The sequence below is a fragment of the Nostoc sp. genome, assembly GCF_036916975.1.
GTDB lineage: Bacteria > Cyanobacteriota > Cyanobacteriia > Cyanobacteriales > Nostocaceae > Nostoc.
Window position 1 is genome coordinate 1 of the sequence record NZ_JBALFF010000030.1, and the last position, 57671, is coordinate 57671.

48 protein-coding genes and 3 pseudogenes (1 of these 51 running past the window's edge) are annotated in these 57671 nt (G+C 41.2%); 24 read left to right on the top strand and 27 right to left on the bottom strand.

The features are described from left to right. A pseudogene (locus V7K73_RS05275) lies at positions 1-203 on the bottom strand (hypothetical protein); the annotation flags it as partial. Positions 204-316: 113 nt separating this feature from the next. After that, a complete protein-coding gene (locus V7K73_RS05280; RefSeq protein WP_334877779.1) occupies positions 317-1180 on the bottom strand; it encodes an SDR family oxidoreductase in 864 nt (287 codons plus the stop codon). A gap of 680 nt (positions 1181-1860) precedes the next feature. Between V7K73_RS05280 and V7K73_RS05285 the strand changes: the two genes are divergently transcribed. Together V7K73_RS05285 and V7K73_RS05290 are read left to right on the top strand one after the other, a co-directional pair. After that, complete coding sequence (locus V7K73_RS05285; RefSeq protein WP_334877781.1) at positions 1861-3462, top strand: peptide ligase PGM1-related protein; 1602 nt, start codon at positions 1861-1863, stop codon at positions 3460-3462. A gap of 421 nt (positions 3463-3883) precedes the next feature. Continuing rightward, positions 3884-4549: a GUN4 domain-containing protein gene (locus V7K73_RS05290; RefSeq protein WP_334877783.1), complete on the top strand. Its 666-nt coding sequence runs from the start codon at positions 3884-3886 to the stop codon at positions 4547-4549. 117 nt (positions 4550-4666) lie between these two features. On the opposite strand, the gene V7K73_RS05295 is transcribed toward V7K73_RS05290, so the two are convergent. Further along, on the bottom strand, positions 4667-5476 hold the full coding sequence (locus V7K73_RS05295) for an SAM hydrolase/SAM-dependent halogenase family protein (protein WP_334877785.1): 810 nt from the start codon (positions 5474-5476) through the stop codon (positions 4667-4669). Positions 5477-5587: 111 nt separating this feature from the next. Between V7K73_RS05295 and pirA the strand changes: the two genes are divergently transcribed. Next, positions 5588-5743, top strand: coding sequence for an arginine synthesis PII-interacting regulator PirA (pirA, locus tag V7K73_RS05300; protein WP_334877787.1), 156 nt, complete (start codon positions 5588-5590; stop codon positions 5741-5743). 248 nt (positions 5744-5991) lie between these two features. Here pirA and V7K73_RS05310 read toward each other — a convergent pair. From V7K73_RS05310 to V7K73_RS05325, 4 genes and pseudogenes are all read right to left on the bottom strand, one after another. After that, positions 5992-6758: pseudogene (locus V7K73_RS05310) on the bottom strand (Uma2 family endonuclease). 55 nt (positions 6759-6813) lie between these two features. Beyond that, entirely contained in the window at positions 6814-7167 is a 354-nt protein-coding gene (locus tag V7K73_RS05315) for a hypothetical protein (protein WP_334877792.1), read from the bottom strand. A gap of 18 nt (positions 7168-7185) precedes the next feature. Further along, positions 7186-7476 carry a hypothetical protein gene (locus V7K73_RS05320; RefSeq protein WP_334877794.1) on the bottom strand — a complete coding sequence of 97 codons (291 nt, stop codon included), beginning with the start codon at positions 7474-7476 and terminating at the stop codon, positions 7186-7188. Between the two features lie 3 nt (positions 7477-7479). After that, on the bottom strand, positions 7480-8652 hold the full coding sequence (locus V7K73_RS05325) for a DNA cytosine methyltransferase (protein WP_334877796.1): 1173 nt from the start codon (positions 8650-8652) through the stop codon (positions 7480-7482). Positions 8653-8700: 48 nt separating this feature from the next. Between V7K73_RS05325 and V7K73_RS05330 the strand changes: the two genes are divergently transcribed. Then, a complete protein-coding gene (locus V7K73_RS05330; RefSeq protein ID WP_334877798.1) occupies positions 8701-9045 on the top strand; it encodes a hypothetical protein in 345 nt (114 codons plus the stop codon). 25 nt (positions 9046-9070) lie between these two features. On the opposite strand, the gene aspS is transcribed toward V7K73_RS05330, so the two are convergent. The 3 genes from aspS to V7K73_RS05345 all read right to left on the bottom strand — a co-directional run bounded on the left by aspS (position 9071) and on the right by V7K73_RS05345 (position 12849). Then, the gene (gene aspS, locus V7K73_RS05335) at positions 9071-10858 is read right to left on the bottom strand and encodes an aspartate--tRNA ligase (RefSeq protein WP_334877800.1); all 1788 of its coding nucleotides are present in this window, start codon (positions 10856-10858) and stop codon (positions 9071-9073) included. Between the two features lie 521 nt (positions 10859-11379). Next, positions 11380-11853: a DUF29 domain-containing protein gene (locus tag V7K73_RS05340; RefSeq protein ID WP_334877802.1), complete on the bottom strand. Its 474-nt coding sequence runs from the start codon at positions 11851-11853 to the stop codon at positions 11380-11382. A 369-nt stretch (positions 11854-12222) separates the two neighbouring features. Then, entirely contained in the window at positions 12223-12849 is a 627-nt protein-coding gene (locus V7K73_RS05345; RefSeq protein ID WP_334877804.1) for a chloramphenicol phosphotransferase CPT family protein, read from the bottom strand. A 99-nt stretch (positions 12850-12948) separates the two neighbouring features. On the opposite strand from V7K73_RS05345, the gene V7K73_RS05350 reads away from it, so the two are divergent. The 4 genes from V7K73_RS05350 to V7K73_RS05365 all read left to right on the top strand — a co-directional run bounded on the left by V7K73_RS05350 (position 12949) and on the right by V7K73_RS05365 (position 17184). Continuing rightward, entirely contained in the window at positions 12949-13137 is a 189-nt protein-coding gene (locus tag V7K73_RS05350) for a hypothetical protein (protein ID WP_334877806.1), read from the top strand. A 617-nt stretch (positions 13138-13754) separates the two neighbouring features. Then, complete coding sequence (gene crtD, locus V7K73_RS05355) at positions 13755-15269, top strand: C-3',4' desaturase CrtD (RefSeq protein WP_334877808.1); 1515 nt, start codon at positions 13755-13757, stop codon at positions 15267-15269. A 201-nt stretch (positions 15270-15470) separates the two neighbouring features. Continuing rightward, positions 15471-16577, top strand: a complete 1107-nt coding sequence (locus V7K73_RS05360) for a saccharopine dehydrogenase family protein (protein ID WP_334877810.1) — start codon at positions 15471-15473, stop codon at positions 16575-16577. A 217-nt stretch (positions 16578-16794) separates the two neighbouring features. Beyond that, positions 16795-17184 carry a hypothetical protein gene (locus tag V7K73_RS05365; protein WP_334877812.1) on the top strand — a complete coding sequence of 130 codons (390 nt, stop codon included), beginning with the start codon at positions 16795-16797 and terminating at the stop codon, positions 17182-17184. 209 nt (positions 17185-17393) lie between these two features. Here the strand turns inward: V7K73_RS05365 and V7K73_RS05370 are convergent, their stop codons facing one another. Then, positions 17394-18692, bottom strand: coding sequence for a cation:proton antiporter (locus V7K73_RS05370; protein ID WP_334877814.1), 1299 nt, complete (start codon positions 18690-18692; stop codon positions 17394-17396). Between the two features lie 394 nt (positions 18693-19086). On the opposite strand from V7K73_RS05370, the gene V7K73_RS05375 reads away from it, so the two are divergent. The 3 genes and pseudogenes from V7K73_RS05375 to V7K73_RS05385 all read left to right on the top strand — a co-directional run bounded on the left by V7K73_RS05375 (position 19087) and on the right by V7K73_RS05385 (position 22703). Continuing rightward, positions 19087-21672 (top strand): beta strand repeat-containing protein, encoded by a 2586-nt coding sequence (locus tag V7K73_RS05375; protein ID WP_334877816.1) that lies wholly within the window; start codon positions 19087-19089, stop codon positions 21670-21672. Positions 21673-21905: 233 nt separating this feature from the next. Continuing rightward, positions 21906-22175: a hypothetical protein gene (locus V7K73_RS05380; protein ID WP_069069307.1), complete on the top strand. Its 270-nt coding sequence runs from the start codon at positions 21906-21908 to the stop codon at positions 22173-22175. Positions 22176-22297: 122 nt separating this feature from the next. After that, positions 22298-22703 (top strand): annotated as a pseudogene (locus V7K73_RS05385) (hypothetical protein). Positions 22704-22725: 22 nt separating this feature from the next. Here the strand turns inward: V7K73_RS05385 and V7K73_RS05390 are convergent. The 3 genes from V7K73_RS05390 to V7K73_RS05400 all read right to left on the bottom strand — a co-directional run bounded on the left by V7K73_RS05390 (position 22726) and on the right by V7K73_RS05400 (position 27445). Then, entirely contained in the window at positions 22726-24666 is a 1941-nt protein-coding gene (locus V7K73_RS05390; protein WP_334877818.1) for a bluetail domain-containing putative surface protein, read from the bottom strand. A 400-nt stretch (positions 24667-25066) separates the two neighbouring features. Further along, on the bottom strand, positions 25067-26212 hold the full coding sequence (locus V7K73_RS05395; protein WP_334877820.1) for a glycosyltransferase family 4 protein: 1146 nt from the start codon (positions 26210-26212) through the stop codon (positions 25067-25069). 63 nt (positions 26213-26275) lie between these two features. Next, on the bottom strand, positions 26276-27445 hold the full coding sequence (locus tag V7K73_RS05400; RefSeq protein WP_334877822.1) for a glycosyltransferase family 4 protein: 1170 nt from the start codon (positions 27443-27445) through the stop codon (positions 26276-26278). 986 nt (positions 27446-28431) lie between these two features. Between V7K73_RS05400 and V7K73_RS05405 the strand changes: the two genes are divergently transcribed. Next, positions 28432-30807, top strand: a complete 2376-nt coding sequence (locus V7K73_RS05405) for a hypothetical protein (protein ID WP_334877824.1) — start codon at positions 28432-28434, stop codon at positions 30805-30807. 237 nt (positions 30808-31044) lie between these two features. On the opposite strand, the gene cofG is transcribed toward V7K73_RS05405, so the two are convergent. The 3 genes from cofG to V7K73_RS05420 all read right to left on the bottom strand — a co-directional run bounded on the left by cofG (position 31045) and on the right by V7K73_RS05420 (position 33360). After that, on the bottom strand, positions 31045-32022 hold the full coding sequence (cofG, locus tag V7K73_RS05410; RefSeq protein WP_334877826.1) for a 7,8-didemethyl-8-hydroxy-5-deazariboflavin synthase subunit CofG: 978 nt from the start codon (positions 32020-32022) through the stop codon (positions 31045-31047). Between the two features lie 84 nt (positions 32023-32106). Then, complete coding sequence (gene crtW, locus V7K73_RS05415) at positions 32107-32868, bottom strand: beta-carotene ketolase CrtW (protein WP_334877828.1); 762 nt, start codon at positions 32866-32868, stop codon at positions 32107-32109. A gap of 318 nt (positions 32869-33186) precedes the next feature. Then, positions 33187-33360, bottom strand: coding sequence for a high light inducible protein (locus V7K73_RS05420; protein ID WP_334877830.1), 174 nt, complete (start codon positions 33358-33360; stop codon positions 33187-33189). A gap of 654 nt (positions 33361-34014) precedes the next feature. On the opposite strand from V7K73_RS05420, the gene V7K73_RS05425 reads away from it, so the two are divergent. Continuing rightward, complete coding sequence (locus tag V7K73_RS05425) at positions 34015-34137, top strand: hypothetical protein (protein ID WP_334877832.1); 123 nt, start codon at positions 34015-34017, stop codon at positions 34135-34137. A 383-nt stretch (positions 34138-34520) separates the two neighbouring features. On the opposite strand, the gene V7K73_RS05430 is transcribed toward V7K73_RS05425, so the two are convergent. From V7K73_RS05430 to V7K73_RS05445, 4 genes are all read right to left on the bottom strand, one after another. Further along, the gene (locus V7K73_RS05430; protein WP_334877834.1) at positions 34521-34970 is read right to left on the bottom strand and encodes an SRPBCC family protein; all 450 of its coding nucleotides are present in this window, start codon (positions 34968-34970) and stop codon (positions 34521-34523) included. Positions 34971-34989: 19 nt separating this feature from the next. Beyond that, on the bottom strand, positions 34990-35178 hold the full coding sequence (locus V7K73_RS05435) for a CPXCG motif-containing cysteine-rich protein (protein ID WP_094330630.1): 189 nt from the start codon (positions 35176-35178) through the stop codon (positions 34990-34992). A gap of 11 nt (positions 35179-35189) precedes the next feature. Beyond that, entirely contained in the window at positions 35190-36836 is a 1647-nt protein-coding gene (locus V7K73_RS05440; protein ID WP_334877836.1) for a B12-binding domain-containing radical SAM protein, read from the bottom strand. Between the two features lie 175 nt (positions 36837-37011). Then, positions 37012-37209 carry a SemiSWEET transporter gene (locus V7K73_RS05445; RefSeq protein WP_229470592.1) on the bottom strand — a complete coding sequence of 66 codons (198 nt, stop codon included), beginning with the start codon at positions 37207-37209 and terminating at the stop codon, positions 37012-37014. Here V7K73_RS05445 and V7K73_RS05450 point away from each other — a divergent pair. Next, complete coding sequence (locus tag V7K73_RS05450) at positions 37136-37321, top strand: hypothetical protein (RefSeq protein WP_334877909.1); 186 nt, start codon at positions 37136-37138, stop codon at positions 37319-37321. The two genes, V7K73_RS05445 and V7K73_RS05450, sit on opposite strands and share 74 nt — an antisense overlap. Positions 37322-37444: 123 nt before the next feature. Here the strand turns inward: V7K73_RS05450 and V7K73_RS05455 are convergent, their stop codons facing one another. From V7K73_RS05455 to V7K73_RS05465, 3 genes are read right to left on the bottom strand one after another with little or no spacing between them, the layout of a single operon-like run. Further along, on the bottom strand, positions 37445-38350 hold the full coding sequence (locus tag V7K73_RS05455; RefSeq protein ID WP_334877838.1) for a hypothetical protein: 906 nt from the start codon (positions 38348-38350) through the stop codon (positions 37445-37447). A 27-nt stretch (positions 38351-38377) separates the two neighbouring features. Then, positions 38378-38548 carry a hypothetical protein gene (locus tag V7K73_RS05460; protein ID WP_334877840.1) on the bottom strand — a complete coding sequence of 57 codons (171 nt, stop codon included), beginning with the start codon at positions 38546-38548 and terminating at the stop codon, positions 38378-38380. Then, a complete protein-coding gene (locus V7K73_RS05465; protein WP_334877842.1) occupies positions 38521-39681 on the bottom strand; it encodes a hypothetical protein in 1161 nt (386 codons plus the stop codon). Before V7K73_RS05465 ends, V7K73_RS05460 begins: the two co-directional genes overlap by 28 nt. Positions 39682-39955: 274 nt before the next feature. Here V7K73_RS05465 and V7K73_RS05470 point away from each other — a divergent pair, with 274 nt between their 5' ends. Next, positions 39956-41776, top strand: a complete 1821-nt coding sequence (locus V7K73_RS05470) for a tetratricopeptide repeat protein (protein ID WP_334877844.1) — start codon at positions 39956-39958, stop codon at positions 41774-41776. A 336-nt stretch (positions 41777-42112) separates the two neighbouring features. On the opposite strand, the gene V7K73_RS05475 is transcribed toward V7K73_RS05470, so the two are convergent. Beyond that, positions 42113-43333, bottom strand: coding sequence for an FAD-dependent oxidoreductase (locus V7K73_RS05475; RefSeq protein ID WP_334877846.1), 1221 nt, complete (start codon positions 43331-43333; stop codon positions 42113-42115). Between the two features lie 311 nt (positions 43334-43644). Here V7K73_RS05475 and V7K73_RS05480 point away from each other — a divergent pair, with 311 nt between their 5' ends. From V7K73_RS05480 to V7K73_RS05490, 3 genes are all read left to right on the top strand, one after another. After that, positions 43645-44388, top strand: coding sequence for a pentapeptide repeat-containing protein (locus V7K73_RS05480; protein ID WP_334877848.1), 744 nt, complete (start codon positions 43645-43647; stop codon positions 44386-44388). 373 nt (positions 44389-44761) lie between these two features. Continuing rightward, the gene (locus V7K73_RS05485) at positions 44762-46237 is read left to right on the top strand and encodes a pentapeptide repeat-containing protein (RefSeq protein ID WP_334877850.1); all 1476 of its coding nucleotides are present in this window, start codon (positions 44762-44764) and stop codon (positions 46235-46237) included. 120 nt (positions 46238-46357) lie between these two features. Next, entirely contained in the window at positions 46358-46900 is a 543-nt protein-coding gene (locus V7K73_RS05490; RefSeq protein ID WP_334877851.1) for an NADPH-dependent FMN reductase, read from the top strand. Positions 46901-47024: 124 nt separating this feature from the next. Here V7K73_RS05490 and V7K73_RS05495 read toward each other — a convergent pair whose 3' ends face one another. Both V7K73_RS05495 and V7K73_RS05500 read right to left on the bottom strand, forming a co-directional pair. Continuing rightward, a complete protein-coding gene (locus tag V7K73_RS05495) occupies positions 47025-47234 on the bottom strand; it encodes a hypothetical protein (protein ID WP_334877853.1) in 210 nt (69 codons plus the stop codon). 633 nt (positions 47235-47867) lie between these two features. Further along, on the bottom strand, positions 47868-48008 hold the full coding sequence (locus V7K73_RS05500; protein WP_334877855.1) for a hypothetical protein: 141 nt from the start codon (positions 48006-48008) through the stop codon (positions 47868-47870). Between V7K73_RS05500 and V7K73_RS05505 the strand changes: the two genes are divergently transcribed. From V7K73_RS05505 to devC, 6 genes are all read left to right on the top strand, one after another. Then, positions 48000-51110 carry a PAS domain S-box protein gene (locus tag V7K73_RS05505; RefSeq protein WP_334877857.1) on the top strand — a complete coding sequence of 1037 codons (3111 nt, stop codon included), beginning with the start codon at positions 48000-48002 and terminating at the stop codon, positions 51108-51110. The two genes, V7K73_RS05500 and V7K73_RS05505, sit on opposite strands and share 9 nt — an antisense overlap. Next, entirely contained in the window at positions 51107-51583 is a 477-nt protein-coding gene (locus V7K73_RS05510) for a response regulator (protein WP_334877859.1), read from the top strand. Before V7K73_RS05505 ends, V7K73_RS05510 begins: the two co-directional genes overlap by 4 nt. Continuing rightward, positions 51583-53535: a hybrid sensor histidine kinase/response regulator gene (locus V7K73_RS05515; protein WP_334877861.1), complete on the top strand. Its 1953-nt coding sequence runs from the start codon at positions 51583-51585 to the stop codon at positions 53533-53535. The genes V7K73_RS05510 and V7K73_RS05515 overlap by 1 nt, the downstream gene beginning before the upstream one ends. A gap of 497 nt (positions 53536-54032) precedes the next feature. After that, positions 54033-55274: a pentapeptide repeat-containing protein gene (locus V7K73_RS05520; protein WP_334877863.1), complete on the top strand. Its 1242-nt coding sequence runs from the start codon at positions 54033-54035 to the stop codon at positions 55272-55274. A gap of 444 nt (positions 55275-55718) precedes the next feature. Continuing rightward, complete coding sequence (locus V7K73_RS05525) at positions 55719-56915, top strand: ABC exporter membrane fusion protein (protein WP_442936738.1); 1197 nt, start codon at positions 55719-55721, stop codon at positions 56913-56915. 353 nt (positions 56916-57268) lie between these two features. Then, positions 57269-57671: the start of an ABC transporter permease DevC gene (gene devC / locus V7K73_RS05530; RefSeq protein WP_334877867.1), read on the top strand. It continues 764 nt past the right edge of the window; the window shows 403 of its 1167 coding nt (coding positions 1-403); it begins with the start codon at positions 57269-57271; its stop codon lies beyond the right edge, outside the window.

Genomic DNA, 57671 nt, shown 5'->3' on the forward strand with positions numbered 1-57671 from the left:
TCCAAACTCCAAACTCCAAACTCCAAACTCCAAACTCCAAACTCCAAACTCCAAACTCCAAACTCCAAACTCCAAACTCCAAACTCCAAACTCCTCACTCCAAACTCCAAACTCCAAACTCCAAACTCCTCACTCCAAACTCCAAACTCCAAACTCCAAACTCCAAACTCCAAACTCCAAACTCCAAACTCCAAACTCCTCACTCCAAACTCCTCACTCCTAACTCCTAACTCCAAACTCCTAACTCCAAACTCCTAACTCCAAACTCTAACTCCTAACTCCTAACTCCTAACTCCTAACTCCTAACTAGTTTTACTTACCCATTTACAACATCTCCACCATTGACATGTAACACTTGTCCAGAGACATAAGAAGCATCATCAGAGGCTAAATATACGTAGCTAGGAGCAACTTCTTCTGGTTGTCCGGCTCGTTCCATTGGTACTTGTTTGCCAAAAGTTTCAACTTTATCTTCAGGAAAAGTTGAAGGAATTAAAGGTGTCCAAATTGGGCCAGGGGCGACAGCATTAACGCGAATTCCTTTTGATACCAAATTTTTTGATAAGGAGCGAGTAAAAGCAACGATCGCACCTTTTGTAGAAGAATAATCTAGTAGCTGTGGACTACCTTTATAAGCTGTTACCGATGTGGTATTGACGATAGAACTACCTGCTTGCAAATGCTTGAGTGCAGCTTTAGTCATAAAAAACATTGAGAATATATTAGTGCGGAAAGTTCGCTCTAGTTGTTCTTCGGTGATTTCTTCGATACTTTCTTTAGGATGTTGTTCGGCGGCGTTATTGATGAGAATATCGAGTTTGCCAAACTCACCAACTGTTTGTTGAATAGCTTGCTGACAAAAAGTTTCATTGCCTATATCACCTGCAATGGTTACTGCACGACGCCCTTGTTTTTCTACCAATTGTTTTGTTTCTTTGGCATCATCGTGTTCATTGAGGTAAAGAATTGCCACATCTGCGCCTTCTTTAGCAAATGCGATCGCTACAGCCCGACCAATACCACTATCTGCACCCGTAATCAATGCTACTTTATCTTGTAACTTGCCACTACCCCGATATTGGGCATCATCTGATTTGGGTTTTGGCGTCATTTCTGATTCAACACCTGGTGCTTCTTGCTGCTGTGGCGGTTGTAATTTTTCCTTTTTTGATTTAGCCATAGGTTTTGTCTCGCTAATTTAATATTGAATGTAATTGGATGTTGGAAAAAGCCGTTTCCAGTCTCTAGTCCCCTTTCAAAAGTAAACCTTGGATCGAAACTTCAACCCAAGGTTTATTTTTTACTTTGGCTCATACTAGCCATTTGCAACTTTAGGCGTTTATACCCCCTATGCTTACCAGACGTACTTATCACTAGCGATTGTACGCGGCTTACATTATTTCTCATCACACCTGACAGACACTATTTACATAACCACGAAAAACAAGTACATAACTCTCATGCGATGAAGAATTTCTGCTTTTCATCTGCTTTTAAGTTAACTATTATGTTGCTCTACTTTATCACTCTATAGAGATAAAACAAGTTGAAATTTGCTCAACCTTAAGACGTAAAATAAATTAAATAAATTATAGTTACTCAATTAGTCTATAATTATTGATTTGCCTGAAAAATTGAGCCATTTTCGCTAAATAAAAATCAAGTTTTATACTTTCTCACTTCATGGTTGCAAAAATACTTACTTCAATAGCATCAATTTTTGTTAATGTTAATATTTATTTAGGCAGATATCTGCATAATTGCCTTGTTGCAGACTAAAAAGTATCTGAGAACTAGTTTGCATAATAGCCCAAAAGCCTGCATGGTACGCTACATTGAGATTATTAGAGGGTAGGGATTATGGCAATACTAAATATTTCTGAGTCAGAGCAGGTTGAAAAGTTTCACGACTTACAATTAACCCTAAGCGATCGCTGGAAAACGAGCGAGTCATTTGACAATAATGAAGCGGATATTTTAATTATTCCCTCCCTGAGTATCGACCAGCGCGAACTCCAAAAGATCGAAGGCTGCGAACATTATGAAGAAAGATTACTATTTTCCTTAATTCGGTTGCAGAATCCCCGGACTCGGCTGGTTTATGTAACATCAGTACCGTTGCATCCTAGTATCATTGATTATTACTTGCAACTGTTGCCAGGAATTCCCTTTTCTCATGCTCGTAACCGTTTGCTGCTACTTTCTACTTACGATTCTTCCCTTAAGCCTCTGAGTCAAAAGATTTTAGAACGTCCCCGTCTGCTAAAGCGGATTCATCAAGCTTTGAGGCTAGATAAATCATTTATGATTTGCTACAACTCTTCGCAATGGGAAGGTGAATTGTCTGTAAAATTGGGTGTACCTCTGTATGCTGCTGCACCAGATTTACAGATTTGGGGGACAAAAAGTGGTAGTCGGCAAATCTTCGCAGAAAGCGGAGTACCGCATCCAGATGGTAGCGAAAAAATTTGGAATCATACAGATTTAGCAGAAGCTACCGGTGATTTGTGGGAACGAGAACCGACATTAAAACGGGTAGTAGTAAAACTCAACGAAGGCATTTCTGGAGAGGGGAATGCATTACTCGATTTTAGACCGATTGAGAATTTAGCACCGGGTAAAGCGACTCATGGCGAAAGGGTAGCAGCAATTAGCGATCGCTTTTCAACAATGCGCTTTCAAGCAAAACTTGAGACTTGGGACAATTTTTCCGGCAGAATACCAGAATTAGGGGGAATTGTCGAAGCATTTGTGGAAGGGGAAATTAAGCGATCGCCCAGCGTCCAAGGACGGATTACGCCTACAGGTGAAGTGGAAATTCTTTCAACCCACGACCAAATTCTTGGAGGCCCAGACGGTCAGATTTATCTTGGTTGTAGCTTTCCGGCTGATGAAAAATATCGATTGCAATTACAGCAATTGGGGTTACAAGTTGGCAGAAAATTAGCAGAAAAAGGCACTTTAGAGCGATTTGGTGTAGATTTTATCGCCGTTGACAAAGGTAATGGAGAGTGGGATATTCAGGCGATCGAAATTAACCTGCGTAAAGGTGGTACAACTCACCCATTTATGGCTCTGAAATTATTAACGAATGGTCGCTATGACCTTTCCACCGGCTTATTTTATAGTCAGCAAGGTCGTCCAAAATATTACATAGCCACTGATAATCTGCAAAAAGAGCGCTATCAAGGATTATTACCTAATGATTTGATGGATATCATCGCCGATCACAGACTGCATTTTGACAGTGGTACAGAAACGGGTACAGTATTTCATCTTATGGGTTGCCTTTCGCAGTTTGGCAAGTTGGGATTAACCAGCATCGGTGATTCCCCGCAACAAGCACAAGATATTTATAACAAAGTCGTGAAAGTTCTCGATGAAGAAACCCGCAGCCAAAATCGTGATTTATCGGCGGTTTCAGATTATTCCTTTCCCGTGGTTTGGGATGAATATAGGTAAGCTAACCCCAGTCCTTTAGGGCTGGGCTTTTCTTGGATTTACATCCGCGAATTGGTCTGTGATCGCCATCCATGAGAATTGACTAAGTAGGTCGGCGAGAAAAAACCAAACTATGTAACTAAAAGTAAAATCTCTGTATTTGGCTCGTAGTTGCGCTAAAGCGCATCTTTATCCGGATGCGCTTTAGCGCAACTACAAACCAGATTATTTGCGCCGACTTACTTAAGCAACCTGTAATGGTCGTTTAGCGATCGCCTGATCTTTTAGAGAGCCATTCCACCACAATAGGCGTTTTGCCCTCAGAATACATAGTTTCATTTCTGACAATTATCAAAAAAAGCTAAAATATACATCCATATATGTGGTAGCAGTTAAACTAAATTCAATCTGGGGCATTCAAAGTAATCAGAAGCATCCAAAAATGGCAAAGAATAATCAGACTGTTCTGGCACTTACCTTACTAATCACAGCAAGTCTTATCGGTATATTTGCTGTTTTGGGCTGGATTGGATATTCGTTAACGCGGTCTAAGTCTGAGAGTAAAAGCCCAAAAAACACTGATATAGTTAACACAACTGCTAATTCTAGCTCATTGAAGCAAGTAGAAATTACCACAGCCCGCAATGTCGATTACAGCCAGTTGCAGAAATATTTACAAAGCAAAGATTGGCAAGCATCTGATAGAGAAACTTACCTGAGAATGCTAGATGTTGCAGGGACTAAAGCACAAGCAGAGGGTGCTATTGGAAAAGATGAAATGAATGCACTTTCGTGTGTTGATTTGAAAACCATTGACAAGCTTTGGAGTACAGCCAGTGATGGTAAATTGGGCTTTAGCGCTCAAGAAAAGATTTTGAGGGAACAAAAAAACGACTATCGCAAGATGTATGATGCGGTTGGATGGCAAACCTTAACAGGTGAGTGGCTGATTCAGTGGAACTATAATCAGCAAACTAAAAGATATGAGTATAAACCCGGCAAAGAACCAAACTTTAAAACCTTCCCACCAGGACATCTGCCAACTGTGGAAAGAGGATATAACTTTGATGTTTCTCTTGATGCGGCACTCACTAAGTGCGGTATTTAAGTTAGGAATAAGAATTAAATAACATACAATTTATGTTCGACAGCTTACCTCACCCTCAATCCCTCTCCGATATATTGGAGAGGGAAGCTAGATACAAGATTAAGTTTTGCATTTTATTTAATTCACGTTCCTTAGTATAACTTGAAGTGTTTCTTGCCAATCTAACTGCAACTTTGAGTCAGCATTACCGCTATTAATGGCAATTTCTACCCAGCCGTGACTGCCTACTATTGCTATTATCTCTCCCACGTTAACATCACTGTAAGTTTCACAGCCTGGTATACTCAATCCAGCGACTTGCACAGACCAAGTTTTGCCTTGTACGTAACTCCCTGCAATGTTGCTGACTAAGTTGCCAAAGTGGTCAATATATTGAATGCAACCCACTACACCATTGCTTGTTTGCTTGCACTCGCCTATATCCAGTTTTACCAAACTTGCTGGATCAATTTCTTGTCCTAGCTCTTTGAGAGGGACACCACTAGCAAGACTAGCTCCCACTGGTGCAAAGATATCTCTACCGTGAAAAGTTTTGCTTGGTTGAGGAGTTCGCCAATAGTTAAGATTTGTAAGTTCGACGGCTGCGACCGCCAGACTTTGACTAAGTACCCCGCTAAAGATACCATTATCTGGGCCGACCAAAAACCCTTGAGCAAATTCTACTGCGATCGCTCGTCGCTTGCTTCCCACACCCGGATCTACTACCGCCACATGCACTGTCCCAACAGGAAAATAGGGATAAGCATTCATCAAAGAAAATCTGGCTGCTTTGATATCTTGCGGCGGAATTTGGTGGGTTAAGTCCACCACCGTCAGTCTTGGGTTGATTTGGGCTATGACACCCTTCATTATGCCTACATAAACATCGCGGCCAAAATCGCTCATTAAAGTCACGAGTGGCTGTTGACCTATATACTTGTTAGACATGTTTTTGCTAAAATCTACATAAACTCGTAAAATTCTGTAGCAACAGCTACAAAATATATGTTATGTTAAGAATACAAGATATAAAACGAAAAATTAAAGAAGGTAATTACTATGAATCAAGGTAGACTACAAAGTGCTAGAAAAGCACAAGCAGCTCACAGAGAGAATATTCAAAAAAGCCTAGAGCATCGCTTGCAAGTAGCCAGAGCAAACGGTGACGAACAACTGATTCGTCAACTGGAAGCTGAGATGAGGTATTTAGGCTAAATCAAGTTTTCATTGTTCATAGTTTGTTGTGTAACCCGCTACGGCGGGTTTTTTTTGTATTTAGGGTGTTTCCTGGTAATTTCGCTCTTAAGTAGGTAGGCGTAATTAAACATAAGACAAAACCTCACCCTCAATTCCTCTTCGATACCTTGGATAGGGAAGCCGGATAGAGGGTGAGGTTTTATATTTAATTTGACGCACTTACTTATAGCCTTTTCAATTAATTGAATTACCTCACTCCCCACCCTCTACACTTCCGGTTCAACACCCAAGGCTCGTAACTGTGCTGCCAAGCGTTCAGCCCGTTGCAGAGCAGTTTCTTTAGCTTCTCGCTCAAGTTCTGCTCGTAAACGTTCAAGTTCTGCTCGTAAACGTTCAAGTTCTGCTCGTTCTGCACCAGTAGGAATTATATTCCCTGTTGCGTCACACCACCTCAGCCAAACATCCCGCTTACCTTCATACGCACCTTCCCACAGACATAAACCTAGTTCAACTTCAGTCAGCCATTGCTCACTCATGGGTATATCCGCCCACGCAACTCGTACATCTGTAGAACTTCACCCCCAAGTTGCCGAGTTGGATCGAAGATAATGTAGTACATTACCCGCATCCTGGCATACTCTAAAATTTTCCGTCCAGTTTCATTGCCTTCTCGATTTGAAACAATTTCAATCACCACCTCTGGCGGTTTCCCAAAATCCCAAAAGAAATAAGAGCGATGCCGTCTTTCCCACCAGTTTTCAGCTACTTGTACATCCAGGCTCAAAAAGACATCTGGCACAATCGGCGGTTGCTTGTTACTGGGAAACAACCCCACATTGGCAGCTACGAGAAACCCTTGAGCATTACTGGCCCCGTTCCAAGAACTGTAAAGGGTTTCTGTTAGTAATCTTTGTTGTTTTTCTGATGGTAGATTATCCAAGGGTTCATCGTCCTCTGTCACCACAAGACTAACATCTGGTAACAAATCTTCTGGTAATAAGCCAGCGTCTGTCAAAATGATAGATTCACTCATAAGGAATTCTGGGGGTAGCAGCTTAATTCTATTGTGGCAGCAGCATTAATTCCCTTCATCCTACCAGTAGATTTTCTACACCTACTGTTGTCGTCGTAGTTGCTACCTGAATAATTTTACTGGATTGCGATCGCCACTGTAGTGCATTAGAAATTGTCAAGTAGCCAATTTCTGGCGGTTGCTGCAAAATTCTTTCTGCAAGTATCTCACGCCCAATTTCATCTAAAGGAAAGTTGCGTTCCTCTAAAAATGCTACTACATCTTCTTTGTTGCCATTACGACGTAAGATTTCTCTTAAACCGTAGGTTGTTTGATAATCTCCAGTTCTTTCTCTTGATACAAAAACAACATTCTGAAATTTTAAATTAGCAGTACGAGAGCTATGATCATCAATTTTTTCATACGCCAATATCAGCAGATTATAGCCCTATCCATATACTTTTTGACTGGCATTCCGAAAGGTACAAGAAGATTGGGGCTGACGAATTGATGTCACCTTTAAATCAACTTCTAATCCGGGAAAATCAATTCCTAAAGCAGCACTACCAAGGGTGTATTCATAATTTGTAGACAAATATTGATTAAAAGTCAACTCAACATATGTTCCTACTGCTTTGCCATCTGTAACGCCATACAGATTAGGAATCGGTGTTGCACTAAGCACAACGCAAAAATCCCGTGCAGCAGTTTTGAGCGAGGATAAGGTTAGCACTTCCATTTTTTAAATAGCCAAAGTTAATTGTTGCCAACCAGATTTACTCAATTCAAAATTTGTTTGACCGATTCTTTTGCACACCCACTCTACACAAGCTGGTACAATAGCGTTTCCAAATAATGCGTATTGATCGTAAATTCTGGCAACTTGACACCAATCATCAGGAAAACCCATAAGTCTGGCATATTGAATATTAGTTAAACGTCGAAATTTATCACCTACTTGATAGCGTTCATAATGCCTTGATGTTGAAGCAGTCAACGTTGATGCAATGCCATTAGTTCCGAATATAGTATAACCAAGTCTCGCGCCTCCATCTTGGTTGTATAAAATTTCAACTCCATTACAATAACGATTTACAGGCTTACTTTGCTTAATCCGCTCCAGCGTATCGGCAGTAAAATCAAACTGGGTATCCACCATTGAATCATCCTGAAGAATATCTTGAAGCTTTTTTCTCGGCTTCATATCAGGTAACAACGAAATATTTTGAGTGAACATCTGATTTTTATACGCAATGCCCCAATTATCATTTTTCCTTTTCATCGTCATGATTGGCAACATATATTTTACCAATGTAACTTCGATGTTTGGCAGTACAATATTGTCTTCTTTAGTTAAAAAAACTGATAGCTTTTCTAAAGCATTAGGTGTTATATCTGTTGAGTTTAATTTTGTACCAAAGATAAAAATTCTATCTCGATTTTGAGGTATACCAAAACTCAAGGGGCTAATTATTCGCCATTCGATAAAATAATCTAGTTCAGAAAGTGCATTTAAAATTAATCTAAAATGATAGCCGTTTTCCATTGTCAAAAGTCTTTTGACATTTTCCAAAAAAAAATATTTTGGCTGCTTCTGGTCTAATATTTCTATAATGCGCTCAAATAGTGTTCCCCTAACTATATCTCTCACGCCAAGTTTTTTACCAGCAGGACTAAAAGGTTGACAAGGAAAGCCAGCAGTTAAAATATCGTGATTGGGAATGTCTAAGATAGAGATTTCGTTGATATCGCCTAAAACAATAGAGTCTTTGCCAAAATTACTTTCATAAACTTTACAGCAAAGTTCATTGATATCATTCGCCCATATTGTTTGAATATTAGCATTTGCCATACCCAGGCGAAACCCACCAATACCAGCAAATAGTTCTACAGCTTTTAAATTTTCTGTTATCATTGATTAACTAATATTACATAACTTGGAGAAATCAAGTAAATCATTTTTATGGACAAAATTAAAAATGAATTTAATAAACATTTTTCTAAATGGAAAATCACCTTACCAGAAGAAAATATACAAAAGCGTCACCAAGGTTCAATTTTTCAAGCAGGTTGGAAGATAAATTTTATTTTTGGGATTAAAGATGATGTTGAGTATCTTGAATTTTACGCTATGCACAGAATGACCAATGACCGTCACATTATCATATATGACGATGGAGAAAAAGAACACTTAGAGTGTTTAGAAACTCCCATAGAATACAGTTCAGCTATTGATGAAAGGCAAAGGGAGCATAATAAACATAACAGAAGAGTTAGAGAGCAACTGAGCTATAAAGGCTTACTTTAACTTTCTGTGCTCCCCTTGCGCTTTGTTAAGACTTTGGTTTATAAGTCGAAGCAACGTGCAATTCTTTCAACTGTTTGGCATCTACACTCGAAGGTGCATCTGTTAACAAACAACGCGCTTGTTGTGTCTTGGGAAAAGCAATCACGTCTCGAATAGATTCTTCTCTAGCTAGCAACATTACCAAACGATCTAAACCGTAAGCGATGCCACCATGCGGCGGTGTACCATATTCAAATGCTTCTAAGAGAAAGCCAAATTTACTTTGTGCTTCTTCAGGAGATAAACCAATTGCTTCAAACACCTGCTGTTGAATTTCTCGCTGATAAATCCGCAGACTTCCGCCGCCAACTTCTACGCCGTTGAGTATCAAGTCGTAAGCTTGGGCGCGTGCAGTTTTTAAATCGCTCAAATCATCAGAATGGGGTGCTGTAAACGGGTGGTGCAGTGCTTCTAGACGTTTTTCGTCAGCATTCCACTCGAACATGGGGAAATCTGTAATCCAGAGTAAGTTGATTTTTTCTGGATCGATTAAGTTAAATTCTTTAGCGATCGCTTGCCGTAATCTATCTAATGTCTTATTAACTGTAGCAGCTTCCCCTGCCCCAAACAATAGCAAATGTCCAGAAGAAGCACCTGTACGGCGTAAAATTTCTTGTTTTTGTTCAACGCTGAGATTGTCTTTAATCGCCCCAATGGTGTCAATTTCGCCATCATCCCTGACGCGGATATAAGCTAAACCTTTAGCACCGGCTTCGCTGGCTTCTTTAAATAAGTCGCCGCCTGGTTTAATGCGGACATTAGAAATTACATCATTACCGTTGGGAATGGGCAGGATTTTAACGATACCACCATTGGTAACAGTGTCTCGAAAGACTTTGAAACCAGAGTCTTTGACAATATCCGAGACATCAACTAATTCCAAACCATAGCGGGTATCTGGTTTATCACTCCCGTAGCGTTCCATCCCCTCAGCGTAAGTCAGACGGGGGAAAGGGCGCTGTAACTCAATGCCTTTAACTGTTTTGAAGATATGACAAACTAAGTTTTCATTCAGTTCGATAATTTCTTCTTGGGACATGAAGCTCATTTCCATGTCTAACTGAGTGAATTCTGGTTGTCTGTCGGCACGTAAATCTTCATCACGAAAACAACGCGCAATCTGATAATATCTATCTAAGCCGGATACCATCAGCAATTGTTTAAATAGCTGGGGTGATTGCGGCAAAGCATACCACTCTCCAGGATTAACGCGACTGGGTAGAACATAATCCCGCGCCCCTTCTGGGGTAGAACGGGTAAGTATTGGGGTTTCGACTTCGATAAAACCTTCCAAATCTTCGAGATAACGCCGCATGGCTTTAACAATTTGATGACGCAGTTGCAAATTTTGCGCCATGCGATCGCGTCGTAAATCCAAATAACGATATTTCAGCCGCAAGTCTTCCCGCACTGTTTCGGTGTCAGCTACAGAAACTTGGAAAGGTAACTGTTTGCGAACAGCATTCAGCAGTTTAATTTTATCGGCGTAGATTTCTACCTCGCCTGTGGGGATGCGGGTATTTAGCGATTCATCGGGACGTTGTGTTACCCTACCAGTAATTTCGACAACATATTCATTTCTGAGGGCGTTCGCGTGTTCATAAGAATCTGGGGTGCGTTGCGGATCGCTGACGATTTGGACAATTCCAGAGCGATCGCGTAAATCTAAAAATATCACACCACCGTGATCGCGGCGACGGTCTATCCATCCGTAAAAGGTAACAGTTTCTCCAATATGTTCTTTTCGGAGTTCGCCGCAATAGTGAGTTCGCATAAGTCTTAGTTATTGTTTCCGGGCTAGATTGGCAAGCAAATGTCAAAGCTTTCCCATTATCTAGCATCAATAGTAATTGTAGTAATAAACATCCAATAATCTCACGCCAATTTGGCAAAGGTCGATTGGGGGAGTCGGTGAGACGCAAAAGCTCAAACAAGACGCGATGAGGCAAATAAATTATCGGATACTCTACCCGTGTCCTAGCACCACCATCATTCCCGTAATATAATGTTTCCGTTTTTACAATATGCTTTTGTGTAACTTAACTATGGAACACAACTAATAACTTTTAACATTTTTGAGGGGTTTAAGTCCCTCGCTTCTAACAGCGACAAATTTTGTGGTGGGATTAAAATCCCCAGACGTTCGCGGACTCGCTAACGCAAAACTTAATTGACGTAAAGCAAATAGGCAACGCTTGGCTTTACGCGGAGCGTGCCGGAGGCTCTATTACGAATTACGAATTACGAATTACGAATTACGAATTACGAATTACGAATTACGAATTACGAATTATTTTAATCACTGTCTCCATAAAAATCTTCATCTAATAACTGTTCTATCAGAAAAGGACAATCGAGAGGATATTCTACGTCCGTTGCTTTTCTCACTCTTAATTTAGCTTTTTTACTTTCTTTGATTGCCAGTTTACGAGCATCAATATAGGCTTGAGAAATAACTTCAGTAATATAGTTTTTGAAAGAAGGATTTTCTTCCAAATCCTTTTTTACTCGAAACCGATGTTCTGTTACAGAACTGTACCAGCTTGTTTTCATCATCTCAAAAGCATCAGATTGAACGGTTAACTTGAGTAAATGAGCAATCAAGATTGTTAAATTACTCATAAATGACCGTTTCTCTGACTTTCCCATGTCTTCTAATTCTATAAGCAAATGCTCCCAATCTATGTCATTAAAATGATGTTGTTTAATCTGCTCAATAATGCTTTCTCGCCACAGATTAAAATCTTGTTCATACAGTTGATTGTTCATATACAGCAATCCTCAAAAAGGAAACGGTGAACAGGGAACTTTAATCAGGCTTTTAGCGGTGATTTTGCTTTTGAGGTTTAACAATTTTTTAGCGCACAGCCTGACGAACATCGTCTTAATCTTGAGCAATCATTTCAGTTACAGTTCTAGAGTTCAAAGCTTCTAATAAGTAGGTAGACAAGATAAAACCAAACTATATAACGAAAAGTAAAATCTCTGTATTTGGCTTGTAGTTGCGCTTTAGCGCTAAAGCGCAACTACGAACCAGTGATGATTATTTGCGCCCACTTACTTAGCATACATAAACTGGGTGTTAGTGAGTAACGTTGTAAGGAAGACCGCTACAGTTGCAATATTGATAACTACAGCTTAAATATGGTGTGCAGCGAGTTGTTGGAATGCTGACGGCGCTGGACTATCTGCGAGGTGCTGGCGTATCACCTCGGCACACGCACCTGGGCTTAACAACGAGGTATCGACTTCAAGATCATAGATGCCAGGGATGTGGACTTCACGTTGCCATAACTGAACCGGAAGTGGCATCAACGAGTCGGCTGCACTTCCCACTTTCCCTCGTGTCTTTTGTCGCCGTTCCATAACCATCTCAATGGGGCAACGAACGCCTACGAACAAGACTGGCAATCCCTTCAAACGCCGCGCACTATCGGCCAAAATGCCCCGTGGAATTGCGTAAGCGTCATGGTGTCCGACATCAACCACGACATGCAAACCTAAGCGGCTGTGGGCGGCGATGGACTCATACATGGCGCTGTATAAAATAGGGACAAGGGGTTCGATATCCTGGCGTTCACCCCCTGGCCGCAGACCAATTCCAGGCAGGTATCGTGCAGGAGTCATTTGCATAAACCTATCGACACCTAAGTTCATCCACAGGCCATCAAACGTCTCCTGGATAACTGCGGCAATGCTCGACTTCCCCGATCGCGGGGCACCATTCAGGATGATAATCTGTCCTAGCTCCTGTGTCTGCCCCATGATCGTTCCTCGCGTCTTTAATATATAGTTAGCAATTCCACGTTAAGGCTAAAAAGTTGAATAGGCAATTGAAAATGCTTCTATTTCAGCCATCAGGTATTGGCTGAAGTAGACCGCTCCCGTCACGAGTTAGACCGCTCCCGTCATGAGGTAGACCGCTCCCGTCACGAGGTAGACCGCTCCCGTCACGAGTTAGACCGCTCCTGTCACGAGATAGACCGCTCCCCTCATGAGTTAGACCGCTCCCGTCATGAGTTAGACCGCTTCCCCGCTTCCGTCATGAGGTAGACCGCTTCCGTCATGAGGTAGACCGCTCCCCTCATGAGGTAGACCGCTACAGTTGCAATATTGACAGGACTTACGCAAAAACTCTCTCAAACTCTTATTCCTCTGTGTTCTCTGCGTCCTCTGCGGTTCGTTTTTTGGTCATTTTGCGTAAGTCCTAATTGATTTCCAATTTTCTGGGTTTAGGGTAGTCAAATTAAACCAATTCGCACTCTTGCCTCCGGCACGCTCCGCGGTTTTCATGGCCTTTTGGGCTGTACGCAATTACGTTTTGTGACAGGCATTTAGATTTAGGCATTCAATTCGTGCTGCCTGTAGAAACTCTTGACTTAAACCCCCAAAGTTCGTTAAGACCCGGCGAATGGAATAGAGCCTCCGGCACGCTACGCGGTAAGCGAAGCTATGGCGAAGGCTTTACGCGGCTATACAAACAAGAGCTTTCCTCCGTGGGCTAAGAGAAAATTAAGGTTTTTTAACCCGTACAGGCGGGTAAAGCCTCGTGTAGACGCGGTTTCTAACCGCCCTTTTATCTGCGATCGCTGCGGTTCTTGCTAGCCTACGCTTAGAGATTAAGGTAAAATTATAAGTAAAAGTATTAAGAATTTTAAAGAAACTAATCAATGTCCAGCATTACTCTTGACAAAAGTAACTCTCATGTCATCGTTATCGGTGCAGGAATAGGTGGACTGACTGCTGGAGCATTATTAGCTCATAGAGGTTACAACGTCTTAATTTTAGATCAGGCTCTCGTACCCGGAGGCTGTGCTTCAACGTTTAAACGGCAGGGATTTACCTTTGATGTAGGCGCAACTCAGGTGGCGGGGTTGGAACCAGGGGGAATTCACCACCGCATTTTCTCAGAATTGTCAATAGATTTACCGCAAGCAACGCCTTGTGACCCTGCTTGTGCGGTATATTTACCTGGGGAAAGCACACCAATTAATGTCTGGCGCGACCAAGAGAAATGGCAAGAGGAACGACAAAAACATTTTCCCGGTAGCGAACCGTTTTGGCAATTGATGGCAACTTTATTTAATGCCAGTTGGGAATTTCAAGGACGCGATCCGGTGCTACCACCACGTAATTTATGGGATTTGTGGCAACTAACGCAAGCGGTGCGTCCCAGTACATTAATTACTGTACCCTTCACTTTGTTTACGGTAGCAGATGCTTTACGGTTATGTGGATTGGGAAATAACCAACGATTGAGAACTTTTTTAGATTTGCAACTAAAGCTATACTCCCAGGTAGATGCAGAACAGACAGCATTACTCTATGCTGCAACAGCGTTGAGTGTATCCCAACTACCCCAAGGATTGTTTCACCTCCAGGGAAGTATGCAAGTATTGAGCGATCGCCTGGTACAATCCTTAGAAAGAGATGGCGGCAAATTGTTGATGCGCCACACTGTAGAACAAATCAAAGTAGAAAACGGCAAAGCTACTGCTGTAGTGATTAGAAATCAGAAAACTGGCGAAGTCTGGACAGAAGCCGCCGACCATATAGTTAGCAATGTCACCGTGCAGAACTTGGTACAGTTACTGGGAGAACAAGCGCCATCTGGATATAAAAATCGGGTGAAAAAACTACCCCAAGCATCGGGCGCGTTTGTGGTTTATTTGGGTGTAGATGCTAGCGCGATTCCGCCTGAATGCCCTCCCCACTTACAATTTCTGTATAATATCAATGGCCCGATTGGCGAGAATAATTCCCTGTTTGTTTCCGTGAGTCATCCTGGAGATGGCCGCGCACCAAAAGGGAAAGCGACAATTATCGCTTCTTCATTTGTCGATCCTGCACAGTGGTGGCAGACTGAAGATTATGAAGGACTAAAAGAAAAGTTTACCCAAGAAGCGATCGCTCGTCTTGCCCAATACTTCTATCTCAAACCAGAAACTATTATTTATCAAGAAGCCGCAACACCGCGCACCTTTGCCCATTTTACAGCCCGCGATCGCGGTATAGTTGGTGGTATTGGTCAAAGGATTCCTACCTTTGGCCCCTTTGGATTCGCCAATCGTACACCAATCGAGCATTTATGGTTAGTTGGTGATTCCACCCATCCCGGCGAAGGTACTGCTGGGGTGAGTTATTCGGCGCTGACGGTAGTCAGGCAAATTGAGGCGCAAATGTAGTACTTTGTCAAATTATGTTTGACGGTTTGTAGTAAGCACTTTAGTGCTTAGAAAATAAGGACTAAAGTGCTTACTACGAAATTGTTTAAGTCCCGTTAGATAGAACAGAAATTTTATTAAATGCTATAAATCATACTTATAACCGATGACAAACAGAACAAAAAACTGATGAAATAAGGTTAGTATTGCCAATCTGGAGTAATGACAGACAGCGTTTTAATTCTTGGTGGACGGGGGCGGATTGGTAGCACTGTTGCTCAGGATCTAGCTACCCATACGCAGGCACAAATTACGATTACTGGACGTTCTGCGGAGTTTGGGAAGGCTGTTAGCTTGTCTTCGGGAGGACAAGTACAGTTTTTGGTGTTGGACTTGGCAGAAGTTGACAAGTTGCGAGATGCGATCGCAAACTCTAACTTAGTCATCCACTGTGCTGGGCCATTTCACTATCGAGATACTAACGTTCTCGAAACCTGTATTGCTCAAGGCGTTAATTATGTAGATGTTAGTGACCATCGTTCTTATACCAGCAAAGCTCTCAATTTTAGTGAACAAGCTACTGCTGCTGGGGTGACAGCAATTATTAATACTGGTATTTTTCCTGGTATTTCTAACAGCATGGTTCGTCAAGGTGTTGAACAATTTGATCAACCAGAAAAGATCCATTTAAGTTATTTAGTTTCCGGTTCTGGCGGTGCTGGTATTACAGTCATGCGGACAACTTTTCTGGGGTTGCAGTATCCTTTTGAGACTTGGATAGATGGAAAATGGCAGATAATTAAGCCTTATAGTGAAAGAGAGTTAGTTGAGTTTCCACCGCCTTATGGACGCACCGGAGTTTACTGGTTTGATATGCCAGAAACCTTTACACTCCCTAAAGCCTTTCCATCAGTAAAAACTGTAATTACTAAGTTTGGCTCTGTTCCCGATTTTTACAATCACCTAACTTGGATTGCGGCACATATTTTTCCCAAGTGGTTAATGCAGCGTCGTTACATGATTGAATTTCTGTCTCATGTCAGCCATTCAATGACAGATGTCACTAATAATTTTAGTGGGATTGGTGTAGCAGTTCGTTCAGAAGTTACAGGACAAAAAAATGGTGAAACCGCCATTTATTGTTCAACTGTAGTGCATGAAAATACAGCAGTAGCTTCTGGTTGTGGTACAGGTAGTATTGCCCAATTATTGCTAGAAGGTAAACTTAAGAAACCAGGTGTTTTTGCTGTAGAAGAAGCGCTACCAACAAATTTATTTGAAGAAGTAATGCAAAGCCGAGGAATTAAAATTAATCACAGCTGGTTATAAGATAATACGCTTCGGTTAAGCACACTGGGTAAGAATTTCATCTGATTTTACGAAATATTCAGATACAGATGTAGGTCTCTACTATAGACCAAAATTAATATACCTTACGATAGAAGGAAAAACTGTACCTAAACATATAGGATGCCTGTGAGCCTGAAATATTGAATATATTTATACATAACCAAGGCTTATAACAAAACAAAAGGAGGGATTTTTCGTGCAAAAAATTCTATTAACTTTAAAACAAGTATTACGTTCAAGCTTTTTGGTTATTGGTTTAATGGTTTTCATTAGCTTGGCAGGTTCGTTTATTTTCGTTCAGCAAGCTAGTTATGCAACTACTCTTGAAGAATTAAAGCTAGTACCACCAGAGTTTAAACCAAATTCTCAAGAAAAAATTAATCGTGCTAATGAATTTGACCCTGGTGTTGGCGTTCAAGAAGAAGAACGACAAGAAGCTTATGAGCAAGCAATAAAAGATTCAAAAGACCTTACTACTATAGAGAAAACTTACGAAAGGAATTTGAAGGCTGAACAACAACAAAATCCCCCAGAAACTTTTGGGGAAAAAGCGAAAGAAGTTATTGAAAAAGTGACGGGTAAATAGGAAATATAAACCTAACCCCCAACGTGAATATCCCGTCAAGTGTAAAAACCTTGATAGCCCTCATCCCCTAACCCCTTCTCCCAAAAATGGGAGAAGGGGAACTAGAATTATGTCTCCCCTCTCCCAATTTTGGGAGAGGGGCTGGGGGTGAGGGAAAAGATTTAACCCTCTCCGGTTTTGAGTCACAGGTTTATAAAATTAAATTGCTTTTACTCAAATTCATCGATTGTGGCGGGAGGATTAGCGTTTCTCTGATTAGCAATATTGCGCTCATACCACTTCATTAATGGAGTTGAACTGATGCCATGTATAATCACAGAAACGACAATAGTAGTGTAAGTTATCCAAGCAATTTGTTCAGCAGCTTCACCTTTTAAGCCATTACCAAACGCATAGGCGAGATAATATAAAGAACCAACACCGCGAATACCAAACCATCCAATCAACCACCTAGTTCCTGGATGAAAGGTTCGGCGGTGTGTTTCTACAGGATGTTTGCCTATTGTGCTAATCCAAACTCCTACAGGTCGGATTATGAAGAATAATAAAACTATCACTAATAAAGATTGCGTAGCATACTTGAGCATTGGCTGCAATAATAATATTGATCCCAATAGTAAAATTGTTCCAACTTCCAGCAGTTTTTCAACTTGCTCAACAAATTCTAACTGTGCTAGCGGTTTTTCAGGATTTCTGTAACTGCGTTGGACAACTAAACCAGCAATAAATACTGCCAAAAATCCATAGCCATTTACCATTTCTGTTAAGGAATAAGTTATTAAAATTGTGCTGATAGCAATAAAATCTTCCATTAATTCATCAGCCCGACGGCGTTTTTGAATTTTCTTTTCAATCCAAACGATAGTTTTTGCAACAACAAATCCCATGAAAATGCCAGCTGCGATCGCCCAAATTAAATCAACTGCAATCCACTGTTTAAACCAGTTCTCCCAGTTATCATCTTTTAAGGCATGAAGACCAAAATAAACGAAGGGAAAAGCTAAAGCATCATTTAATCCACCTTCAGAAGTTAAACCAAATCTCAACTCATCTTGGTCATTTATATCGGTCAGTTGTACTTCTGATGCTAATACTGGATCGGTAGGTGCAAGAATTGCTCCTAATAAAATCGCTTCTGCCCAATTCATCCCTAAAAATAATTTAGCCACAATAGCCAGAGCAAAAATTGAAATTGGCATCAGAAATCCAATTAATCGTACTGTAATATCCCAAGCCCCCAAGCTTAGAGGACGAACAATTTTTAAGCCACAGCCAAACACAGAAATAATTACAACAAGTTCTGTTATTCTTTCCAGCACTTCGGCATTAAAAACTTCATCTCGACGTAATTGAATCAGCCCAAAGGCGTAAGGGCCTAGCAAAATACCAACTAGGAGATAGATAAGGGCAAAAGAAAGAGGTAAACGAGCAATCCAACCTGACCCTAATGTGACCATCAACAGAAGAAAACCAATCACAAATAGGTCAATAATATAGATATCTACCATATAGCGATTTATATAAAAATTAGGCGTTCCTTTGTAAGGATAGTTGCAATAGCTTGGTGTTAGAAATTACCTATGGGCAGATTTTTTTAAATTGGGGATTGGGGATTGACACCCGCTACCAAATTCGAGAATTATAAAGCCAGTTTAGGCTTTATTTGGGCTTAATTTTTGTTTAAGTCCCGATAGTCATTAAAAAACTGCTGGCGAAGCTTTGACTTTTGAATGAGTGAATGCATGACTTCTTTGAACGCGAGTGCGTCTTTAAGAGTTGGGGTTGACAGTGGGGGATTGCGGTTGTGGACATTATCATCTTAACTTTAGCCAAATAGACCCAAAGGGAAATCCGGGCTGGAGTTGTCGAATCGTTAAACAAACAAAAACACAGGAGAAAATCATGGCTAACTCATCATTAAATTTTATTAATCTGTCTAACTTGAATGGCACGAATGGCTTTAAAATTAACGGCATTGCAGTAAATGACTTCTCAGGCGGCTCAGTCAGCAATGCAGGGGACATCAACAACGATGGCATTGACGACCTGATTATTGGGGCAGTACTTGCCTCCCCCAACGGCAAAAATGCTGCTGGGCAAAGCTATGTAGTGTTTGGGAGGACGAATCTGGGCAGTCGCGGCACCGGCACCTTCAACCTATCTAATTTGAATGGCACTAATGGCTTTATAATTAACGGCATTGCAGCAGGTGACTTGTTAGGCAACTCAGTTAGCAATGCAGGGGACATCAACAACGATGGCATTGACGACCTGATTATTGGGGCAGTACTTGCCTCCCCCAACGGCAAAAATGCTGCTGGGCAAAGCTATGTAGTGTTTGGGGGCAAGAATCTGGGCAGTGGCGGCATCCTCAACCTCTCTGATTTGAATGGCACTAATGGCTTTATAATTAACGGCATTGCAAAAAATGACACCTTAGGCAACTCAGTCAGCAATGCGGGGGACATCAACAACGATGGCATTGACGACCTGATTATTGGGGCAAGTAATGCCTCTCCCAAGGGCAAAAACCATAATGCTGGGCAAAGCTATGTAGTGTTTGGGGGGAGGAATGTGGGCAGTGGCGGCACTCTCAACCTCTCTGATTTGAATGGCACTAATGGCTTTATAATTAACGGCATTGCAGCAAATGACTCTTCAGGCAACTCAGTCAGCAATGCAGGGGACATCAACAACGATGGCATTGACGACCTGATTATTGGGGCAAGTAATGCCCACCCCAACGGTATCACTCAAGCTGGACAAAGCTATGTAGTGTTTGGGGGGAAGAACATCGGCAGTGGCGGCAGCCTCAACCTCTCTGATTTGAATGGCACTAATGGCTTTATAATTAACGGCATTGCAAAAGATGACACCTTAGGCTACTCGGTCAGCAATGCGGGGGACATCAACAACGATGGCATTGACGACCTGATTATTGGCGCAGTACTTGCCTCCCCCAACGGCAACTCTGAGGCTGGGCAAAGCTATGTATTGTTTGGGGGCAAGAATCTGGGCAGTGACGGCACTCTCAACCTCTCTGATTTGAATGGCACTAATGGCTTTATAATTAACGGCATTGCAGCAAATGACTCTTCAGGCAACTCAGTCAGCAATGCAGGGGACATCAACAACGATGGCATTGACGACCTGATTATTGGGGCAAGTAATGCCCACCCCAACGGTATCACTCAAGCTGGACAAAGCTATGTAGTGTTTGGGGGGAAGAACATCGGCAGTGGCGGCACCCTCAACCTCTCTGATTTGAATGGCACTAATGGCTTTATAATTAACGGCATTGCATCAGGTGACTTTTCAGGCACCTCAGTCAGCAATGCTGGGGACATCAACAACGATGGTATTGACGACCTGATTATTGGGGCAGTATTTGCCGACTCCAACCGCAAGACTGGGGCTGGGCAAAGCTATGTGGTGTTTGGGGGAAGGAATATTGCTAGTAGCAACACCTCTACCTCTGTCAACCTGACTGGAACTCCTGGTGCAGATAACTTTTTTGGTTCACCTAGCAACAATATCATCAATGGGTTAACTGGTGACGATACCCTAACAGGCAACGGCGGTCAAGATAAATTTTTTATTCGCCCTGGCGATCGCAATGATACGATCACCGATTTTGCTGGCGTTGGCAAAGGTTCAAATCCTTCAGCAGAAGTCATTGCAAATGTTGACACCTTGCAATTTACAGGTAGTGGTTTAACTGCCCAAAATCTGCAATTAGCTCAAAATGGTAACAACTTAGAAGTTACCTTTGAAAATGTGGCTTCTACCAAAGTCACTCTGCAAAACTTCAAATTAGAAAACCTCGATAATCTGCCTGCTTCTCAAGCAAGCCCTGCGATTGGTAATATCCTGTTTGATGGGCAAACCAAGATTACCGACAGCTTTGATGTGTTCGATGCCAACTCTAATCAAGCTAGCATTTTCAACAAAAATACTGTCACCTTCCTCAATAATTTAAACAATAACGTCGCAGGTTTTGATAACTCCAATGATGTGATTAATGGTCAAGGGGGTAACGATATTATCAATGGCTTGAGTGGCAATGACCTGTTGCGGGGCGGGTCAGGCGATGATATTCTCATCGGTGCCAAAGGCAATGATACTCTTGTGGGTGGTGTAGGTGCTGACAGATTCTTTTACAACACTGGTGCTGCTTTTGCCCTGACTGCTGTTGGTGTAGATACCATTACTGACTTCAACACTTCCCAAGGTGACAAGATTGTACTGGATAAGACTACTTTTAGCGCTATTACTTCAACTCCAGGAACAGGTTTTAGCAATGCCAGCGATTTTAAAATCACTTCTTCAGCAGCAACCAGCACGGCGAAAATTGTGTATGACGCTGTGAGTGGGCAGTTGTTCTACAACCAAAATGGCAGTGCAGCTGGTTTTGGTAGCGGCGGTCTATTTGCAACTCTCACTGGTGCGCCAACTCTGAGTGCATCAGATTTTGTGTTACAAGCGTAGTTCGGACAAAACATGGAGTTCCAGGCTTGAAACAGCAAACTTTGATATTAAATATTTAGCGATCGCTCAACGAGGTTGCCGTAGGCATCACTACTGAATTCCCTACTTTCTCATTCAGATATCGCCCAATTTAGTACAAATATACTATAATATAGATAGCGTCCACAAAGCCTAGCCAAATATATAACGGCTTTGTGAAAACCTTCTGGAAGATGGATTCAAGGGTTAGTTCGATGATGAAGCATTACATTCTCAACCTCAATCCGACTGCCAAGCATGAATGGGATCGGTGTATTTTACGTGACCCGTTGACTGCCAAACGCCCAGATATTGCCAAATTAATTGCTGAAGCGGTTGGTGCTGATACAGGCAGTTATTTAGTGAGCGTGAATATCGAAGTTCAAGTTTTGCAGCAAGCCGCAGTCCCTCAAGCCGAACAACTTTCGCTTTCATTTCCAGAAGTGAGTGTGCCGTCACAACCACAACTGCGGGAAGCGGCTTGAGCTATGTAGAATTTAGCAGAAAATAAAGCCTGCATAAGCAGGCTTACTTCGTGTAGCCGCAGACTGAAGTCTGACGGCTAACGGAATCATGAATATATTTGACCTGAGAGGAAAATTATTAAATGATCCAACTGAGTCATTATCCAGCTGCGTTGGGCGAGGCTAATAGAAATAGACTCTCAGTTGATGGCAGTGCAGCACCAAAATTACCGATTTGAAGGCAATGCGGATCGTGTCGCCGCCTTTGAAATGGATTTGAAAAATGATCCTCAACGCAAGGCTCGTCGCTTTGAAGTGCTGCTTGTAAATCAGGAATATCAAAAGGCAATAGACACCCAAATTCGATTAACTCTCGATAAAGCAAATGCGTAGACGCAAAGCGGCTTGTCGTCAGACATCGCTCATTTGGAATATCTGCGTAACCAGTTTAGTGTAGCTAAGTTAGAAGCAAGATTAGCGTAGCTTGCCGCTTTAGGCATCGCTCAACAATTCTCTGATTTTGAATCTAGAGAATTAGTTGGTTTGTAATCACACCTGAACCGTAGTCTGATTATACAACTGCTAAGGAGGCTAAGTTACCCTTGTAGCCACTAATCTCAATCACGGCATCCGTGAGGGCAGAGAATCCATTAGTGTTATCGTTGAGTGCCAGAAAAGTCTGTTGATGATTGCCTGTACCAAGGGTAAAAGTTGCCGCACCTTTAGCTACAAAAGCAGTTGCAGTCAATATCTGTTGTACATCTGAGAGATTTAGACTTGCAACTTTGCCAAGTTGAACTAAATTAGCCGCGCTAACTGCATACAGCCCATCAATTTTATCTTGACAAATGTTCAAGTCAGTTATTTTATCAAAGCTAGACAGCAAAGAATCACTCAGACTGTTGAACACAAATTTATCAGTGCTACAACCGCCTGTGAGGGTATCACGTCCAGCGCCACCATTGAGTTTATCTGCACCATTGCCACCGTTTAAGGTTTGGTTTGGCACATTTCCCTCTGTAGTGGTTTTGCTGATTAATTGACCATTGGTATCATACAGATAAGTGGCAACTGCATCAGTAATGCCATCACTGTTGTTGTCAATATCTGCGGAAATTAGTTTGCCGTTGCGATCGTAGTTGAAAGTGGTAATCTCATTAGCAATGCCATCATTATTTTTGTTAGCTACCTGTGCAGCGAGTTTGCCGTTAGCGTCGTAACTGTAAGCGGTGACTTCATCAACAATGCCATCACGATTATTGTCAATTTTTTGTGATTTCAGGTTGCCGCTCAAATCGTAGCTGTAGATGCCAACTGCATCAATTACATCATCATTGTTGAAGTCGTAGCTAGCGGATGCGCGTCCATAAATAGAGGTTGCGACATAATCAACTTTGCCGTCGCCGTTGTTGTCACGGCTATTGGATGTCAGGTTGCCCTTGGCATCATAAATAAAAGTTTCGACAGAATCAACTTTGCCGTCGCCGTTGAAGTCACGGCTATCGGATGTCACCTTGCCCTTGGCATCATAAATAAAAGTTTCGACAGAATCAACTTTGCCATCGCCGTTGCTGTCACGGCTATCGGATGTCCGGTTGCCCTTGGCATCATAAGTATAGATGTTGACATAATCAACTTTGCCGTCGCCGTTGTTGTCAACGCTATCGGATGTCCGGTTGCCCTTGGCATCATAAGTAAAGGTTTCGACAAAATCAACTTTGCCGTCGCCGCTGCTGTCACCGCTATTGGATATCAGGTTGCCCTTGGCATCATAAGTATAGGTGGTGACATAAATAGGTATGCCGTCGCCGTCGGCAAAGCTATTAAATGTCCGGTTGCCCTTGGCATCATAAATAGAGGTATCGACAAAATCAGCTTTGCCGTCGCCCTTCAAGTCAACGATATCAGATGTCAGGTTGCCCTTGGCATCATAAGTAGAGGTTTGGATATAATCAGGTATGCCGTCGTCGTTGTAGTCACGGCTATCGGATGTCCGGTTGCCCTTGGCATCATAAGTATAGGTTTCGACATCATCAACTTTGCCGTCGCCGTTGTTGTCAGAAGTATAGGATGTCAGGTTGCCCTTGGCATCATAAGTATAGGTGTAGACAGTATCAACTTTGCCGTCGTCGTTGAAGTCATAGCTATGGGATGTCACCTTGCCCTTGGCATCATAAGTAAAGGTTTCGACAGAATCAACTTTGCCGTCGCCATTGTTGTCACGGCTATTGGATGTCAGGTTGCCCTTGGCATCATAAATAGAGGTTTCGACAGAATCAACTTTGCCGTCGCCGTTGTCGTCACGGCTATTGGATGTCAGGTTGCCCTTGGCATCATAAATAGAGGTGTTGACATAATCAAATTTGCCGTCGCCATTGTTGTCAACGCTATTGAATGTCAAATCATAGCGGTAGGTAATAACTGAGTCTGTTATTCCATCACTGTTGTTGTCTGTCCTCTCAGATATCACTTTGCCATCGACATCATAAGTGTAAGTTGTGGTTGAGGTCATAAAATTAGTGTTCTTTATCTGTTTGATTCCACTTGTGTACTGCTATGTGTTTTCATCACACATCGCTATGTTCTGCAAAATCTTTTTATCTACCAAGTCTGGTTAGTTAAATGTATTTTTGCTACATCAATCACAAAAATGATATGATATATAATTTTTTAAGTCAATCTTGTTAATGACATTATTTATATGACATACATTATTGCTAACTTAACCAACTTGGTATACTCATTCCCAGGGAAACGCAAAGCTTTTAAATTCCATTCGCTGGAAACTTATCCCCCACGCGTGGAGAGGCTTTGAAACCTAGTAGGTAGGGACACACAATTACAGCTAGCTGTGCGCCCCTACCAATTGTCTGTACTCCACGCAATTTAAAACCGCTATATGTCTTGTCTATTTAAGCAGACGTGATATGAGACAGCAGTTGAGCAATTTGCTGATTAATAATTGCAACATCAAAACGCCGACTAGCAGTAGTCCGGGCATTATTAGCTATAGTTGCAGTTATTTCTGTCTCCTGAAGACAGGTGATTATTACTTGTGCAAGTTCCTGGGGTTCTCCTGGTGTCACTAGAAAACCATTAAGTCCATGTTCTACTAATTCCATTACACCCCCAGCTTTTGCTGCAACTACAGGTTTTCCACATAGCATTGCCTCTACAATCACTCTACCAAAAGGTTCTGGGGAAGTAGAGGTATGTGCTACCAAGTCACAAGCTGCCATTAACTGAGGAATATCAGAACGAAATCCTAAAAATTTGATACGGTTTTCTAATCCTAGTTCAGCAACTTGTTGGTGTAACTGTTGGACGTAATCTTGTTCACCAAATAGTGCATCACCTACTAAAATCGCTGTCACCTCTGGCTGACATTTGGCAAGGGCATCAATTAAAATATGCTGCCCTTTCCAAGGTGCAAGACGGCTAAAGTGTCCGACTACAAATTTTCTTTGCAATCCTAGCTGTTGCTGTAATTTATTAATGTCAGACTCATCAGGTTGATAATTTTTTGTTTCAAAGCCGTTATAGACAACTTCGATAATATCTGGTCGTCCTCCCGCTTGGACAAAGGCTGTTTTACTAGCTTGGGAATTAGCAATTACTAATGATGCAAAACGATTAGCTAAGTTAACTGCAATGCGAAGATTGGTTTTGCTAAAATGTTCTTTGGAAAGAATATCATGTAAATGATAAACCAGAGGGCGACGACTGAAAAAACTTGCTAAGGCTCCGACAACTAATGCTTTTTGGGTGTTGGCATAAATTAAATCATATTCACGCGCTATTTTAATTACCTTAGTAATTAAAGGTGCAAGTTGTCCTAAACTATTTAATCCTTGTAGCAAACTGCTTTCTTTGCGAACTTCGATTGCTTGAGTTGCGAGAACTTCTACGGGAATATTATTTTGCTGCAATAAATCTTTAAATGAGCCATCTGCAAATAAACCTACCAAAGCGTGAGTGCCATAAGGTTTGGCAATATCTATTAAACACAATTCTGCGCCGCCTGGTTTACCACTTTGGTCTAGAAAAACAATTCTCATTAAACCTCTATTTTAGTTAATTTGACCTACGTAGCAACCCTAATATCTATTACAATCACTTGTTTAAGCTAATAAAATCTTCCGTACTTGTTGGGCGATTTGATTCCAGTCGTAGTTTGTGGTAGCGTAATTGCGACAAGCTGATCGTGAAGGTATGGGGATATTTCCTAAAAGCACTTGTTCTAATTTTTCAGCAATGGCTGAGGCTTCTGTTGAAGTAGTAATTAAATCGGGTGAAAATGCTGATAAAATTTCTGGCATTCCCCCAACTGGGGTACATAAAACAGGAGTACCACACGCTAAAGACTCAATTATTACTAATCCGAACCCTTCAAAAGATTGACTAGGCATAATAGTTAATTCAGCAGCTTGATAAGCTATAGGTAATTGCTCATCAGGTAGAAAACCTAAAAACTTAACGTTGTCAGCTAGCCCTAATTCTATAGCTTGTTGTTGTAGTGTAGCTTGGATGTGACCACGACCTGCGATCGCTAGCCAAACATCTGGTATTCTGGGTTTAATTATAGCCAGTGCTTGCAATAATTTGTCAACTCCGGTTCGATGTACCAAGCGGCGTGATGTAAATATGATCCGGCGATTAGTTGGCCAGCCTAGCTTTGCACAAGCCTCTTGGGGTGATAAATTTGGCTGAAACCAGTTAATATCAACTCCACCAGGAATAATATTAATTTTGCTCCACGGTACTTGATATTTATCATGTAGAATTTTACCAAATGCTTTGCTCAAAACAATGAAGCGATCGCACCGATTATAAGTATTTTTTTCTATTAGCCAGTGCTTGATTAAAAGACTAAGGTTTTTATTAACCACTTCTTGCTGACTCTCAGAAGCCCAAGGCCCATGAAAGTTAAAAGTAACTGGTACTCCCTTTGGTAAAATATCTAAAATAGTAAAGCTATATAATGCAAAATGCAAATTAATAGCATCAGGTTTACTTGTTCTTGTTTTCTGAAAATTACTGCGAATCGACCATAATCTTTGCCAAATAGCACTGTCGGGACTTGCCAAATTAGTCAGCTTAATCGGCGAATTTATTTCCGCCTCTGGTAGACCGACTCCGCATAATTCAACCTGGTCTTTATTTGCAGCTAATTTATGAGTTAGTTCATAAATATACCTTTCTAATCCTCCGGGACTTTTGGGAAACCAGCCTAATCCCAGGGTAAGAATAGATGCAGATGATGAAGCAAAATTTTCTGTTTTATTTTCCACTGATGTATCTCCTATAAATATATTAAAACAGGCGCATAGTCGTCATTGGTGTCAACTTAAAGTTAAAGTTATGTCCCACAAGGAACTGAAGTTCTTTGGCTTTTAGCTAAAGTCTTCTTTTGATGACTAAATATACCCAAAGATTTTTAGTTTACTTTAGTGTCCCACAAAGAACTGAAGTTCTTTGCTAATAGCTAAAGTCTTCTTTTGATGACTAAATATAGCCAAAGATTTTTAGTTTACTTTAGTGTCCTACAAGGAACTGAACTTCCTTGGGTTTTAGCTAAAGTCTTCTAAAGATTACTAAATATCTTCAAGAATCTTTAGTCTACTTCAGTAGACTTTAGCTATTAGCCTTGAACTTTAGTTCCAGGCGGGTGAGTGAGCCAACAGTTAAGCTATTTCTAGAACAAGAGTTTTTGTATAGAACACCAATTTATAAACTATTTATATATCAACGTCAACAAGCAGTTAAAACTGTGTTTTTATTAACTACATAACACCGACTTTGATATATCTGATACTTGCAAATTAACGAAGGTGAATCCTAGATAGGGAAAGACAAAAACCACTAATCAATTAATAATTATGGAACTATTATGTATGAATATTTACCAATTCTTATTAACTTTAAGTAAAAAATAATACCTCCAATGAGGTTTTTAATATATTAGCTGAAGAATCATAAGAATAAGGTAAATATTGTAAAGATTATGTAAATCTATTGGTTATTTATAATAATTATATTTTTTGCGGATTACCGGAAAAATGATTGTAAACCTTATCTAAGTTGAGAACCCTAGTTTTCACCCTCTCCCTAAATCCCTCTGCCAAATGCTTGAGAGGGAGTTTGAAATTCTGGCTCCCCAAATCCCAGATTTTGGATTCGGGGTTGGGGGATGAGGGCCAATTCTTTTCATCATGGAAGAACTATAGGTTTCAAGATAGACGTGGTTTATATAAATAATTAAAAGCTTAAAACATATATGAAAAATAAATTACTGGCGCACTTAGTAAAACTCTGTCACCAACTCAACCAGCACCTCAAAAAAATATTTAGAATTAAATATATACAAAAAAGTAAAACTTTTAACCTTTTCCTCAGTCTGACTGTTGGAGTAATTGTTACTACTTTTGGAATTACAACAGACTGGGCGACAACTGGAACACGCACGCTTACCCACCAAAAATTGTCGATAAGTAATACTATTGGCAGTGAAATGCCGATACAAAACAATACTGAAACACCCACGGTTACGCACAAAAAAATCTCGATAAGTAATACTATTGCCAGCGAAAATCTGCTAGTACAAAACAATACGAAAACATCCACACCTACCTATAAAACATCGTGGATAGGTAACACGATTGGGAGTGGAAATCTACGGATACAAAACAATATTGAGGCAATGTATGTTTCCCCTGATGGCACAGTTTATACTAACAGCCATTGGGATGAAGCAGGAATGGAAGCAGCCATCTACAAGGATGGTAAGGTTATTGGCGCTATTGGGGATACTCACGGCTGGAGTCGTGGTGGTGGCATAGCTGTAACAGCAAATAGTAAATATATTTACATTGCCATGACTCAGGGATCGAAGGGCAAAACTAATGAAGATTACCCTCCTGAAGGAACAACTTGGCATTGCGTTAGACGCTATGATTTGTCGGGAAAACCTGCGGCTTTTCCTAATGGGCGTGGCTGGGATAAAAGTATGTTAATTACCAGTACTAAACATGAAGTCACTGGATTAGCAACTATGGGAAGCGAATTGTATGTGAGCGATTTCGCTGCTAACCGGATTCGTGTTTATGATACTGATACGATGAAGGAAATCCGCAGCTTTACTGTTGCTAATCCAGGAGCAATAACTATTGATCCACAAAAAAAGCTGTGGATTATTCAAAGCAAAAATGCTAAAAAGCCTGCCAAGATTTTACATTATTCGCAAACTGGAAAGCAATTACCCCAACAGATTGCAGATATCGTTGAACCAACTGCGATCGCAATTGATTATCAAGGTAAGCTGTTAGTGGCAGAAAATGGGCCGCGTCAGCAAATATTGATTTATGACATCAAAGATCAGCCGACGCAGGTGAGTAGTTTCGGTGCTAAAGGCGGTATCTATGCAGAAGTTCCTGGTGAAGTTCGAGATTTGAAACTTTATGGACTTACCGGAGTCGGTAAAGATGCTTCAGGCAATATCTATATAAATAGTAATGGTTTCAACAAATCAGGAACAGATTTGCGGAAATTTTCGCCATCGGGGAAATTAATGTGGCGATCGCTGGGATTGATATTCGTCGATAATGCAGATGCAGATCCGAAAACTGATGGTGTAGATTTATTCACCAAACAAGAACACTATCTGATGGATTACACTAAGTCTGCTGGTAAGCAATGGACTTACAAAGCCTATACCTTAAATCCCTTCAAATATCCTCAAGATCCCCGTCTGCATACATCCCCAGATGGCACCTTTGTTCGCCGCATCCAAGGAAAGCCGTTTTTGTTCCTCACAGATATGTATAACAGCTTTCTGCAAATATATCGTTTTAATCCAGACACAGATGGTAAAATAGCTATCCCAGCCGGAATGTTTGTTGGTAGCAATGGCGCAGATAAACCATTTCTCAACGGAAATTGGCCACCGAATCAGCCAAAACAAGGGGAATGGATCTGGCGCGATCGCAACGGTAATGGCAAATTTGAAAAGAACGAATATGATACCAGCAAAGATTATCCGTATATTGGCGGCTGGTGGGTAGACAGCAAAGGAGATGTTTGGAAAGCTTTGCGAACAGAAGATGGCATTCGACGCTATCCTTTACAGGGAATAGATGCTAAAGGCAACCCCATCTACAGCTATAGTTCGATGGAAAAGCAAACTACTCCTAAAATATTTAACGACTTGCGGCGGATTGAATATTTCCCCCAAACAGATACTATGTATTTGTCAGGTTTTACAGTAGATCACCCTGCATTTGGTGACGATACTGGAGTTGCTGGATCTGAGATTGCCCGTTTTGACAACTGGAGTAAAGGAAATCGGACTCCCCGTTGGCGGATTGTGATTCCCTACGACACCACCGGTAAACGCGAAGTGTCTACGGCTGCAATGAGTGTGGATCAAGACTATGTATTTGCTGTGACAGTTAAAACCGCAGAGGTATATGTCTATAATGCCAAAACGGGAGCGCAAGTACAACAGTTAAAACCAGGCCCAGAAGTTGGCGGCGAAAGTGGTTGGATTGATATACCCTACGGTATCCGCGCTTTTCGTCGTTCAAATGGTGAGCATCTGGTATTTGTGGAAGAAAATTGGAAAGGAAAAGTAATTATATATCGGTTGGGGGGATGAGCTTAAGAGGTTGAATGAACAAGTCTAATTTATTAGTAGCCTTGGCGAATAGAATAGAGCCTTCGGCATAGCTTCGCTTACCGCGTCAGCGTGCCGGAGGCTCTATTCTATTCGCCCAAAACTTGTTCATTCATCCTCTTAACTTCTTTCTTTCTTTGTGTTCTTTGCGGACTTTGCGGTTCGTTTTTCTTTCTTGTACTTAAATACGGTTTAGCGCATTTTCATACAGAATTGGTATTACAAAAGAGAAACTGGTGTTATTTTTCGCCAGCGTTTCACTGCTTTTTGCAATTTTTTTGACAACCAGCGATCAAATTGCGGATAAACTGGCGATCGCGGCACCAATTCCCACCCCGCAGGTTGTAAAATTTCTCTCAATACCTGTTCTTGAACATGGGGATAATCAGGATTAACTTCATCTTTTGGGCTAATTCCACCTAAATCTCGCGCACCAGCTTCGATACAAGCGAGTAACCAGCAGTTATCTTTAACTAAATTGGGCGGAATTTGAATAGTAATATCTGGCGGTAAAATCTCACGCGCTTTAGCAATTACTTCTGGTAATTCATCAGGATTAAACCCAGGTGCATCAAAAGTTTGCTGATATCCAGGACTATGAGGTTGTAAAATGACTTCTTGAATGTGATGATAACGTTGGTGCAAGTTAGATATAGCTTCCAAAGTTTCCCACCAATCATCAGAGGTTTCCCCAATACCCAACAGTAACCCAGTTGTAAAGGGAATCTGCAACTCTCCCGCCCATTGTAATTGTTGCAGCCGGACTTCTGGTAATTTACTTGGTGCGTGCCGATGTACAGTATTTAACAATGTTGGTGTTAATTGTTCCAACATCAGCCCCATTGAAACATTTACACGTTTCAGATTTTGCATTTCCTCAAAACTCAGTGGCCCTGCATTGGTGTGTGGTAAAAACCCCATTGAAAGTGCTAACTCGCACAAATCATAAATCCGTCCAAACCACGCCTGACGCTTTGGCGAATGGGGATGTACTTCACCACTGAGGATGAGGATTTCGCAGACTTTTTCACTTTCAAGTAGTTTTAAAATACTTTCTGCATCTGAAATACTCATCCAGGAACTTTTACCCGGTTCGCTGCGAAAGTTGCAGTAACTACAGCGATTAAAGCACTCATAAGTAGGAACAATTGTATAAGCAGGGCTATAGGTGACAACACGAGAATTATCAATTGGCATAACTTAAGATAATCTAAAATAATGTCTTACTCAAACTATATAGATTACCGTGTAACTCTTGTTGCCATGATATTAGATAAAGAATTATTTTGCTTTGTAAATTTCTGGTAACTGCCACCAACAAACATTGGGATATTCGTGATGTTCTTCGTGGTAGCCAAAATGATAGCATGTGATAAATGACCACCAAATTGGACGGCTAATCGTTTGAGAACGATGAGGTTGAATATAACCTCCGATCGGTTCACTATGAGGTAAAAAAGTCCCGAAATAAAATAATTGTAATGAACTTAAAAGCGAGGGTAGCACCCAAAAGTAAGTTAGATTATCAGTTGGTATATGGAGTATGTATTTAGCAAAGTTATAAATAATAGTCAACGCAATTATTTGTCCCCAACTCCAGTAACCCTTCATAAAATGAAAATACCAAGCAAAGAAATTTTTGTGTTTCCCATTATGGAAATCTGGGTCTATTTCACTTGCTGGATTGTGGTGATGCACCCAATGTTTTTGCAATAATTTTTTATAAGGTAAAAGACCATAAAGAGATAGGGTTAATGTCCCAATAAAATGATTAATCTTGGGATTCTGGGGAAATACTACCCCATGCATGGCATCATGAGATGTAATAAATAATCCCGTATATAAAAATGTCTGCCATAGTATAACAGGCAATAACATCCAAAATTTTAGCTTGGAGATGTCAACGGAAAGTAATAAACTCAGGCTAATCACCCATGTGCTAACAATGATAATAGCAATGAAAAGCCCCTTAAACTCAGATTTACTTCTCACTACTTGAGTCAATTTTATTGGATGACTGGGTGGTTGTTCTAACTGGATCACGCTTCTACTCCGCCTAGCATTCAGGTGAAAATTCCAACAATATAGTCATGACAAAAACAATTAACCGGGAAAATCTCTTAGTGGTCAATGTTTTACACTGGACAATGCCAATAAGCGAAAATATGTAGAAATATTAAGATACTTTAACTAGTATTGCACAAGCAACTGCTATTCTAAAAACTGTTTTCGGTTAGAAGGTTGGGTCATACAAGTATGACATTAGAAAACTTAGTATTTAGTATAACCAGTGTCTTGGCTTTGATACTTTTGGATATAATCTAAGCCTGCAATAAAGATGGTCAATAATTAGCGGGGAGTTTAGCAAACGAGGTGAAGTACGTCCCGCACTACGCTATAACCCTTGAGATCCCAAAGTAGGTAAGCTAGAAAAGCGATCGCTTGGCTGCGATCGCTCCAAAGTTCAGACTTACCACTATTGCGGTTTTTGCCATTGTATGCAGTTTGATTTTTATCACTAGGATAAACTGCCATTGTTAAATTTCCTTAAGAAGCTAATTACTTTGTTCATATTACTTAACTTATCCATTTAGCGCTATCTGTCTCTAGTTTCAAAGTAAAAGCAACTCTAAAGAATGAGATTTTAAGGAGTTTAGCGAATATTTATCTAACAAAAGTTCAATATAGCTTTTATTAGTCTAGAAAGCAGAGGTATTTTTACCAAGCAACTCCTAATCAGAACTTGTAATTTCACTAAAAAACTATTTTGGATATGATAAAAAATCTAACTAAAGACTTACCACTATTGCGGTTTTTGCCATTGTATGCAGTTTGATTTTTATCACTAGGATAAACTGCCATTGTTAAATTTCCTTAAGAAGCTAATTACTTTGTTCATATTACTTAACTTATCCATTTAGCGCTATCTGTCTCTAGTTTCAAAGTAAAAGCAACTCTAAAGAATGAGATTTTAAGGAGTTTAGCGAATATTTATCTAACAAAAGTTCAATATAGCTTTTATTAGTCTAGAAAGCAGAGGTATTTTTACCAAGCAACTCCTAATCAGAACTTGTAATTTCACTAAAAAACTATTTTGGATATGATAAAAAATCTAACTAAAGTTAGAAGGTTTCTAAAGTGTTCTTAAGCAGACGAATAAATAGTAAATAAATTTTTCAAACTTAAAGTATGAGTCCTACAGTAGTGATTGCAGGGGCGATGGTTGATGATAGCGAATTTATCGCAAGCTTTGTATGGCTTGTTTTTTGGTTTGATAAGTGGGTTTCGCGGCAAGGGTTGAAGACATCTTGATAAACCTTCGCTAAGTTGAGAACCGTAGTTTTTGCCCTCACCCTAAATCCCTCTCCCATATATGGGAGAGGGACTTTGAAATTCTGGCTCCCCGAATCTCATATATGGGGGATAGTTTGGGGGATGAGGGCAAATCGTTTTGAAAACAGTTGAACTACAGGTTTTAAGATAGGGAGCATCCCGTTAGGTGCAAAAACCTTGATAGCCCTCATCCCCTAACCCCGAATCCCTTCATACGGGATTCGGGGAACTAGAATTATGTCTCCCCTCTCCCATATATTGGGAGAGGGGCTGGGGGTGAGGGAAAAGATTTAAGCCAAAATTGGGATGCTCCCTCAAGATAGACGTGGTTTAATTAATTTTTGGCGTTGCAGCAAATTTTGCTATTGTGACTCACATTCTCGTTTCGTTACATAGTGGCGATAGCGAAACATAGCTTCTAGTTGCACTTGCACTAACCAACCACTGACAAATTCAACCGTACCTCCACCAGGCATAGAGAAGGAAATAGCATCAGTCAGCTTAGTTTTGCCATTTTCCGGTTCAAATTCATGTCGATGTACCCAAGATTCAAAGGGGCCAGATATCTGTTCGTCGGTAAAGAGGCGATATTTTTCATATTCAGTATGACGCGCTAACCAAGTTAAAGGCAATGGGCCAAGAAACAGGCGAAATTCTGTGATAGCGCCCACATTCAGTCCCCCTTCACGACGAACAATTTGGACTGGCTGCCAAGGTGGGTTTAGCAGTTGCAAAATATCTGCCCTTTCGTGAAATTTCCAAACTACTTCTGGTGGGGCATTAATTACTGAGGAATGTTTAAAGTGCAGCATGGAAAGAAAAACCTAAAATTCAACTTTCTGATTCTGTATCAATCTCGATATCTAAGGTATCTTCATTAACCCGAACATACAAAATATTTGGGTTACAGCAAACTTGACAATCTTCAACATAAGATTGCTGTCCTCCAGCACTCAAATCAATAAAAGTTAAGTTCGGTTCGCCGCAATAGGCGCAGTAATACTCGGCTGTGTTTTGCATCAAGTTTTCAGCTATGAATTCAATGGCTGTAATTCTTTGGGGGATGGGTTGATATAACTTTTAGCATCAGCCAAATGCTTTAGTAGTGTAGACTGTGGTAGAGGCCCTTGCAAGTGGCTCCAGGGTAATACTTGTTCTGTTGACCATTCGGCGTGGACGTAGAAATCTAAATCGGGGATTTGTCCTTTGAGTTGTTTGAAAGCACGTTTGTAGCTACCCAAGGAGTCGCCAAAGTCACGAGTAAGTTGCAGGAGTTGGGACACTCTGCGATCGCCTCTGGATAACAAAGCCTGTATAATTGACCAATTATAGCTTTCTGGGCGAAATTCTATCCCTTGTGGTTTTAGCTGTTTTTGCAAAAACTGCAATCGCTTTTCGGCTTGGCGATTCACCCCAAACCATTGAAATGGTGTGTGTGCTTTGGGTACAAAGGTGCTGCATCCGTATGTTAACCGTAATCCCGGCGCAGCTTTTTTGATATTACGCATCATCGCCACGGTTTGTTCTAAATCTTCTGCTTCTTCACCGGGAATTCCTGCCATTCCGTAAAGTTTCAAGCTTTTTAATCCGCCAGCTTTGGCATTTATCGCCGCTTGGATAATTTCGTCGTTATGCAGCTTTTTGTTGATGATTTGCCGGATTTTCTCGGAACCACTTTCTACTGCAATGGTAAGCGATCGCGTGTCTCGTTTCGTCAAAGTTTCTGCTAACTGCACTGTTACAGTATTGGTTCGCACTGAAGCAATACTGAGACGGACATCATCGTACTTCGGTTGACTAATATAATCTAGCAAAGTTTCAAATTCTGGATGCTGAGTTACAGAAGCCCCCAATAATCCTAGCCGATTTGTGACTTCTAAACCTTTTGCGATCGCTGGAATTAACGAATCTTCCAGACTAGCTGTTCTAAAAGGCAGTGTCAGATAACTCGCCAAACAAAAACGGCACATTTCTGGACAACTTCTCACCACTTCCACCATGTAAATATTTTCCCAGGCGGCTTTTTCGGTGACTACAGTCGAAGCCGATAGCGTATTTCCTCTGTAGGTTTGCTTTTGCACCACTGCGGCAATTTCGGGAGAAATTGGTTTAATAGACTTTATTTCACCATCTATGTTGTGATATTCCACCTCATACAAACTGGGTACATAAATTCCTGGGATTTGTGCAAGTCTTTTTAGTTGAGTTTCTCTTGAGGCATTTCTGATTTCTTTGTACGCCTCAATGAAATTTCCCAGGAGGTTTTCGCCATCCCCCAGTAAAATTACATCAAAAAAAGCTGCAAAAGGTTCGGGATTCGCTGTCAGAACTGGCCCACCACCAAAAATTATCGGATGAGTTTCATTGCGAGAAGTTGCCAGAATAGGAATTTCTAAAGATTCCAGCAGATTTAAAATATTCACATAATCCAGTTCCCAGGAAATCGAAAATCCGACTATTTTCGGCGTTCTGGGGAGTTGTTCGTGAGTATCTGTAAACAGGCGACTTACCTGCACATCATCACGCATTGCCAAAGTTGCCCAAACTACCTGATAGCCGAGGCTAGTGATACCGACGCTGTACTCATTGGGAAAGGCGAAAATTATCGGGATAGCGTTGGTTTGTGGGTTAGCGGGGGTGAAAAGGAGGCGTTCAGAGGTAAATACAGATGATGTCACAGGTGTTTTTAGGGGTGTTTGAATAATCGAGTCTCATAGAATTCGCGCCTACACAGGCAAAAACCACTTTTCCTTCTCTTTTCTACGAGACGGTACGCGAACCTGGGTTTGATTTTAGTTTGCGTCAGGCTGATGATAGTTTGTCTAGCCGCGATTTATAGTCGCCAGGGCTTGTTTATCTATATTTAATTTTAAGCCATAGAATTATCAAGTTAAATAACAATGTCACGCTATTAGCAAGAATAATTGGTAAGGCTTGGAGATAAATTCCATAGATTAACCACAAAAAAACCCCAATTATGAATGTAACTAACGTCACCATAGAAACATCTTTTGCTGATTTTGTTTGCCACGTTTTAAACATTTGTGGCAAAAAAGATATTGTGGTTATTGTAGCTGCCGCTAATCCTAAAATTGTCAGAAAATCCATTGCAATGCAAACCTATAAAATAAAGTTCTCATTAGTTAAAAAACTTATAAGCTGATTTTTACTAAACTGAATTAATGTCATCGATTTTACATTGTAACGTCAGGGAGAAAGTGGCAAAAATAAAAAGGGAAAAGAGTTTAGCTCTTTACCCTAATCAGTAAAGGATATGTGATTGAAACTAGCAAAACCTATCAATTAATTCTTCACGAGATAACTGCAACAGTAAAGGCGTAAAGTCTTCTGGTGGTAACGTCAATAAAGGTTCAATAATTGCTTGAAGCTGATTATCTATTTCACCAAAGCGAACTTTGAGCAAGTTTTCCACCACCAAGCGTTCTCCCTGCTGAATTCCTGTTTCGAGTCCCCGTTGTTCACCTTCTTGTATCGCCTGTTCTCGGTCTTGTTGGTAAAGTGGTGCTAATCGCATAAGTAATTCCCTATCTTCCTCGTCTTGATTTTGAGTGACTTGTAAGTTTTGTTGCAAGTTGTACAGCAATTCTAACGCTGCTTTTCGGAAAGGATTATCAGAAGTAAGCGCTTCTAGTTCGTCAATTGCTTGCTTTTGAACGTTACCTCTACCGATGATTCTCAGCCATAAGGTTTCTGAGATAGATGGCAACTGATGAATTGCTACTATCGCAGTACGCAAATATTCTGGCATGAAGTAGATTCCAGGTAGGTAGTCATCTTTTGGGTTAGCACCAAATCCTGACAAGAGTTGCGCTGATGCTGTGGGGGTAAGAATCCATAATTTTGGTAAATCAGATTCTAGAATGCGTGTTTTATTTCGATTTGCCTGTCGTTGTAAATCGCCACGTACCTCTAATAATTTTAAGAGGCAATCACAAATTTCTGTAGCTGATGCTGCGTTACGAAATGGTTCAAGTAGAGAAGGTGTAGTGACAATTTCAGCTAATAATCCGAGTGTTTCTGGTATGTTACTTGGTTGTGGTTTGGGGATGAAATAAACGTCAATTTGTCTAACTTCTCCTGCGACTCGTCTAGGTGCTTGGACTTCGCCGTAAGGAGTGAGTAATTGTTCGAGATAGTCTTTGGCAAATTGGTCGTGAATAAATCTGGTCATGTTGGTAATTTGGTCATACGAACCAGTTTATATACCATCATCTGACGTTTTTTTGAGATAAGATTTAGCCCAAGCATATCGTTGTGAATCTTTTTTTAATAAATATTCTGCTGCTTCATGTCGTTTATTCTTATCTTTTGTACTTCTAATTACTCGTTTTCTTTCAGCATCTATATCTTCCGTTTCAGCCCCACGCATAATGGCTTGTTCAAACCAATAATCACCTTGCTCATAGTCGTATTGGCTAAAATAATGATATCTTCATAATGATTATTTCTCAGCCAGTCCAGTTCCAAATCGCTTACTACTATTCCTGATACTATCTTTGACTTCAAAACAGAAGCATATTTATCATAAGCAATTTTAATTGTTTCAGGCAATTGAGACTGTCTTAAAAAAATAATATCCTGTTCATTTAAATGAGTTTCTGAATCAAGTTTTTTGAGAATTGTATATAAAAAATTAGCAGGTGAAGAATCTTGATATTGACTAGCTTTATACTTTGTCTTCAATGCAATAAATTCTCGTTTTAATTCTAGTTCTCCAGCAATAGCAATTGTTTCGGTAAGTCCTCGCTGTTCTAGCCAGTAAATTTCTGAATAAATTAATTTTTTGTCTGCATCCAGTTTTTGCAGTATTTGATATAGTTGGCCTGACAAGGATGTGTCTGGGTGTTGGCTTGCTTGATACTTCGTTTTTAGCTCTATCACTTTAGCTTGTCTTGCAGACTCTTGTTGTTCAAAAATTTCTATAGCTTCAAAAAGTTGATTATTTATCAACCACTCATATTCAAAATCAGCTAAACTTGCTTCTGTGTCTAGCTTTTTTAGTATTTTATACAATGGGCTATCAGGATGTAAAGCTTGATACTTGGTGGCTTGATATTTCTCCTTTAGTTGTGCAAAATGTTTTATATCTTGAGCAATTGTAACTATTTGAGTAAGATTATTATCTTGCAATAATTTGATTTCTGAATCATTCAAACTATTTTCTGATTCAAGTTTCCAAAGTATAGGAAACAAAACACTACCTACTGATGATTCCCAATCTTTGGCAACTTTATACTTAGCTTTAAGATGAAAAAATTCATCTTCTAGTCTTTTAGATTCTCCCATCTTTAATTGTTGTAGCCAGATAATTTCAAGGGTTTCAAAAAGCTCATGCTCTTGTAACCAATTAGATTCTAAGTCAAGGAGTTCAATTCCTAAGTCAACTTTTCGCAGTATGAGATACAGCAGACTAGCGGGTGATGAATCTTGATATTGAGTTGCTTGATATTTGGACTTTAAAGCAGCAAAGTGTTTTAACCGATTTTGAGACTCTTTACTCATGTTGATAGTAGATGCGATCGCACCTATTTAAATGTGTTATTCGCTACTATAACAATACCAGTAAAAAACGGCGAGTCAGACACCCACCGTTCTTATTTGCGGTGCTTGCTGCTGTTTCAGTTGCTTGAAATAGGTTGCACAATTTGGGCTAACAAAACATCAGGAATTAAAATCTTAGTAAGAGGCACAATAGTAACTAGAACGATTTTCAAAACATATCGTTAAAAATCCCGTTACCTGAAAGCTAAGGAATGTCGAAATCGAAAAAAATTATATGAATGCTGAAGAATTATTAAACCAAGGATTAAACCAAAATTCGCAAGGGAATTATCAAGGAAGTATCGCAGCTTACACCCAAGCAATCAAGCTCAATCCTAATTATGCTGAAGCTTACCATAATCGGGGGATTATTATAAGTGGTCAACTTAAAGATTATCGTAGTGCGATCGCAGATTTTAATCGCGCTATAGAAATTAATCCCAATTTTGCCACAGCCTATTATCACCGAGGTAATGCACGTTACTTTTTAGCCGATTACCAAGGAGCGATCGCAGATCATAACCAAGCATTACAAATCGATCCAAATCTCGCCCAATCTTACCACAGCCGGGGTAATGCTTACTTTGCCTTAGAAAAATACGACAAAGCGATCGCTGATTATATCCAAACAATCGAAACTAGTACCCAGTTAGCTGATAATATTAATATTGATATTGCCAATGCTTATCATAATCGAGGTGTAGCTTGTTTTGAGAGCGGCAATCATCAAGGAGCGATCGCTAATTTTCAACAAGCTTTACAGTGGCATCCCAATTTTGCCGCAGCTTACAGCAATCGCGGTAATATTCACCATATCTTAGGAAATTTTCCCGAAGCGATCGCTGACCACAACCGAGCATTACAATTAGATCCAAACTTGGCAGAAGCTTATCATAATCGAGGTAATGCCTACTACTCTTTAGCAGATTATCAAAGTGCGATCGCTAATTTCAACCGCGCCCTAGAAATCAATCCCAAATTTGCCGGAGCATATTACAATCGGGGTTTGGTTCTTGCTCATCTCAAAGAATATCATCGAGCAATTGAGGATTTTAACCAAGCGTTAAAGTTCAATCCTGATGATGTACAAGCCTATTGTGAACGAGGTCTTATTCGTAGTACTCTGGGGGATTATGAGGGTGCGATCGCAGATTACGATCGAGCGTTACAAGAAAATCCGACTCTAGCTTTAGTATACGGCTTTCGGGCGAATGCTCGTCGCCGACTGGGAGATTATCAAGGTGCAATTGAAGATAGTAATCGCCTATTACAACTCAATCCTAGTTTAGCAGAAGGATATTGCGATCGCGCGGCGGCTCGTCGCTCTTTAGGAGATCATAAAGCAGCAATTAAAGATTACGACCGGGCATTACAAATTAATGATAACTTAGCCGCAGCTTATTACGGTCGGGGGATTGCCCGTGAAGCCCTGCAAGATTTACAAGGAGCAATTGATGATAACACCCAAGCGATAGAGCTTGTTCCTGAATTTTCGCAAGCGTACTGCAATCGAGGAAATGCTCGTCGTCTTTTGGGGGATGAAAAGGGAGCGATCGCAGATTATAATCAGGCATTAGAAATTAATCCTGAATTAATTGAAGCATATTACAACCGAGGTTCTACCTATTATGCTTTAGAAGAATATGAAAATGCGATCGCAGATTATACCCAAGCATTAGAAATAAATCCCCAATCTGCTGCATTTTACAGCGATCGCGCTAATGCTCGCTATGCCTTAGAAGATTATCAAGGGGCAATAGAAGATTATAGTCAGGCGATCGCCATTGACCCTACCTTTGCCGAAGACTGGTACAATCGAGGTCGTAGCCGTTCTCTATTGAAAGACTTACAGAGAGCGCTTACAGACTTAAACCAAGCCTTGCTGCGTCAGCCTAATTGGGCTTCTGCTTACATCCTTCGGGCAGATGTCTACCGCAATCTGGGTGACTCTCAACGAGCAATTGCGGATTTCCAGAAATCCGCAGACTTGTATTATCAAGAAGGAAATATCCAGTATTATCAACAAATTATAGAGCTAATTGAACAGCTTCAATAAAAGAACCTCACCCCCAGCCCCTCTCCCAAGGATGGGAGAGGGGAGACATAATTCTAGTTCCCCATTCTAGTTCCCCATTCTAGTTCCCCTTCTCCCATTTTTGGGAGAAGGGGTTAGGGGATGAGGGCAAACACAAAGTTTTTGCACCTGACGGGATGCTCCCACTAGATTCTTGTTTCCCCTTATAAGAAAGAGCTAACTAGATTCTTGTTTACCCCCAATATATTGGGAGTAATTGACTAGTGTGTAACCTTAGCCTGCTCTTAGGGGAGACAAAGCACAACTTTGGCTCTTTGGTGTTCTCCGGGTTTAATAAGTCATTAAGCGGACATAATATCACTGATTTTTTTCAAACCGAAAGCGTTCCATAAAGCGGCGGTCAATCCAATCTTTGTAACGCCACAAGAGTTTGTGAGGTGGTAAAGTAATGATACCTCGTGTGGCGTAGGCGTAGCCCGTCGCAGACATCGCTCGTTCGTCTCCTGTACCAATTAAACTCAAATAATGTTTCTGTGGTCTATAAGATTTGAGCGACTTACCTAATAAAATTCGCTGCAAATTCTCAAATAAAGGTTTACCTTGCCTAACAGCAAATACCCCAGCTTTCGGACGCGGATGATTTACCATTGTGGCAATATCACCAGTAGCAAATACTTGTGGGTGCGTTTGAGATTGCAACGTATCTTCTACCAAAATAAAGCCTTGCTCATCAGTTCCTAGTCCTGCGGTTTTTAACCATTCCGGTGCTGATGCTTGTGTTACCCAAAAAATTTTATTACACTCTACTATCAAGCCAGATTCGCATTTAATCTCAAATATTTCTTTAGTTTCACTATATGATATAGGTGCAACTTTACACACAGTTTGCCCAAGATGTAGCTTAATACCCCGCTCAGTAAGAATTTGCTGAATTTGATGGCGTACTGATGAATGGTAATTGGGCATCAGTTCTGTGCCACTGTGGAATAAATGAACTTCTAGATTTTGAATTGGTTGTTGAGTTTGACGTAAAATGCGATGTAAATGAGATTGCATCGATAGCGCTAATTCTACACCACCAGCGCCTCCACCTGCGATCGCAATCTTAATTGGTTCTTGAGGATTGTTACCTACAGCTTCAATTAGTTTATACCAATGCTGCAATAACTGCGATACTGGTTTAGCTGCGATCGCATATTCTGCTGCACCTGATACAGACACACTGGCCGGAGTGCTGCCAATATCAATAGACAGCACATCAAAATCTACCACAAGTCCGCTAGCACAAAGAACTTTGTGATTTTCCAAATCTAGGGCAACTACTGTGTCAATATACAACCGTGCTTGAGCAAAGTTCGCTAAAGGTCGCAAGTCAATATGACATTCATCGTGGCTATAAAATCCGGCAATATGTCCTGGTAACATTCCAGAGTAGGGTGTATTTTTTGCTGCGGTAATTAATGTCAAACTGACACCAGCTAAAGGCTTTATTCCAAACATTTTCAGGGCAATTGCATGGCTGTGTCCGCCACCAATCAGTACTAAGTCTTTAACTCTAGGCTCTAATTTTTGCTGCATTGAAGTAGGTAGGCAAGATAAAACTAAACTATGTAACAAAAAGTAAAATCTCTGTATTTGGCTCGTAGTTGCGCTTTAGCGCTAAAGCGCAACTACGAGCGAATGATGATTATTTGCACCCACTTACTTAGTTAATCACAATACTATTTTAGTTGTCAGATTTTTTTGTTGCCTAGCTTATCTGCTAAAAGAAGGCTATCCTTTATAATTAGTGGTTTTTCATAAATCATCACGAGCGGGGTTAATTGATAGTTAACAATGAAGACTAGTGAGTACAAGTAATCTTTTAAACCTCCTTTTATTATTTAAGAATGTTGACAGGAATTATTAATGCTTTTCATTCCATAAAAAATATTTTACCGACAAATAACAATCAGCTATCCAAAATATATCTGAGGATACATGCTTTTAAAATAAAAGTTAACCAAACTCAGCATCAGTTGTCAAAAGAACGTTTAAAAATAGCAATTGAACAACTAGGAAATAACACAATAGAAACTAGTCTAGCTATAATTAGTGATTTAGAGCAAATTGCCCAAAATCATCCTCAGTACCACTGGATAATTATGGACATTCTTACTACTTTTATCCGAGAAAATGCTTCTTACATACCTGAAGAGAACGTAACGAGCAACCTGTCAACAAAAGTTCGTGTAGATATTCAAGCAGCCCTTACCGTTATCGCTAGAAGAGATGTAAGCAAAGACCCAAAAAATGAGCAACTTGATTTAAGTCACACTGACATCAGAGGAGCAAATCTTAATAAGGCGAACCTAGAACAGGCAAATCTCTATCAAGCTAATCTTGCTGGCGCTAACCTTAGAGAAGCTAATCTCGCGGGAGCAATTCTCAGTGCAGCTAACCTAGAAGGTACTAACTTATATTTAGCTAATCTAGAAGGAGCAATCCTCAGTGCAGCTAGTCTCAAAGGAGCTAACCTAGAAGCAGCTAACCTGCATTGTGCAAGCTTATATCTAGTTAGGCTGCATGGAGCAGTTCTTAATGATGCCATACTTGATGGGGCAAACCTCAGAGAAGCAAAATTCTCTGAGTAAAACACTAGTCTAGGACTTACGCAAAATGACCAAAAAACGAACCGCAGAGGACGCAGAGAACACAGAGGAATAAGAGTTTGAGAGAGTTTTTGCGTAAGTCCTGTAGTCTAGTGAAAAGTAAAAAAGCTTATATAGGAATCATATTTGATTTTTGAAATTATCTATGTAGGTGGGGAGTAGGGAGTAGGGAATCACGCTTTTCGAGTTGAGGGCGAGTTTTTTCACCAAATCAAATCATAGTCCTATGGTATATTCGATGTCATTAACTCGTTAATTGAGGGTCTTGGCATCTATTATAATTTTTTGCTAAATGCTATACTATTTTTCCTCACCATCTAAGTAATAATTCTAGGTTGTAAGGAAAATCGTTACCATGTCTTCTAAAAAGACAGACGTTCTTTTGAATTGGTTGATAAGTATAACAGTTATATTTGGTTTCTCATTAACTGTAATTTTTTTCGCGTTGTCCAGTATTAAAGAATTGTCAATCCAGGAAAAAATTCAGTATAGAAACCAAGCATTAACAACTACTGCAATAGTTTTTCTGGCATCGGCAGCAATGTTTAATACTTATTATGCAGCAAAGCGGGCCCAAGCGATGCAGAAAAATGCGATCGCAGCTGAGAAAAACCTCGAAATTGGCATTCAAAATGCAAAAGTTAATCAAGACAGATTGATTTCAGAGCGCTTTATGGGGGCAATTGCCCAGCTTGGTCATGAAAAAGTTGAAACTCGGACAGGTGCAATTTATGCATTAGAAAGAGTTGCTCAGGATTTTTCTAGAGAACACTGGACAATCATGCAAATTCTCACTGCCTTTGTGCGAGAGAATGCACCTGTCCAGCAGGTGAGGGTAGAGCAAAAAAACCCGGAATATCAAGAAGCAGCTTACTCAGGTAGGCACAGAGGTGGGTCGCCTTCGACACAGCAGCTGGAGCAAAACTTACATGAAGAATTTCCCAAAATCCGCACTGATATTCAAGCAGCTTTAACTGTCATCGGCAGACGTAATTTACTCGAAGACCCAAAAGAGCAAAAACTTGATTTACGTAATATCGACATTAGACGAGCAGATTTGCTAGGAGTTAATCTGCAACAGGCAGACTTACGTGGTTCTGACCTGAGTGGGGCTGACCTACGGGGAGCAGACTTGAGTGAGGCTGACCTAAACGGCGCTAAACTCGTGAGGTCTAATCTCTATGAAACGAAATTACTAAAAGCTAGCCTTTGTGGAGCAAACCTGTGTTGGGCTAATTTCAACCGCGCTAACCTTAGTGGGGCAAACATGCGTTCAGCCAACCTCTCTGGAGCAAGTCTGCGCGTAACTAATCTGCAAGGAGCAAACCTATATAAAGCTAACTTACAACAAGCCACCTTAAAAACGGCCAACCTCTCTGGGGCAAAGCTATTTTTAGCTAATTTGCAAGGAGCAAAGTTGGGTAAAGCCAACTTGCAGATGACGGGTTTGATTGGTGCCAACCTCTCAGGGGCTAACTTGAATGGGGCTAACCTTTCTGGAGCTAACTTAAATGCAGCCAAACTCCATCAAACAGAAATCTATTTTGCCAACCTCTCAGAAGCCAGTTTAACCGAAGCTGACCTTTATCAAGCAAACCTTATCGGAGCTAACCTGTATAGGGCGACTTTTTATCAAGCTAACCTGACTCAAGCAAACCTGATGGGAGCTAACTTTTCCGAAGCTGACCTTAGTGATGTCAAACTGGAAGGGACAATTTTAACAGGGGCGAAAAACTTAGAGTTGCAGCAGATTGTAAAAGCACTTGGCGATCGCACCACTCGTCTACCTGATTATATAGAAGCACCGACAGATTGGCGACAATCAAGTTGACTTATCACAGCATCATTAGTTATTTGGGCGCATTCTACCAGTTTCACTTAATGCTATAGTTTTTACCAAAATTAACCGTAATAATTCTGAACATAAAGAAGATGTATGAAAGAAATTAAAGTGATACAAATTCTTGCAATTTCTGGTAGTCTTCGGGATGCTTCATCAAACACGGCTTTACTTCGATCTGCCATCGGTTTAGCATCAGAGGGAGTTAAAATTACTCTGTATGAGGGTCTTGGTAATCTCCCACATTTTAACCCCGATCTAGAGGCAAGAGAAATATTTCCAGTCAAAGACATTCGTACTCAACTAGAAATTTCTGATGGCGTATTGATATCTAGTCCAGAATATGCACATGGTATACCTGGCGTATTAAAGAATGCTCTCGATTGGGTCGTTGGTTCTGGAGAACTTTACCGCAACCCTGTTGCCCTAATCAATGCATCACCACGAGCAATACATGCACAAGCTTCTTTGAGAGAAATACTGCTGACAATGGATGCACGTATCATTAATGAAGCATCAGTAACAGTTCCCCTTTCTAGTAATCAAATTGACGAAAACAGTATCCTTTCGGACTCTGAATTATCAAGTATACTGCACAAGGCTATTGTATCATTCGTATCTGCGATTAAAATTATCGCAAAGCAAGCGCTATGATAGTCTACTTCTGGCACTTTTTTCGGATAACTAGGTCAGTAAACCAAAAAGTTTTTCTCAAGGGCGATCGCACAACATCTTACCGGAAAATCTTCAACAACCGGAACATTGGAAAGCTTAAGTTTTACTCTCTGAACTCGAACATTGAGCCTTTTAACTCGAACATTAAGCCTTTTAACTCCAACATTAAGCCTTTTAACTCCAACATTAAGCCTTTTAACTCCAACATTAAGCCTTTTAACTCCAACATTAAGCCTTCTAACTCCAACATTAAGCCTTTTAACTCCAACATTAAGCCTTCTAACTCCAACATTAAGCCTTCTAACTCCAACATTAAGCCTTTTAACTCCAACGTTGAGCCTTTTTAAAATAGAACATTAGCTAGAGTGACAGCAAAACCAACTTTTCTGGTAAGTAAGTGAGTCAAATTAAATATAAAACCTCACCCTCAATCCCTCTCCAAAGTATCGGAGAGGGAAGCCGGATTGAGAGTGAGGTTTGATCTTGTGTTTAATTACGCCTAACTAGAGCGGCGTGAATAATTCAAGGTTTGTAGTGAGGGCTTCAGCCCTTATAAGGGACTTCCAAGAAATAAATTATCCCAATTAACGAACCACAAGAGACGCAGAGAAGCCAGTGCGCCCTTGCGGGTTAAGAGACTTGTCCCTTGCGCGTATCCCCTTGGGAGAAGCAACTGGCGCGACGCAGAGAGGAGAAATAGAGAAGATTTTTGCATCAGTTTTGGGATATTTTTTTATTTGGAAGTCCCTAACCTGAGAAATATTACCTCAGCAGGAGATAAACAATAAAACACCTGTCCTATCCTAGTCATTGCTATAAAGATAGAAAAAGGAGATGTCTGTCAGAAAGCGGCTGGGGATTTTAGATTTAATTTCAAAGCTTCGGTAACAACTCAATTTTTCTCAGAAACAGTTTGCTGCTAGATTAAGAGTTGGATTCAAAACAGTCAATTGTTGAGAAAATCGGCATACAGTGCCTTCACGGATCGCGCTAAAAGTAATAGAAGAAATGTTACGGCAGATGAGTGAACCCGGCAAAAGGCTGCTAAACCAGTATTTTTCAGAAGCAGAGTGGGTTTATGGCTCATAAAGTGAGGGCATCGGAACCTAAAAACATCTTTGTTAGGGGTAGAGAGCAACTGCTGCACTATGGTGTTGCTTTGCTATGCGTTGCCTTAGCAGTGGGGGTAACTCTGCTGCTCAATCGATATCTCACACCAACGCCTGCGGCGCTGTTTTATGTTGCGGTGATGGTGAGTGCTTGGTACGGTGGCTTGAGGCCGGGGTTACTTGCTACCGTTTTGTCTACTTTGGCAATTAACTATTTCTTTTTTAAGCCATTCTATTCAGATAACATTACAAATCTAAGTAGATTAGTGCCTCTAGTCGTGTTCATGCTGGCAGCAGGGTTAATCAGTTCGCTCAACGAATCACGGCGCACAGCCCAACAGAAAGCTGAGGCAAGTCTGAAGTCACTACGCGAAAGCGAGGCAAGGTTTGGTCGCTTAACAGAGTCTAATATTATTGGGGTAATTGTGGCTGATCTAAGCGGCTTAATTATTGAAGCCAATGATGCCTTTCTAGAAATGCTCAATTATACACGCGAGGATCTGCGCTCTGGGAGAATTCGCTGGGGCGATATTACTCCACCCGAATACATTGAGGTGAGTGAGCGAGCAATTGAAGAACTGAGAATTACTGGGAGTTGTCAGCCTTTTGAGCAAGAATACATCCGCAAAGATAGCTCTCAAGTTCCCGTCTTAATTGGCTTTGTCAAGCAGGGAGATCGGACAATTATTGGTTTTGTTCTTGACTTGAGCCAACGCCAAGCCGCACTGCGCGAAAGCAAACAAGCAGAAGTTGCCCAAAGCATCCTGCAAATGCTCTTAGAACACGTCCCAGAGGGAATTACCATCACCGACGGTCCCCCTAATTTCCCGATTATCGCCAACAGCAAACTCGCACAAGAGCTTTTGGGCAGACCTGGTGAATCCCTCGTTGGCATGACTTCTGGGGAATACGTTCAGTGCATCGGTCTGTTTTTAGCTGATGGTGTAACCCGCCTCACCCTAGAGCAATTGCCTTTATACCGGGCCACGCGCTACAGTGAAACAATCCGCGATGAAGAATACATCATTGAACGTCCTGATGGAACCCGGATTATAGCGATCGCTAATGTAGTACCAGTTCGGAATTTTCAAGGTGAAATTATCGCTGCAATAGATTGCTGGCGGGATATCACCAACCGTAAGCGCATCGAAGAGGCACTGCGGCAACGAGAAAGTGAACTTCGTTTAATTACAGATACCCTACCAGTTCTGATTTCTTTTGTAGATTCAGAACAACGCTACCGCTTCAATAACCGAGCATATCAAGAGTGGTTTGGGTCTTCGGGTGCAGAAGTTTATGGAAAGCACCTTTGGGAAGTTGTGGGTGAACCCGCTTATCAAGTACTTCGTCCTTATGTGGAGCAAGTACTCGCAGGAGAGCAGGTCACTTTTGAAAGTCAAATTCCTTATCAAGATGGCGGCACACGTTATATTAACGCTATTTACGTCCCCCAGTTTAATCAACAGGGAACCGTTGAAGGGTATGCGGCATTAGTTACTGACATCAGCGAACAGCAAGCTGCACTGCGCGAACGCAATCAAGCAGAAGAGGCATTGCGCGAGAGCAATGAGCGGCTAAACTTTGCGCTGCAAACCGCAGAATTGGGTGACTGGGATCTGGACTTGAGCAATCAGTCTGCTCGCCGTTCCCGAAGACACGACCAAATCTTTGGTTACGAGTCTCTCCTACCCGAATGGACTTACAAAATGTTCCTAGAGCACGTCTTACCTGAAGATCGCCCTTTGGTTGATGCCAAATTTCGGACTGCTCTAATTAATCAGGATATCTGGGATTTTGAGTGCCGCATTCGCCGTGTTGATGGAGAATTACGCTGGATTTGGGCAAGGGGTCATATTTATCATAATGCCCAAGGGGAAGCAGTGCGGATGCTAGGGCTGGTCGCCGACATTAGCGAACGCCATCTGGCAGAAGAAACGCTACGTGACAGCGAGGAGCGATATCGGATTTTAACGGAAGTGTCACCCCAGGCTATTTGGATGGGCGATCGCCATAGTGGTATTACTTATTGCAATCAATACTGGTTTGATTACAGTGGGCTGACAATGGAGCAGACTACTGGCTATGGCTGGATTGATATCATTCATCCCGAAGACCGCGTAGGGGTCTTTAAAACTTCCATGCAGGCTGTTGCTAACGGTACAAACTACGAAGCAGAAATTCGCTTCCGGCGAGTTGATGATGGTAGCTATCGTTGGCATATTGTCCGCGGTTTGCCATTTCGAGATGCAGCCGGACAAATTATTAAGTGGGTGGGCGTGGCCAGCGACATTCACGATCGCAAAGTTGCCGAAGCCGCCCTGCAACAACTCAACGAAATGCTAGAGCAACGGATTCAAGAACGCACAGCCCAACTCGAAGCCGCCAACAAAGAACTCGAATCTTTCTCTTATTCAGTCTCTCACGACTTGCGATCGCCCCTTCGCCACATCGCCGGATTTATCGAATTGCTTCAGAAACGGCATAGCTCAACAACTACATTAGATGAAACAAGTCAGCGTTATTTAAGAATAATTGCAGAAACTAGCAAACAGGCAGGAATACTAATAGATGAGTTGCTCACATTTTCTCGCATGGGGCGCACCGAAATGCGCTACATCAACATCAATATGGAGCAACTAGTGGAAGAAATAAAACGCGATTTACAAACCCAAACCCCAGGACGCACAATCAATTGGCACATAAAGTCACTGCCAGAAATCCAGGGCGATCCCTCCATGCTGCGGCTGGTGCTTCGCAACCTCATAGACAATGCCGTAAAATATACCCAGACTCGAAACCCAACAGAAATTACTGTTGGCAGTACTGACAATGAAAACGAAGTTGTCTTTTTTGTCCAAGATAACGGCGTAGGTTTTAATATGCAATATGTACACAAGCTATTCGGAGTATTTCAACGCCTGCATAGCGACCCACAATTTGAAGGCACTGGTGTTGGATTGGCAAACGTGCAACGCATTATTCATCGGCATAATGGCCGAGTCTGGGCAGAGGCTATAGTTGACAGTGGAGCCACCTTCTATTTTTCACTACCTAAGTTGTCGAAGAAGGAGGGCGAATGAAAGAACTGAAGCGAATTCTGCTGATTGAAGACAGTGCCAACGATGCAGAATTAATATTGGCCGCCTTATCAGAAAATCATCTCGCCAACGAAGTAGTAGTCTTGCGTGATGGAGAGGAAGCACTAGATTATCTCTATCGCCGGGGACTGTTTCGCTTGCGGATGGAAGGGCATCCGGTTGTGGTGCTGCTCGATTTAAAACTACCTAAAATCGATGGATTAGAAGTACTGGCAGAACTAAAATCTGACCCCATAATGCGAGTGATTCCAGTGGTGGTATTAACTTCTTCCCGTGAGGAGCCAGACTTAATTCGATGCTACGAGTTAGGCGTTAATGCCTATGTCGTCAAGCCTCTTGATTACCATGAGTTTGCCGATGCTATTAAAGGTGTGGGACTGTTTTGGGCAGTGATTAATCAGCCTCCTGTTGGCGCTCTACCTCCAGCACCTCATCGTCAACAGGAGAGGAACTAATGAATTTACTGCGTTTCCTGCTTTTGGAAGACAGTTTGTTAGATGCAGAGCTTGCCGAAGCGATGTTAACTGAAGGCGGAATTAATTGTAAACTAATACGAGTTGAAACTGGCGCTGATTTCTTGGCGGCTTTGGAAGCAGAAACTTTCGATTTAATTCTTGCCGATTATGCCTTACCATCTTTTGATGGCATTTCGGCTTTAAAAATTGCCCGAAATAGTTGTCCAGAGGTTCCTTTTATCTTTGTTTCTGCCGCGCTGGGTGAAGAATTAGCGATCGAAGCCCTGAAGAATGGTGCAACGGATTATGTATTAAAACAACGATTAGGGCGGTTAGTTCCCTCAGTGCAACGGGCATTGCGGGAAGCCAAGGAGCGCCGGGAGCGCCAGCAAGCAGAAGAGTCTTTACAGAAAAGTGAAGCTAAGTATCGCCAAATTGTTGATACCTCTTATGAGGGAATCTGGATGATTGACTCTCAATCACGAACAGAGTTTGTCAATCAACGGCTTTGTGAGATGTTGGGCTATCCGGCAGAAGAAATGCTTGCTCGTTCTATGTTTTATTTTATCGATCACGTTGATGGAGTAGCACCCGAAGAGAAACTGGACTGGCACAAGCAAGAAGGCAGCGATCTTAAAGAAGCTCGATTGCGCTGCAAGGATGGTTCCTACATTTGGACGCTGATTTCTGCCAGAGCGATTTTGAATGAACAAAATCAGTTCTTGGGTGCGATCGCTATGTTAACTGATATCACCGATCGCAAGCGTACCGAATCAGAACGCGATCGCCTTTTGCAACTTGAGCAAAAAGCCAGGGCCGAAGCAGAGGCTGCTAACCGGATCAAAGATGAGTTTCTAGCAGTCCTTTCTCATGAATTGCGATCGCCACTGAATCCGATTATCGGCTGGTCAAAACTATTGCAAAGCCGTAAATTTGATGAGATATCGCTCCAAAAAGCCCTTCAAACTATTGAGCGCAATGCCAAATTACAAGCTCAACTAATTGAAGATTTACTAGATGTTTCTCGCATCCTCCAAGGCAAACTCAACCTCAATATGATGCCAGTCAATCTAGCATTTACCATTGAAGCCGCAATGGAAACAGTGCATTTAGCAGCAGAGGCAAAAACGATTCAGATTGAGACGGCCCTTGATCCGCAGGAGAAAGTTTTGGGTGATTCAGCCCGATTACAGCAAGTCTTCTGGAATTTGTTATCGAATGCTGTCAAGTTTACAGCGACTGGGGGAAAAGTAAATGTGCGATTGGAGTCCATTGACGCTCAAGTGCAGATTACTGTCAGCGATACAGGTAAAGGCATTCACCCTGATTTTCTCCCTCATGTCTTTGACTATTTCCGTCAGGGTGACGGTACAACAACTAGAAAATTTGGTGGGCTAGGATTAGGTTTAGCGATCGCTCGTCACTTAGTCGAAATGCACGGTGGAACGATTTGGGGCGAAAGTCTTGGCGAGGACAAAGGAGCTATCTTCACAGTTAGATTACCACGGCTCAAGGAAACTGCAACAATCAAGGATGATACGAATCCTGATTCCTCAACTGCCGTTTTTGCTTCTCCACTGATGGGTTTACAAGTTTTGATTGTAGATGACAATGCTGATACGCGCGACTTTTTCAGCTTTGTCCTGGAACAGTTTGGAGCGATCGTCACCACAGTAGCATCAGGAGATGAAGCATTACAAATACTAATCCAGTCAAAGCCAGATATCTTACTCAGCGATATTGGGATGCCAGAGATGAACGGCTATATGCTGATGCAACAGGTGCGGACTCTAGAGGCAGAAATCGGCCAAAAACAGATTCCAGCGATCGCTCTGACTGCTTATGCAGGCGAAATTAATCAGCAGCAAGCACTAAAAGCAGGCTTTCAACACTATATCGTTAAACCTGTAGCACCAGAGGAATTGATCACGGCGATTTCTAATCTAGTTTAATCTACTTAAGTGTTTGCGCTCAACCTCTCGTCTGCGATATAAGTCAATACGGTTCAGATAAACTTTTTATCTCCCCCCCTGCAACGCCAGCGTCCCCTGCTCAATAACAGCCTGCCTCAACGGATAATATTTCTTAACCTAAGCGTATAGCGGTATAGCGGTTCTCGTTTAGGGGCCAGGCACTGCCATACCCCTAAACCTGGCAATATAATCTTGTACCGCATCTGAATCAGAACCGCTATATAAGTCAGCGACAACGTAGGGAGATAAAACTTGTGGGTCAAGCATATTGACAAAATGTACTTTTTATTAACCTCTCACAGATGCTATCCACCGCAGTTCAGAGGATGGTTGAAAAATAACTTATCAAAGATTTTATAGATAATTTCTATGAGATAGATTTAAGGGTCAGTCAAGTAGTTACGTGTTTGTACTCTATCATAACCTTACATATCCTCTTAAAATCAACCTAAATTTACTTCCGTAAGGGGTCAGATATGAAGACTTATGACATGTCTTTCATAAAGACAAATGGACTCACAAGTTTATTGGTATTTGTCTCAATTATATTTCTTTTCACATTAACTCTAATTTTTTCATTCTTTGAAAACATTGCAGAATTTACAAATCAACAAAAAATAGAATATATTAATCAAGCTTTAACAACTGTTGCCATCATTATTGGAGGATTAGCATTAATTATTAATGCTTACTATACCTCCAGACTCTCTTTTAGCGAAAACCAGAGTGTATTCACCAAACTCCTTGCTGGGACACTAGCTTGGGACAACAGCATCGTAACTGACATTAAGAAGACCCAAGGAACTTTAGAAGAAATTGTTCCAGAACGTTTTTCTAAAGCAATCGAACAGTTGGGAAATGAAAAAATTGAAACCCGGTTTGCCGCAATTTATGCTTTAGAGCGAATTGCCAAGGATTCTCACAAAGATCATTGGACAATTATGGAAATTCTCGCTGCGTTTATCCGCGAGAATGCCCCACTAAATCAGCAATATGAGGACGAGTCAGAGAACTCATCAAAACTTCCTACAGATATTCAAACAGCCTTGACTGTCATTGGACGACGCGATTCACATAAAGATCCGGTAAATCAGAAACTAGATTTACGCAATACAGACCTCAGTAATGCAGACTTAACCGAAGCTAACCTTTCTAGGGCAATCCTCATAGGAGCTAACTTGCAATGGGTCAATTTTACCCGAGCAAATCTCTCAGAGGCAGACTTATCAATAACCTATGTTTGTGGATCGATCTTCTATGAAGCCAACCTCTCAAAAGCAATCCTCCCAGAAGCCAATCTTCAAGGCGCAGTCCTCAGAAAAGCCAACCTCTCAAAGGCAGTCCTTTACGATGCCAACTTGGAAGGAGCAATCCTTTGTGATGCCAAATTACAAGCAGCAATCCTTTGTGGTGCCAACTTAGAAGGAGCAATCCTTTGTGATGCCAACTTAGAAGGAATAAACCTTGAGGATAGCAACCTTCAAGATGCCAACCTGATTGGCAGTAACTTGCAAAACGCAAAACTTGCTGGAGCCAACTTAGAAGCTGTGTTATTCAGCACAGCCAACCTACAAGATGCTAACTTCCAAGAAGCTAACCTCTCTAGAGCAAACTTGAGCGGATGTGAAAACCTTGAATTACAGCAGATTGAACAGGCAATTGGCGATCGCACAACAATCCTACCAGAAAACTTTAAAATACCCAAAAGCTGGAAGTAACAAAAAGCTAAAGTTTCAGCCAATTAAGCCTCTTGTTGTTATAACCCGCACAAGCGGGGTTTTTTGTATAGACGCGCTTAAATATATCACTCAAAGTTATATAAATCTCAAAATTAAAGATATTATTTATAAATTAGAATTTATTTATTTGTTTGTATGTATTTTCTGACAAAAATCTTTTTCTGACCGAATTTATCTCTAATTGTTGGCGCTGTTACAACCCGCTACTTTGAAAACATTTACTATACCTGAGTCCTTTAAAAAAAAGTATTTCATCAAAAACATAAATGTATTAATACTGGATGACTTGTTGTTATTTGCTCCAGCTAAATCGCAGTAGGTTGGTAAAAGCTCAATAATTACCATTTTTAATTAAATCGGAATCGAAAAATTCACAATAACTATTTAGTTTTTTCTGCGCCACTAGTTAAGAGGTAATCTATGGTGCGAAATTCAAAGCTAGGGTACAGAACGTTCCCTAAGTCTATTCTGCGTCTATCCGTTGGTATAGGTATAATTGCATTTTTATCGATTGGGGGAATAAGTTTTTATATACTAAAAAGCTGGCAAAATTATGCAAATTCAGAAGCACAAGTGCCAGTAACACAATTGCCACAGTTAAAAACGGTAACAGCTTTAGGATGGATTGAACCACAGGGAAAAGTAATTAAACTCTCTGCTGCGGTATCTGCGGAAGGAAGTAGGGTAGAAAAGTTGTTAGTGAAAGAGGGGGATAAAGTAAAAGCAGGACAAGTGATTGCGATTTTGAACAGCCGCGATCGCTTACAAGCAGAATTAGAACAGGCACAAGAACAAGTAAAAGTAGCCCAGGCGAACCTAAACCGCACCCAAGCAGGTGCTAAACCCGGTGAAATTGCCGCCCAAAAAGCCGCGATCGCTCGTTTAAAGGCAGAACGCCAAGGTGATCTTAATACCCAAGTAGCGACAAGTGAGCGATTCCAAGCCGAAGTGCGTAACGCCCAAACAGAAGACGAACGCTATCAGCAGCTATATCAACAGGGGGCAATTTCCGCTTCCCAACAAGATAACAAGCATTTAAACTTGGAAACCGCTCAAAAAAGCCTGCAAGAAGCACAAGCGCAGTTAAATCGGACACAATCAACTAGCCAGCAAGAGATTAAAGAAGCCACAGCAACACTCGATAAAATTGCCGAAGTCCCCGGAGTAGATATAGAAGCTGGCCAAGCAGAAGTTAATCGTGCCATAGCAGCCATGAATTTGGCAAAAGTAAATTTAAAACAGGCCGAAGTGCGATCGCCTCAAGATGGACAGGTATTTGAGATCCATACTCATCCCGGCGAATTAATCTCAAATGATGGCATTGCTGATATCGGACAAACCAATCAGATGTATGTCATAGCCGAAGTCTACGAAAGCGATATTGACAAAGTGCGTTCAGGGCAGCAAGTGCGAGTATTTGGTGATTCCCTCTCCATTGAATTGCAGGGAATCGTAGATCGCAAAGGCTTACAAGTGCGGCGACAGAATGTCATTAACACAGATCCTGCTAACAATATCGATAACAGAGTAGTCGAAGTCCATATCCGACTAGATGAAGCCTCCAGCCGAAAAGCCGCCACCTTAACCAATATGCAAGTTAAGGCAGTAATTGAATTATGAATTGGGCATTGGGAATTGGGAATTGGGAATTGGGAATTGGGCATTGGTTATTATCCTTGTCTCCCCAACTCCTAACTCCAAACTCCTAACTCCAAACTCCAAACTCCTAACTGCTAACTCCAAACTCCAAACTCCTAACTGCTAACTCCAAACTCCTAACTCCTAACTCCAAACTCCAAACTCCAAACTCCTAACTGCTAACTCCAAACTCCAAACTCCTAACTCCAAACTCCAAACTCCAAACTCCAAACTCCAAACTCCAAACTCCAAACTCCAAACTCCTAACTCCTAACTCCAAACTCCAAACTCCAAACTCCTAACTCCTAACTCCTAACTCCCCCCTTCTTAATAATGTGATTAAACAACTGCGACGGCGAACCCCTCTTGGATGGCTGCAACTGAATCATGAAAAAAGCCGTCTTTTAGTGGCATTGTCAGGGATTGCCTTTGCGGATCTTCTCATGTTCATGCAACTGGGCTTTCAGACTGCGCTGTATGACAGTAACACTAGACTACATCGCAGTTTGCAAGCAGACATTGTTTTAACCAGTCCTCAAGCCCGTAACTTGCCAAGCTTGTCTACATTTTCTCGGCGGCGACTTTACCAAGCAATGGATATACCAGGGGTGAAGTCAGCAGAACCAATGTATTTCAACAACACAATCTGGAAAAATCCCCAAACACATCGTGAGACGGGGGTGTTAGTTATCGGGTTTAATCCAGATAAGCCAGCCTTTAACTTACCCGATGTTAACC

Bases quoted from the DNA above. Each gene is read 5' to 3' on its own strand.
- V7K73_RS05420 (WP_334877830.1), bottom strand. From the start codon at position 33,360: ATGGCAGTTTATCCTAGTGATAAAAATCAAACTGCATACAATGGCAAA.
- V7K73_RS05465 (WP_334877842.1), bottom strand. From the start codon at position 39,681: ATGAGTAAAGAGTCTCAAAATCGGTTAAAACACTTTGCTGCTTTAAAG.
- V7K73_RS05285 (WP_334877781.1), top strand. From the start codon at position 1,861: ATGGCAATACTAAATATTTCTGAGTCAGAGCAGGTTGAAAAGTTTCAC.
- cofG (WP_334877826.1), bottom strand. From the start codon at position 32,022: ATGCCAATTGATAATTCTCGTGTTGTCACCTATAGCCCTGCTTATACA.
- V7K73_RS05435 (WP_094330630.1), bottom strand. From the start codon at position 35,178: ATGCAAAACACAGCCGAGTATTACTGCGCCTATTGCGGCGAACCGAAC.
- V7K73_RS05520 (WP_334877863.1), top strand. From the start codon at position 54,033: ATGAAGACTTATGACATGTCTTTCATAAAGACAAATGGACTCACAAGT.
- V7K73_RS05455 (WP_334877838.1), bottom strand. From the start codon at position 38,350: ATGACCAGATTTATTCACGACCAATTTGCCAAAGACTATCTCGAACAA.
- V7K73_RS05325 (WP_334877796.1), bottom strand. From the start codon at position 8,652: ATGATAACAGAAAATTTAAAAGCTGTAGAACTATTTGCTGGTATTGGT.
- aspS (WP_334877800.1), bottom strand. From the start codon at position 10,858: ATGCGAACTCACTATTGCGGCGAACTCCGAAAAGAACATATTGGAGAA.
- V7K73_RS05360 (WP_334877810.1), top strand. From the start codon at position 15,471: ATGACAGACAGCGTTTTAATTCTTGGTGGACGGGGGCGGATTGGTAGC.
- V7K73_RS05405 (WP_334877824.1), top strand. From the start codon at position 28,432: ATGAAAAATAAATTACTGGCGCACTTAGTAAAACTCTGTCACCAACTC.
- V7K73_RS05425 (WP_334877832.1), top strand. From the start codon at position 34,015: ATGAGTCCTACAGTAGTGATTGCAGGGGCGATGGTTGATGATAGCGAA.
- V7K73_RS05290 (WP_334877783.1), top strand. From the start codon at position 3,884: ATGGCAAAGAATAATCAGACTGTTCTGGCACTTACCTTACTAATCACA.
- V7K73_RS05430 (WP_334877834.1), bottom strand. From the start codon at position 34,970: ATGCTGCACTTTAAACATTCCTCAGTAATTAATGCCCCACCAGAAGTA.
- V7K73_RS05340 (WP_334877802.1), bottom strand. From the start codon at position 11,853: ATGAACAATCAACTGTATGAACAAGATTTTAATCTGTGGCGAGAAAGC.
- pirA (WP_334877787.1), top strand. From the start codon at position 5,588: ATGAATCAAGGTAGACTACAAAGTGCTAGAAAAGCACAAGCAGCTCAC.
- V7K73_RS05330 (WP_334877798.1), top strand. From the start codon at position 8,701: ATGGACAAAATTAAAAATGAATTTAATAAACATTTTTCTAAATGGAAA.
- V7K73_RS05460 (WP_334877840.1), bottom strand. From the start codon at position 38,548: ATGCGTGGGGCTGAAACGGAAGATATAGATGCTGAAAGAAAACGAGTA.
- V7K73_RS05320 (WP_334877794.1), bottom strand. From the start codon at position 7,476: ATGGAAGTGCTAACCTTATCCTCGCTCAAAACTGCTGCACGGGATTTT.
- V7K73_RS05505 (WP_334877857.1), top strand. From the start codon at position 48,000: ATGGCTCATAAAGTGAGGGCATCGGAACCTAAAAACATCTTTGTTAGG.
- V7K73_RS05495 (WP_334877853.1), bottom strand. From the start codon at position 47,234: ATGTTGGAGTTAGAAGGCTTAATGTTGGAGTTAGAAGGCTTAATGTTG.
- V7K73_RS05485 (WP_334877850.1), top strand. From the start codon at position 44,762: ATGTCTTCTAAAAAGACAGACGTTCTTTTGAATTGGTTGATAAGTATA.
- V7K73_RS05480 (WP_334877848.1), top strand. From the start codon at position 43,645: ATGTTGACAGGAATTATTAATGCTTTTCATTCCATAAAAAATATTTTA.
- V7K73_RS05515 (WP_334877861.1), top strand. From the start codon at position 51,583: ATGAATTTACTGCGTTTCCTGCTTTTGGAAGACAGTTTGTTAGATGCA.
- V7K73_RS05395 (WP_334877820.1), bottom strand. From the start codon at position 26,212: ATGAGAATTGTTTTTCTAGACCAAAGTGGTAAACCAGGCGGCGCAGAA.
- V7K73_RS05295 (WP_334877785.1), bottom strand. From the start codon at position 5,476: ATGTCTAACAAGTATATAGGTCAACAGCCACTCGTGACTTTAATGAGC.
- V7K73_RS05370 (WP_334877814.1), bottom strand. From the start codon at position 18,692: ATGGTAGATATCTATATTATTGACCTATTTGTGATTGGTTTTCTTCTG.
- V7K73_RS05380 (WP_069069307.1), top strand. From the start codon at position 21,906: ATGATGAAGCATTACATTCTCAACCTCAATCCGACTGCCAAGCATGAA.
- V7K73_RS05345 (WP_334877804.1), bottom strand. From the start codon at position 12,849: ATGGGGCAGACACAGGAGCTAGGACAGATTATCATCCTGAATGGTGCC.
- V7K73_RS05390 (WP_334877818.1), bottom strand. From the start codon at position 24,666: ATGACCTCAACCACAACTTACACTTATGATGTCGATGGCAAAGTGATA.
- V7K73_RS05280 (WP_334877779.1), bottom strand. From the start codon at position 1,180: ATGGCTAAATCAAAAAAGGAAAAATTACAACCGCCACAGCAGCAAGAA.
- V7K73_RS05475 (WP_334877846.1), bottom strand. From the start codon at position 43,333: ATGCAGCAAAAATTAGAGCCTAGAGTTAAAGACTTAGTACTGATTGGT.
- crtD (WP_334877808.1), top strand. From the start codon at position 13,755: ATGTCCAGCATTACTCTTGACAAAAGTAACTCTCATGTCATCGTTATC.
- V7K73_RS05450 (WP_334877909.1), top strand. From the start codon at position 37,136: ATGAATGTAACTAACGTCACCATAGAAACATCTTTTGCTGATTTTGTT.
- V7K73_RS05375 (WP_334877816.1), top strand. From the start codon at position 19,087: ATGGCTAACTCATCATTAAATTTTATTAATCTGTCTAACTTGAATGGC.
- V7K73_RS05470 (WP_334877844.1), top strand. From the start codon at position 39,956: ATGAATGCTGAAGAATTATTAAACCAAGGATTAAACCAAAATTCGCAA.
- V7K73_RS05500 (WP_334877855.1), bottom strand. From the start codon at position 48,008: ATGAGCCATAAACCCACTCTGCTTCTGAAAAATACTGGTTTAGCAGCC.
- V7K73_RS05510 (WP_334877859.1), top strand. From the start codon at position 51,107: ATGAAAGAACTGAAGCGAATTCTGCTGATTGAAGACAGTGCCAACGAT.